Source organism: Pseudomonas sp. TH10 (genome assembly GCF_016651255.1).
Classification (GTDB): domain Bacteria; phylum Pseudomonadota; class Gammaproteobacteria; order Pseudomonadales; family Pseudomonadaceae; genus Aquipseudomonas.
This window is the reverse complement of sequence record NZ_JAEKEG010000014.1, coordinates 1-57,671: the sequence shown is the minus strand read 5'-3', so window position 1 is coordinate 57,671 and position 57,671 is coordinate 1. Positions and strand designations below refer to the sequence as shown.

General features: G+C 59.0%; 45 protein-coding genes and 6 pseudogenes. 13 read left to right on the top strand and 38 right to left on the bottom strand.

Annotation, left to right across the window (positions count from 1 at the left end):
• Positions 1 to 142: 142 nt before the first annotated feature.
• A complete protein-coding gene (locus JFT80_RS01810; RefSeq protein ID WP_201146730.1) occupies positions 143 to 886 on the bottom strand; it encodes a tRNA-uridine aminocarboxypropyltransferase in 744 nt (247 codons plus the stop codon).
• 189 nt (positions 887 to 1,075) lie between these two features.
• Between JFT80_RS01810 and JFT80_RS01805 the strand changes: the two genes are divergently transcribed.
• Positions 1,076 to 1,498, top strand: a complete 423-nt coding sequence (locus tag JFT80_RS01805) for a PA3611 family quorum-sensing-regulated virulence factor (RefSeq protein ID WP_201146729.1) — start codon at positions 1,076 to 1,078, stop codon at positions 1,496 to 1,498.
• Here JFT80_RS01805 and JFT80_RS01800 read toward each other — a convergent pair whose 3' ends face one another.
• Positions 1,499 to 1,693: a hypothetical protein gene (locus tag JFT80_RS01800; protein WP_122837708.1), complete on the bottom strand. Its 195-nt coding sequence runs from the start codon at positions 1,691 to 1,693 to the stop codon at positions 1,499 to 1,501.
• 367 nt (positions 1,694 to 2,060) lie between these two features.
• On the opposite strand from JFT80_RS01800, the gene JFT80_RS01795 reads away from it, so the two are divergent.
• Positions 2,061 to 3,179, top strand: a complete 1,119-nt coding sequence (locus JFT80_RS01795; protein WP_201146728.1) for a TIGR00730 family Rossman fold protein — start codon at positions 2,061 to 2,063, stop codon at positions 3,177 to 3,179.
• A 55-nt stretch (positions 3,180 to 3,234) separates the two neighbouring features.
• On the opposite strand, the gene recX is transcribed toward JFT80_RS01795, so the two are convergent.
• From recX to JFT80_RS01780, 3 genes are all read right to left on the bottom strand, one after another.
• Positions 3,235 to 3,702: a recombination regulator RecX gene (gene recX / locus JFT80_RS01790; protein ID WP_201146727.1), complete on the bottom strand. Its 468-nt coding sequence runs from the start codon at positions 3,700 to 3,702 to the stop codon at positions 3,235 to 3,237.
• 8 nt (positions 3,703 to 3,710) lie between these two features.
• On the bottom strand, positions 3,711 to 4,763 hold the full coding sequence (gene recA, locus JFT80_RS01785; RefSeq protein ID WP_201146726.1) for a recombinase RecA: 1,053 nt from the start codon (positions 4,761 to 4,763) through the stop codon (positions 3,711 to 3,713).
• Positions 4,764 to 4,846: 83 nt separating this feature from the next.
• Positions 4,847 to 5,347 (bottom strand): CinA family protein, encoded by a 501-nt coding sequence (locus JFT80_RS01780; RefSeq protein ID WP_201146725.1) that lies wholly within the window; start codon positions 5,345 to 5,347, stop codon positions 4,847 to 4,849.
• 240 nt (positions 5,348 to 5,587) lie between these two features.
• Here JFT80_RS01780 and mutS point away from each other — a divergent pair, with 240 nt between their 5' ends.
• Both mutS and fdxA read left to right on the top strand, forming a co-directional pair.
• Positions 5,588 to 8,170 (top strand): DNA mismatch repair protein MutS, encoded by a 2,583-nt coding sequence (mutS, locus tag JFT80_RS01775; protein WP_201146724.1) that lies wholly within the window; start codon positions 5,588 to 5,590, stop codon positions 8,168 to 8,170.
• A gap of 162 nt (positions 8,171 to 8,332) precedes the next feature.
• Positions 8,333 to 8,656, top strand: a complete 324-nt coding sequence (gene fdxA, locus JFT80_RS01770; RefSeq protein WP_064393166.1) for a ferredoxin FdxA — start codon at positions 8,333 to 8,335, stop codon at positions 8,654 to 8,656.
• A gap of 557 nt (positions 8,657 to 9,213) precedes the next feature.
• Here the strand turns inward: fdxA and rpoS are convergent.
• The 8 genes and pseudogenes from rpoS to JFT80_RS01730 form a co-directional block, all read right to left on the bottom strand.
• Positions 9,214 to 10,224 carry an RNA polymerase sigma factor RpoS gene (gene rpoS, locus JFT80_RS01765; RefSeq protein ID WP_047299921.1) on the bottom strand — a complete coding sequence of 337 codons (1,011 nt, stop codon included), beginning with the start codon at positions 10,222 to 10,224 and terminating at the stop codon, positions 9,214 to 9,216.
• Positions 10,225 to 10,330: 106 nt separating this feature from the next.
• Positions 10,331 to 11,209, bottom strand: a complete 879-nt coding sequence (locus tag JFT80_RS01760; protein WP_201146723.1) for a peptidoglycan DD-metalloendopeptidase family protein — start codon at positions 11,207 to 11,209, stop codon at positions 10,331 to 10,333.
• 289 nt (positions 11,210 to 11,498) lie between these two features.
• Positions 11,499 to 12,043: pseudogene (locus tag JFT80_RS01755) on the bottom strand (protein-L-isoaspartate(D-aspartate) O-methyltransferase).
• Between the two features lie 41 nt (positions 12,044 to 12,084).
• Positions 12,085 to 12,834 (bottom strand): 5'/3'-nucleotidase SurE, encoded by a 750-nt coding sequence (gene surE, locus JFT80_RS01750; RefSeq protein WP_201146722.1) that lies wholly within the window; start codon positions 12,832 to 12,834, stop codon positions 12,085 to 12,087.
• Complete coding sequence (truD, locus tag JFT80_RS01745) at positions 12,822 to 13,880, bottom strand: tRNA pseudouridine(13) synthase TruD (RefSeq protein ID WP_201146721.1); 1,059 nt, start codon at positions 13,878 to 13,880, stop codon at positions 12,822 to 12,824. Before truD ends, surE begins: the two co-directional genes overlap by 13 nt.
• The gene (gene ispF, locus JFT80_RS01740; protein WP_201146720.1) at positions 13,877 to 14,350 is read right to left on the bottom strand and encodes a 2-C-methyl-D-erythritol 2,4-cyclodiphosphate synthase; all 474 of its coding nucleotides are present in this window, start codon (positions 14,348 to 14,350) and stop codon (positions 13,877 to 13,879) included. Before ispF ends, truD begins: the two co-directional genes overlap by 4 nt.
• A gap of 54 nt (positions 14,351 to 14,404) precedes the next feature.
• Positions 14,405 to 15,250, bottom strand: coding sequence for an S-formylglutathione hydrolase (gene fghA / locus JFT80_RS01735; RefSeq protein ID WP_201146719.1), 846 nt, complete (start codon positions 15,248 to 15,250; stop codon positions 14,405 to 14,407).
• A 65-nt stretch (positions 15,251 to 15,315) separates the two neighbouring features.
• Entirely contained in the window at positions 15,316 to 16,428 is a 1,113-nt protein-coding gene (locus JFT80_RS01730; RefSeq protein ID WP_201146718.1) for an S-(hydroxymethyl)glutathione dehydrogenase/class III alcohol dehydrogenase, read from the bottom strand.
• A 117-nt stretch (positions 16,429 to 16,545) separates the two neighbouring features.
• Between JFT80_RS01730 and JFT80_RS01725 the strand changes: the two are divergent.
• Positions 16,546 to 17,441 (top strand): annotated as a pseudogene (locus tag JFT80_RS01725) (LysR substrate-binding domain-containing protein).
• Between the two features lie 52 nt (positions 17,442 to 17,493).
• On the opposite strand, the gene ispD reads toward JFT80_RS01725, so the two are convergent.
• The 23 genes and pseudogenes from ispD to rpsB all read right to left on the bottom strand — a co-directional run bounded on the left by ispD (position 17,494) and on the right by rpsB (position 43,614).
• Entirely contained in the window at positions 17,494 to 18,201 is a 708-nt protein-coding gene (ispD, locus tag JFT80_RS01720) for a 2-C-methyl-D-erythritol 4-phosphate cytidylyltransferase (RefSeq protein WP_201146717.1), read from the bottom strand.
• Positions 18,198 to 18,476, bottom strand: coding sequence for a cell division protein FtsB (gene ftsB, locus JFT80_RS01715; RefSeq protein ID WP_008028992.1), 279 nt, complete (start codon positions 18,474 to 18,476; stop codon positions 18,198 to 18,200). The genes ispD and ftsB overlap by 4 nt, the downstream gene beginning before the upstream one ends.
• Positions 18,477 to 18,648: 172 nt before the next feature.
• Positions 18,649 to 19,938: a phosphopyruvate hydratase gene (gene eno, locus JFT80_RS01710; RefSeq protein WP_201146716.1), complete on the bottom strand. Its 1,290-nt coding sequence runs from the start codon at positions 19,936 to 19,938 to the stop codon at positions 18,649 to 18,651.
• 156 nt (positions 19,939 to 20,094) lie between these two features.
• Complete coding sequence (kdsA, locus tag JFT80_RS01705; RefSeq protein ID WP_201146715.1) at positions 20,095 to 20,940, bottom strand: 3-deoxy-8-phosphooctulonate synthase; 846 nt, start codon at positions 20,938 to 20,940, stop codon at positions 20,095 to 20,097.
• Positions 20,941 to 20,945: 5 nt separating this feature from the next.
• Positions 20,946 to 22,577, bottom strand: coding sequence for a CTP synthase (locus tag JFT80_RS01700; RefSeq protein ID WP_187679145.1), 1,632 nt, complete (start codon positions 22,575 to 22,577; stop codon positions 20,946 to 20,948).
• Between the two features lie 274 nt (positions 22,578 to 22,851).
• Positions 22,852 to 24,176 (bottom strand): annotated as a pseudogene (gene tilS / locus JFT80_RS01695) (tRNA lysidine(34) synthetase TilS).
• Between the two features lie 131 nt (positions 24,177 to 24,307).
• Positions 24,308 to 25,255: an acetyl-CoA carboxylase carboxyltransferase subunit alpha gene (locus JFT80_RS01690; protein WP_016985086.1), complete on the bottom strand. Its 948-nt coding sequence runs from the start codon at positions 25,253 to 25,255 to the stop codon at positions 24,308 to 24,310.
• 139 nt (positions 25,256 to 25,394) lie between these two features.
• On the bottom strand, positions 25,395 to 28,916 hold the full coding sequence (gene dnaE / locus JFT80_RS01685) for a DNA polymerase III subunit alpha (protein WP_201146714.1): 3,522 nt from the start codon (positions 28,914 to 28,916) through the stop codon (positions 25,395 to 25,397).
• A 75-nt stretch (positions 28,917 to 28,991) separates the two neighbouring features.
• On the bottom strand, positions 28,992 to 29,618 hold the full coding sequence (gene rnhB, locus JFT80_RS01680; protein WP_007908845.1) for a ribonuclease HII: 627 nt from the start codon (positions 29,616 to 29,618) through the stop codon (positions 28,992 to 28,994).
• An 11-nt stretch (positions 29,619 to 29,629) separates the two neighbouring features.
• Positions 29,630 to 30,760, bottom strand: a complete 1,131-nt coding sequence (lpxB, locus tag JFT80_RS01675) for a lipid-A-disaccharide synthase (RefSeq protein ID WP_201146713.1) — start codon at positions 30,758 to 30,760, stop codon at positions 29,630 to 29,632.
• Positions 30,761 to 30,762: 2 nt separating this feature from the next.
• A complete protein-coding gene (lpxA, locus tag JFT80_RS01670) occupies positions 30,763 to 31,539 on the bottom strand; it encodes an acyl-ACP--UDP-N-acetylglucosamine O-acyltransferase (RefSeq protein ID WP_201146712.1) in 777 nt (258 codons plus the stop codon).
• Positions 31,536 to 31,976: a 3-hydroxyacyl-ACP dehydratase FabZ gene (fabZ, locus tag JFT80_RS01665; RefSeq protein WP_016771469.1), complete on the bottom strand. Its 441-nt coding sequence runs from the start codon at positions 31,974 to 31,976 to the stop codon at positions 31,536 to 31,538. The genes lpxA and fabZ overlap by 4 nt, the downstream gene beginning before the upstream one ends.
• 106 nt (positions 31,977 to 32,082) lie before the next feature.
• A complete protein-coding gene (gene lpxD / locus JFT80_RS01660; RefSeq protein ID WP_201146711.1) occupies positions 32,083 to 33,138 on the bottom strand; it encodes a UDP-3-O-(3-hydroxymyristoyl)glucosamine N-acyltransferase in 1,056 nt (351 codons plus the stop codon).
• 3 nt (positions 33,139 to 33,141) lie between these two features.
• A complete protein-coding gene (locus tag JFT80_RS01655; protein WP_007908849.1) occupies positions 33,142 to 33,645 on the bottom strand; it encodes an OmpH family outer membrane protein in 504 nt (167 codons plus the stop codon).
• A gap of 45 nt (positions 33,646 to 33,690) precedes the next feature.
• A complete protein-coding gene (bamA, locus tag JFT80_RS01650) occupies positions 33,691 to 36,066 on the bottom strand; it encodes an outer membrane protein assembly factor BamA (protein ID WP_201146710.1) in 2,376 nt (791 codons plus the stop codon).
• 74 nt (positions 36,067 to 36,140) lie between these two features.
• Positions 36,141 to 37,494, bottom strand: a pseudogene (gene rseP, locus JFT80_RS01645) (sigma E protease regulator RseP).
• 56 nt (positions 37,495 to 37,550) lie between these two features.
• Positions 37,551 to 38,741 (bottom strand): 1-deoxy-D-xylulose-5-phosphate reductoisomerase, encoded by a 1,191-nt coding sequence (gene ispC / locus JFT80_RS01640; RefSeq protein WP_201146709.1) that lies wholly within the window; start codon positions 38,739 to 38,741, stop codon positions 37,551 to 37,553.
• Entirely contained in the window at positions 38,738 to 39,544 is an 807-nt protein-coding gene (locus tag JFT80_RS01635) for a phosphatidate cytidylyltransferase (protein WP_201146708.1), read from the bottom strand. The genes ispC and JFT80_RS01635 overlap by 4 nt, the downstream gene beginning before the upstream one ends.
• On the bottom strand, positions 39,544 to 40,299 hold the full coding sequence (gene uppS / locus JFT80_RS01630; protein WP_201146707.1) for a polyprenyl diphosphate synthase: 756 nt from the start codon (positions 40,297 to 40,299) through the stop codon (positions 39,544 to 39,546). The genes JFT80_RS01635 and uppS overlap by 1 nt, the downstream gene beginning before the upstream one ends.
• A gap of 14 nt (positions 40,300 to 40,313) precedes the next feature.
• Positions 40,314 to 40,871, bottom strand: a complete 558-nt coding sequence (gene frr / locus JFT80_RS01625) for a ribosome recycling factor (protein WP_201146706.1) — start codon at positions 40,869 to 40,871, stop codon at positions 40,314 to 40,316.
• Entirely contained in the window at positions 40,868 to 41,611 is a 744-nt protein-coding gene (gene pyrH / locus JFT80_RS01620) for a UMP kinase (RefSeq protein ID WP_003222124.1), read from the bottom strand. The genes frr and pyrH overlap by 4 nt, the downstream gene beginning before the upstream one ends.
• Before the next feature lie 209 nt (positions 41,612 to 41,820).
• The gene (gene tsf, locus JFT80_RS01615; protein WP_201146705.1) at positions 41,821 to 42,684 is read right to left on the bottom strand and encodes a translation elongation factor Ts; all 864 of its coding nucleotides are present in this window, start codon (positions 42,682 to 42,684) and stop codon (positions 41,821 to 41,823) included.
• A 192-nt stretch (positions 42,685 to 42,876) separates the two neighbouring features.
• Complete coding sequence (rpsB, locus tag JFT80_RS01610; RefSeq protein ID WP_003219330.1) at positions 42,877 to 43,614, bottom strand: 30S ribosomal protein S2; 738 nt, start codon at positions 43,612 to 43,614, stop codon at positions 42,877 to 42,879.
• Positions 43,615 to 43,987: 373 nt separating this feature from the next.
• Here rpsB and map point away from each other — a divergent pair, with 373 nt between their 5' ends.
• The 3 genes from map to dapC all read left to right on the top strand — a co-directional run bounded on the left by map (position 43,988) and on the right by dapC (position 48,830).
• Positions 43,988 to 44,770 carry a type I methionyl aminopeptidase gene (map, locus tag JFT80_RS01605; RefSeq protein WP_201146704.1) on the top strand — a complete coding sequence of 261 codons (783 nt, stop codon included), beginning with the start codon at positions 43,988 to 43,990 and terminating at the stop codon, positions 44,768 to 44,770.
• 43 nt (positions 44,771 to 44,813) lie between these two features.
• Positions 44,814 to 47,516, top strand: a complete 2,703-nt coding sequence (locus JFT80_RS01600; RefSeq protein WP_201146703.1) for a [protein-PII] uridylyltransferase — start codon at positions 44,814 to 44,816, stop codon at positions 47,514 to 47,516.
• A gap of 114 nt (positions 47,517 to 47,630) precedes the next feature.
• On the top strand, positions 47,631 to 48,830 hold the full coding sequence (gene dapC / locus JFT80_RS01595) for a succinyldiaminopimelate transaminase (RefSeq protein ID WP_201146702.1): 1,200 nt from the start codon (positions 47,631 to 47,633) through the stop codon (positions 48,828 to 48,830).
• 113 nt (positions 48,831 to 48,943) lie between these two features.
• Here the strand turns inward: dapC and JFT80_RS01590 are convergent, their stop codons facing one another.
• Complete coding sequence (locus JFT80_RS01590) at positions 48,944 to 50,593, bottom strand: Na+/H+ antiporter (protein ID WP_201146701.1); 1,650 nt, start codon at positions 50,591 to 50,593, stop codon at positions 48,944 to 48,946.
• A gap of 276 nt (positions 50,594 to 50,869) precedes the next feature.
• Between JFT80_RS01590 and JFT80_RS01585 the strand changes: the two genes are divergently transcribed.
• The 4 genes and pseudogenes from JFT80_RS01585 to JFT80_RS01570 all read left to right on the top strand — a co-directional run bounded on the left by JFT80_RS01585 (position 50,870) and on the right by JFT80_RS01570 (position 54,233).
• Positions 50,870 to 51,232 (top strand): ArsC family reductase, encoded by a 363-nt coding sequence (locus tag JFT80_RS01585; protein WP_201146700.1) that lies wholly within the window; start codon positions 50,870 to 50,872, stop codon positions 51,230 to 51,232.
• Between the two features lie 32 nt (positions 51,233 to 51,264).
• Positions 51,265 to 52,299, top strand: coding sequence for a 2,3,4,5-tetrahydropyridine-2,6-dicarboxylate N-succinyltransferase (gene dapD / locus JFT80_RS01580; protein WP_201146699.1), 1,035 nt, complete (start codon positions 51,265 to 51,267; stop codon positions 52,297 to 52,299).
• Between the two features lie 276 nt (positions 52,300 to 52,575).
• On the top strand, positions 52,576 to 53,781 hold the full coding sequence (locus tag JFT80_RS01575) for an aminotransferase class V-fold PLP-dependent enzyme (RefSeq protein ID WP_201146698.1): 1,206 nt from the start codon (positions 52,576 to 52,578) through the stop codon (positions 53,779 to 53,781).
• Positions 53,778 to 54,233 (top strand): annotated as a pseudogene (locus JFT80_RS01570) (SufE family protein). The gene JFT80_RS01575 and the pseudogene JFT80_RS01570 overlap by 4 nt, the downstream one beginning before the upstream one ends.
• 42 nt (positions 54,234 to 54,275) lie before the next feature.
• Here JFT80_RS01570 and tcdA read toward each other — a convergent pair.
• Positions 54,276 to 55,087: pseudogene (gene tcdA, locus JFT80_RS01565) on the bottom strand (tRNA cyclic N6-threonylcarbamoyladenosine(37) synthase TcdA).
• A gap of 220 nt (positions 55,088 to 55,307) precedes the next feature.
• Between tcdA and JFT80_RS01560 the strand changes: the two are divergent.
• Positions 55,308 to 57,671: glycosyltransferase (locus JFT80_RS01560; protein ID WP_201146697.1), on the top strand; the 2,364-nt coding region annotated here is incomplete at its 3' end.

The window sequence follows — 57,671 nt, the reverse complement described above, 5'->3', positions numbered from 1 at the left end:
AACAGGGCACGTTCAACGCCAATCACAAGCTAAAACGGCGTCTCAAACCTTGGCCGCGCCCCAATCGGCGCCAAGCATGCCCAGCGGAACCGGGGTGGTCAAGGTGCATGGCCAGTACAGATCTTTACAGTATGGGCGACAATCAGCCCAAGGCAGCATAACCGCTGTGCACGAAGGGCATCAGCTCGGCATGCGCGGGGGTAGAAACATTCATGTCCAGCTGGTGCTTGGCATCGAGGTAGTGCTGGCTGAACACGTCGAAATAAGCGTCCAGTGCCGACGCGGCCGCCACATCGCCGGCCAGATCCAGACACAGCGCCGCCACTTCGGCGGTGCACAAGTGCTCACTGCGGGTTGAACGGCGCAAGCGGTAGCGCGAGAGCTTGTCGGGCAGCAGGCTCAGGATCGGCAAACTGTCGAAGTGCGGGCTCTTGCGGAAGATCTTGCGAGCTTCGGTCCAGGTCGCGTCCAGCAGAATGAACAGCGGACGTTTGCTGCTATCGGCGGCGACTGCGTTGGTCACCCGCGAAGGTTCGACGTATTCGCCGGGAAACACCAGATAGGGTTGCCATTGCGGATCGCTGAGCAGCGCCAGCATCTGCGCGTCGGGCTCAGTGCGCGACCAGATGAATGCGTGGTTATCGCGCACCACGTCGGCAATCAGCCAACCGGTATTGCTCGGTTTGAACACTTCCTTGCCGGTCATGATCAGGCACACGCCGGAACGGGTTTCGACGGTAGGTCGCCAGGCGCATAGGCAATGGCTGATGATGACGCGACAGTCGCGGCAACGCTCGGAGCGAAAGCCACGGGCCTGAATCGGCTTGATGCCTTCATCTTCGCGCTGATCGCGCAGACGGGCGACAGCGTTGGGGGCATGGTTCATCGCAGGCAACGCCGGCAGACAGGAAAACTCGACACGAACAACACTCGGCAAGGCAATAAAGGCCAGCAGTTTACCAGAGCGACGGGCACAAGCCTGTACCGTCCAGACCGGCTCCCCTATAATTCGCCGCCACTGAACGCACAGCCCCGAGGCTGGTCGAACCACCAGTCACCGAATCAGGAGAGTTTCATGCTGCGCCTTATCGTTCCCACCGCTGCCATTCTGCTGGCGTCGTCCTTCACCGCTCAGGCTGCCTCGCTGAGTGAGCAGAATCTGAACCGCGAGCTGCGCAATGTCGCCGCCCAAAGCAGCGTCGGCACGCCACGCGCAATCAATGAAGACATTCTTGATCAGGGCTACACCGTTGAAGGTACTCAACTGATCAATCATCTGAGCGTGCAAAAGAGCCACGCCGACAAGATGCGTGCTGACCCTAAAGCCGTGTATTTCCAGTTGGGAGCCTCGGTGTGCAACAACCCTTCGTTCCGCAAACTGATGGCCAAAGGCGCGATCATGCGTTACGACTTCACTGAAGTGAAAACCAACAAAGCGATCGGCTCCGCCAGCTACCAGGAATCGGATTGCCCGAAAGTAAATCAAAAGAAAAAGTGATCATCGGGAATTAGCGCGTCGCTGTTCGTCATCGGCGCGCAATTCCGCTACAAGTGCCTGCAAGTAACGCGAGCGACGCTCGCCACCTGCAAGACGCCGGCAGCACTCTTCCTCAAGACTCAAATGGTTGGTCTCGGCTGATACCTTGAGCAATCGATACAGCTGCGTATCGATTTCCAGAATGACCTTGGTCATAGTTCCCGCCTCCCTGCCCTTTCGCCCCAACTGCGCGATAAATCCTTTGAGTTACCTGTACCGTGCGTCTTGCCCTTGCGCAAAACGGTCGCGTCACGCCTGTAAGTAAGTAAATCAGAGCGCTGAACTCTCGGATCAGGTTCAGACGAGTGGTGAAATCACTTCTCGAATCGCTAATAAGCGATTGCCAGGAAAGACGTTGCGGCGCAATGATCAAGTCAGCGCGAATCCTCGCCAGAGACTAGATTTAGAGTAATCACCACTACATCTTTGGGCCGGGAAGGAGCCGCCCGTCATGGATTTTTGAAGTTGCGAACGTTTTTTTCATTCACCGAAAAAACCAGAGCCCGCACGCAAGGAGAAGTTAATGCCTTACCAACCGAATGACCTCCTTAGCCGTCATTTTGCAGAAAGCGGTCCTGACCTCATCAACCAGGTCGAAGAACAACTCAACCGTGTTTCCCCCAACAGCCTGAACATTCCGATCTACCGCGACATGATCCTCACCGTGCTGCGAATGGCACAGGAAGACCACAACCGCTGGAACGCCAAGATCACCCTGCAAGCCCTGCGCGAACTGGAACAAGCCTTTCGAGTACTGGAGAAATTCAAGGGGCGACGCAAAGTCACGGTGTTCGGCTCGGCGCGCACGCCGGTCGAGCATCCGTTGTATGCCATGGCACGAGAACTCGGCGCCGCATTGGCGCGCTCGGACATGATGGTCATCACCGGAGCCGGAGGCGGCATCATGGCCGCCGCGCATGAAGGCGCTGGCCGCGATCACAGCCTTGGGTTCAACATCACCCTGCCCTTCGAACAACATGCCAACCCGACTGTCGACGGCACTGGCAATCTGCTGCCGTTCCACTTTTTCTTCACGCGCAAGCTGTTCTTTGTCAAAGAGGCCGACGCGCTGGTGTTGTGCCCCGGCGGTTTCGGCACGCTGGATGAGGCGCTGGAGGTGCTGACCCTGATCCAGACCGGCAAAAGTCCGCTGGTGCCGGTAGTTTTGCTGGATGTACCGGGCGGCACGTTCTGGCAAGGCGCGATGGATTTCATCCGCCAGCAGTTGGAAGACAACCATTACATCCTGCCGACCGACATGAAGCTGATGCGTCTGGTTTATACCGTCGAGGAGGCGGTAGAGCAGATCAACCAGTTCTACAGCAACTTCCACTCCAGCCGCTGGCTCAAGCGGCAATTCGTGATCCGCATGCATCACAAGCTCAGCGATCAGGCGCTTGAGCACATGCAGGAGTCTTTCGCCGATCTGTGCTTGAGCGACCAGTTTCATCAACATGCCTACAGTGGCGAGGAACACGACGAAGCGCAGTTCAGCCATCTGGCGCGGTTGGCCTTCGCTTTTAATGCACGCACTCACGGGCGTCTGCGGGAGTTGATCGATTACATCAACCTGCCGGAAAACTGGGCTGACTCCAGACCGCAAACAGCACAACGCAGTCGCGAGCCGTCAAAGGCAATTTGAAGGCAAAAAAAAACGGCCCGCTATTTTCATAGCGGGCCGTTTTTGTTGAATCGTTTTAATCGTCCATGCCGCGACCGCTGAACAAGCGGTTGATCATCTCCATCGAAAAGCCCCGATAGGCGAGGAACCGGCCCTGCTTGGCCCGTTCTTTGGCATCGATTGGCAAATGTCCGGAAAACTTGCGCTGCCACGTATCCTGAAGCTGCTGCTGCCAACTGATACCGCTTTCGCGCAGGGCGAGTTCGATATCGGCACGTTGTAAACCGCGCTGGCTCAACTCCTCGCGAATCCGCAAAGGGCCATAACCGGAACGGGCACGGTAGGAAACAAAGCTTTCAAGGTAACGCGCTTCGGAAAGCAGCCCTTCTTCCGTCAGACGGTCGAGTGCAGTGTCGATCATTTCAGGTAGAGCGCCGCGCTGACGCAGCTTACGCGTCAGCTCGACTCGACCATGCTCGCGTCGAGCGAGCAGGTCCATTGCGGTTCGCCGCACTGCGACGAGTGTATCGAGTACGGCGGTCATCGGATCAATCAAACATCTACATCAACCAGGTCATCTGCTTTCACCCGATCTGCCAACGCTTTAACGTCTGGTGCCGGAGTCAGCAGCTTGTCACGCAGTTGCTTCTCGAGCTTCGCAGCGATTTCCGGGTTATCCGCCAGGAACTTGGCCGAGTTGGCCTTGCCCTGACCGATCTTGGTGCCTTCATAGGCATACCAGGCGCCGGACTTCTCGACGAAACCATGCAGTACGCCCAGGTCGATCATCTCGCCGTTGAGGTAGATGCCCTTGCCGTAAAGAATCTGGAACTCGGCCTGACGGAACGGCGAAGCCACCTTGTTCTTCACAACCTTGACGCGAGTTTCGCTGCCGACCACTTCGTCGCCTTCTTTCACCGCGCCGGTACGGCGGATGTCGAGACGAACAGAAGCGTAGAATTTCAGAGCGTTACCACCGGTGGTGGTTTCCGGACTACCGAACATCACGCCGATCTTCATACGGATCTGGTTGATGAAGATCACCAGGCAGTTGGCGTTCTTGATGTTACCGGTAATTTTACGCAGCGCCTGGGACATCAGACGGGCTTGCAGGCCCACGTGCATGTCGCCCATTTCGCCTTCGATTTCAGCTTTAGGCACCAGTGCTGCCACGGAGTCGACGATGATCACGTCAACAGCGTTGGAACGCACCAGCATGTCAGTGATTTCCAGAGCCTGTTCGCCAGTGTCCGGCTGGGACACCAACAGGTCGTCGACGTTAACGCCCAGCTTGCCGGCGTACTCAGGGTCGAGGGCGTGTTCGGCGTCGACGAATGCGCAAGTCGCGCCAGCTTTTTGAGCTTGGGCGATCACGGACAGTGTCAGTGTGGTTTTACCGGAGGATTCAGGACCGTAGATCTCAACGATACGGCCTTTTGGCAGGCCGCCGATGCCGAGAGCAATGTCCAGACCCAGAGAGCCAGTGGAGATAGCCGGGATCGCCTGACGGTCTTGATCGCCCATACGCATCACGGCACCCTTGCCGAATTGACGTTCGATCTGACCCAGGGCCGCAGCCAAGGCTTTCTTCTTGTTGTCGTCCATTAAAGTCCTCACGTAATCAATAAGGCCTGACGGCCAACACCTGTATAAGTAGCCAGTATTATTCCACAGCGTTCGCGGATCGCCTACCCCTGATTTTCGATTTCTCGTGCCGCTAGTCGCAGGAGCCCCTCTAGCGCGGCCTTCACCGTTTGTCGGCGGACTTCGTCGCGGTTACCGGGGAAGTGTTGGACCTCACTGGAAACCAGGTCACCCACGCCCCAGGCCAACCAGACGGTGCCCACCGGTTTGCTTGGAGAACCACCGTCGGGCCCGGCAACGCCGCTGACCGCGACGGCAAAAGTCGCCCGGCTTTTCTCCTGGGCGCCCCTGACCATGGCCTCGACCACCTCGCGACTGACCGCGCCTACGGTGGAGAACAGCTCGCCAGGCACATTCAGCTGTTCGGTTTTCTGCCGGTTGGAGTAAGTCACGTAACCGGCTTCGAACCATGCCGAACTACCGGGAATCCGGGTAATTGCCTCGGCGATCCCGCCGCCGGTGCACGACTCGGCGGTCGTGACATGAGCATTGAGCACCTGCAGGCGTCTGCCAAGTTCAGCGGCGAGCTGGGTGATTTCTTTCACGGTCATCTCCTTGTCGGGCGGGATAAGCACTACCGTACACGAGCCAATTACGCTTGCAAGGCGCGCCCCCCATCAAAAATGTGAGGAAATGCGCGGTGTGTGCGGGGTTGGAACTGCATCGCAGGGCTTTCACTCCTGCGGCGGGCGGACCGCCCATGGTAACCTTGCGCCCATCGCGGAAAAGCCCGGCGGTTGCCCCGCTTTTGCCCTACATTTTTTAACGAGTTGCCTGACAATCCGATGAATAAAGCGCTCTCCGACCTGTCCTCCCACACGCCAATGATGCAGCAGTACTGGCGCCTGAAAAACCAGCACCCCGACCAGCTGATGTTCTACCGCATGGGCGACTTCTACGAGATCTTCTATGAAGATGCGAAGAAAGCCGCCAAGTTGCTGGACATCACCCTGACCGCGCGCGGGCAGTCTGCAGGACAAGCGATCCCCATGTGCGGGATTCCTTACCACGCGGCGGAAGGTTACCTGGCGAAACTGGTAAAGCTTGGCGAGTCGGTGGTGATCTGTGAGCAGGTCGGCGACCCGGCCACCAGCAAAGGGCCCGTGGATCGCCAGGTGGTGCGGATCATCACGCCGGGTACGGTCAGCGACGAAGCGTTGCTGGATGAGCGCCGCGACAACCTGATTGCCGCGGTGCTGGGAGACGAGCGCCTGTTTGGCCTGGCCGTGCTGGACATCACCAGCGGCAGCTTCAGCGTGTCGGAAATCAAGGGTTGGGAGAATCTGCTGGCGGAACTGGAGCGGATCAACCCGGTTGAGTTGCTGATCCCGGATGACTGGCCAAGGGACCTGCCGGCGGAAAAGCGCCGTGGCGTCAGTCGTCGCGCTCCGTGGGATTTCGAGCGCGACTCGGCGCTGAAAAGTCTCTGCCAACAGTTTTCCACCCAGGACCTGAAAGGCTTCGGCTGCGAGAACCTGACCCTGGCCATCGGCGCCGCCGGTTGCCTGCTGGCTTATGCCAAGGAAACCCAGCGCACCGCACTGCCCCACTTGCGCAGCCTGCGCCACGAACGTCTCGATGATACTGTCGTGCTCGACGGTGCCAGCCGACGCAACCTGGAACTCGACACCAACCTGGCCGGCGGCCGCGACAACACCCTGCAATCGGTGGTCGATCGTTGCCAGACCGCCATGGGCAGTCGTTTGCTGACCCGTTGGCTGAACCGCCCGCTGCGTGACCTGACCGTATTGCTGGCGCGCCAGACCTCGATCACTTGCCTGCTCGACGTCTATCGCTTCGAGAAGCTGCAACCGCAGCTCAAGGAAATCGGCGACATCGAGCGAATTCTCGCGCGAATCGGCCTGCGCAATGCGCGCCCTCGTGACCTCGCACGTCTGCGTGACGCCCTAGGCGCGCTGCCTGAACTGCAGGTGGCGATGGCTGAACTGGAAGCGCCACACCTCATTCAACTGGCCGCGACCACCAGCACCTACCCGGAACTGGCCGCGTTGCTGGAAAAGGCCATCATCGACAACCCGCCGGCGGTTATCCGTGACGGCGGCGTGTTGAAAACCGGCTATGACAGCGAACTTGATGACCTGCAATCCCTGAGCGAGAACGCCGGGCAATTCCTGATCGATCTGGAAGCGCGGGAAAAAGCCCGTACCGGCCTGTCGCACTTGAAAGTCGGCTACAACCGCATCCACGGCTACTTCATCGAACTGCCGAGCAAGCAGGCAGAGTCGGCGCCGGCCGACTACATCCGTCGCCAGACGCTGAAAGGTGCCGAGCGTTTCATCACCCCTGAACTGAAAGAGTTCGAAGACAAGGCGCTGTCGGCCAAGAGCCGCGCTCTGGCGCGCGAGAAAATGCTTTACGAAGCACTGCTGGAAGATTTGATCAGCCAGTTGCCGCCCTTACAGGACACTGCCGCCGCGTTGGCCGAACTGGACGTGCTGAGCAACCTCGCCGAGCGTGCGCTGAACCTTGACCTGAATTGCCCGCGCTTCGTCGAAGAGCCGTGCATGCGCATCACCCAGGGTCGCCACCCGGTAGTCGAGCAAGTGCTGACCACGCCGTTTGTGGCCAACGACCTGAGCCTGGATGACAACACGCGCATGCTGGTGATTACAGGTCCGAACATGGGCGGTAAATCCACCTACATGCGCCAAACCGCATTGATTGTGCTGCTCGCGCACATTGGCAGCTTCGTGCCGGCGGCCGCCTGTGAACTGTCGTTGGTTGACCGCATCTTCACCCGTATCGGTTCCAGCGATGATTTGGCGGGTGGCCGTTCGACCTTCATGGTTGAAATGAGCGAAACCGCGAACATCCTGCACAACGCCACTGAACGCAGTCTGGTGCTGATGGACGAAGTCGGACGCGGCACCAGCACCTTCGACGGTCTGTCGCTGGCGTGGGCTGCCGCCGAGCGCCTGGCGCATCTGCGCGCCTATACTCTGTTCGCGACCCACTATTTCGAACTGACCGTGTTGCCGGAAGCCGAGCCATTGGTGGCCAACGTGCACCTCAACGCCACCGAGCACAACGAACGCATCGTGTTCCTGCACCACGTACTGCCGGGGCCCGCCAGCCAAAGCTATGGCCTGGCGGTTGCGCAATTGGCCGGCGTGCCCAGTGAAGTGATCGTGCGTGCGCGTGAGCACTTGAGCCGACTGGAAGACACCGCGTTGCCGCATGAGGCGCCTAAACCCGCCGCCAAGGGCAAACCGGCAGCGCCGCAGCAAAGTGACATGTTCGCCAGCCTGCCGCACCCGGTGCTCGACGAACTGGCGAAAGTGGATCTGGATGACATGACCCCACGCCGTGCGCTCGAAATGCTCTATGCACTGAAGAACCGGATATAAGCACTAAAGAAGCGGATATAACGCAAACGGCTTCAAGCTGTTAGAATCTCGCGCGGTTTGGGATGCTGCTGGCTACAGCCAGGCCTGCAGACTATCGCTCCCAAACCTGGCGACCCCAACGTGAAGGGGCTCCGCTGCCGCCGCCTGAGGAGAAAATTAGAAATGACCTTCGTCGTCACCGACAACTGCATCAAGTGCAAGTACACCGACTGCGTAGAAGTGTGTCCGGTGGACTGCTTTTACGAAGGCCCGAACTTCCTGGTGATTCACCCGGATGAATGCATCGACTGCGCCCTGTGCGAACCAGAATGCCCGGCCGTGGCAATTTTCTCCGAGGATGAAGTTCCAGAGGATATGCAGGAATTCATTCAACTGAACGTTGATCTGGCTGAAATCTGGCCGAACATCACCGAGAAGAAAGAATCGCTGCCGGATGCCGAAGAGTGGGATGGCGTCAAAGGCAAGATCAAAGACCTCGAACGCTGATCTGTCCCGCGCTCGAATCAAAAGGCCCCTTGCGGGCCTTTTTTTTGTCCATAAAAGATCGCAGCCTGCGGTAGCTCCTGTATGAGCTGACTTTTCTGCGGACAAAAAAAGGGGCGGTTTGACCCGCCCACATTTTTTCCCTATTCCCTGTATTCCTTTTCATCGTCCTGATGAATCGCGTCCTGCGATGTCCATTCCCCTCATCCTTGAAGGGCGTGTCTGTCCGTCGACACAACCCAGATATTAAAGAGTTCCCTGTCATGAGCAACGGCCCGAATACGCTTGGAGGCACTGTCATAAGCACTTCACATTAAAAAATAAACAGTTAAATCAATAGGTTAGATAGGACCAACGTGAAGAGTGGACTTCTGCCGCAGGCTAAAAATAACGAACACTTACGGAAGAGTAAGCAAAGGCTTACATCGCGAGACTACACCTTGGACACTTTCGTAAAAACTGACGAACGCCATTCCCTGTAGGAGCTGCCGGGGTTTACCTGCAGGTAACAAAAAGCCCCGAACCAGTCGGGGCTTTTTGCGGGCGGTCGTTTGAGGCGCTTACTGGAACAGCGACTCGCTCGACAGGCCATTCTTCTCAAGGATTTCACGAAGGCGCTTGAGGCCCTCTACCTGGATCTGCCGCACCCGTTCCCGGGTCAGGCCGATCTCCAGGCCTACATCTTCGAGCGTGCTGCTTTCGTGGCCGCGCAGGCCGAAGCGGCGGATGACCACCTCGCGCTGCTTGTCGGTCAGTTCGGACAGCCATTGATCGATGCTCTGCGACAGGTCGTCATCCTGCAACAGTTCACATGGATCGGTTGGGCGATCATCTGTAAGGGTGTCCAGCAGGGTTTTATCCGAATCCGGACCCAGCGAGACGTCGACCGAAGAAACCCGTTCATTCAGACCAAGCATGCGCTTGACCTCGCCTACCGGTTTTTCCAGCAGGTTGGCGATTTCTTCGGGTGAAGGTTCGTGGTCGAGCTTTTGCGTCAGCTCTCGTGCAGCGCGCAGGTACACGTTGAGTTCCTTGACTACATGAATCGGCAACCGGATGGTCCGGGTCTGATTCATGATCGCGCGCTCGATGGTTTGACGTATCCACCAGGTCGCGTAGGTCGAGAAGCGGAAACCGCGTTCAGGGTCGAACTTTTCCACCGCGCGGATCAGCCCAAGGTTGCCCTCTTCGATCAGATCCAGCAGCGACAGCCCCCGATTGACATAACGCCGGGCGATTTTCACCACCAGGCGCAGGTTACTTTCAATCATGCGTTTGCGCCCGGCCGGATCGCCACTTTGCGACAAGCGCGCAAAATGAACTTCTTCCTCCGGGGAGAGCAATGGGGAAAAGCCGATTTCGTTGAGATACAACTGCGTGGCATCAAGTGCACGCGTGTAGTCGATGTACTTGTGTTGTTTAAGTGAGGCGGATTGTTTGGATTTGGAACGAACGGAAGGTGGAGCAGCCCCTTCATCATTCGACATCGAAGATTCCGAATCGATGCCGGCCTCCATAAGGAGAACCTCATCGTCGATGTCAAACTCCGGCACTTCTTTACTGAGAGCCATTGTTATAGTCCTTTGGTGAGTTCGACCCCAAGCTCAAGCGACGCCTCTATCCTTGGCAGCGCTGGAGCCTGTCCCCTCTACGTGACGGAACAGGCTGGCTTACAAATCAACGTCTTGGCAGGAACTGCAACGGATCCACAGGTTTACCTTGGCGGCGAATCTCAAAATGCAGTTTCACCCGGTCTGTACCCGTTGACCCCATTTCGGCAATTGTCTGTCCGACCTTGACCTGCTGTCCCTCCCGAACCAACAGCCTGCGGTTATGGCCGTAGGCACTGACGTAGGTTTCGCTGTGTTTGATGATGACTAATTCGCCGTAGCCCCTTAAGCCACTCCCGGCGTAAACCACCGTCCCATCAGACGCAGCTAAAACAGGCTGTCCCAAATCTCCGGCGATATCAATTCCTTTATTCAAACTACCGTTTGAAGAGAATTTTCCAATCAGAATGCCATTAGATGGCCATCCCCAGCCGGTCGGGGCTGGCCCTGCCGGAGGCAGTGGAGCGGGGGTTTGCTTGTTGGCGACGGACGGTATAGCGCCCGCAGAACCGCCCGCAGAACCCGTGGTGGTAGTGGTCGTGGTGCCATTTGCCTGGCGTCGGATTACCGTTGTTTTGCTCGACGAAGAAGGTGAAGAACTGGCGCCGCTCACCACTGCTGTCGACGTTGAACCGGTGCGGCCATCAAAGCGAATTGTCTGACCCGGATGGATCGTATACGGCGTAGGAATATTGTTCCGGGCAGCGAGGGCTTTGTAGTCCCAGCCGTAGCGAAAAGCGATCGAAAACATCGTATCGCCCGGACGGACTACATATTGCCCGGTCGTTACCGCAGGACGCTGCGCGACCGCGTTGCGATCGACCACTCGAACGTTACTCGATTTGGTGCTGGAGCAACCCACCAGCAAGGTGCTCAAGACAAGGCCAGTCACCAGGCGCTGAAAGCTCGTGTTACCCATACGCTGCGCAATGACTGTGAGACTCACCCGCCGCTCCCTTTGTGGTGGCTGAAAAATTTGGAATGCCGGTTTTCGGCATGACGTGTCGCAAGTATAACGGGCCGATTCGGCTTTACCTTAGTGAACTACCGCACACGTTTGCTCACTGACGATGAATCTGTTTAACCCGATGTTGCCGCTGTAAGACATGAGCAATCGAATAGAATTCAGCGCGTTTAAACAAATGCTCAGGCAAGCGGCCCGTTCAACAACGGCACGAACCGGACAGCACCCAGTACATGCCTGGAAAAACCCTGTTCCTCGCGGACGATCAGCATCAATTGCTGGACCTCCCCGAGCCGACAGGGATCACCAGGCGTCCACCCGGCGCCAACTGGTCGAGCAACGCCTGGGGTACATCTGTCGCGACCGCCGTGACGATTATTCCGTTGTAGGGCGCCAGCGCCGGCCAGCCTTCCCAGCCGTCCCCCAGCGAAACACCACATTGCGCAGGTTCAATTCGACCAGGCGCTCCTTGGCCCGGTCCTGCAGGACCTTGATGCGTTCCACCGAGAACACTCGCTCGACCAGCTGCGACAGCACCGCCGTCTGATAACCCGAACCCGTGCCAATCTCGAGGACCTTGTCCAGCGGCCCCGCTTCCAGCAGAAGCTCGCTCATGCGCGCGACCATGTAAGGCTGGGAGATGGTCTGGTTATGGCCGATCGGTAACGCCGTGTCTTCATAAGCGCGGTGTGCCAGTGCTTCATCGACAAACAGATGACGCGGTGTACGACGAATCACCTCCAGCACCTTGGCGTTGGAGAGGCCCTCGTCATACAGACGCTGGATCAGGCGCTCGCGGGTACGCTGGGAAGTCATGCCGATGCCGCGCCGCAGAATGTCGTCGTGCTCACGAGCCATTAGCGCAGGCCCTCCAGCCAGCCATCAAGATTTCTGAAGGCGTCATTGAAGGTTCGGTCCAGTTGCAGTGGAGTGATCGACACATAGCCTTGCACCACTGCGTGGAAATCCGTACCCGGGCCACCGTCTTCGGCGTCCCCGGCAGCTGCAATCCAGTAACCGGACTTGCCACGCGGGTCGACCACTTTCAGCGGTGCCGCAGCCCGGGCGCGATGGCCGAGGCGGGTCAGCTGAATGCCGCGAATGTGATCGAGGGGCAAATTCGGAATGTTCACGTTCAGCACCGTGCGCGGGGGCAGGTCGAGGTCAGCGTGGGCTTCTACCAGTTTGCGCGCAAAGTAAGCCGCTGTGGGAAGGTTCTCCGTCTGCCGGGAGACCAGGGAGAACGCGAAGGAAGGACGCTCCAGGAATCGTCCTTCCAGAGCCGCAGCAACCGTTCCGGAATACAGCACGTCGTCCCCAAGATTGGCGCCCAGGTTGATCCCCGAAACCACCATGTCCGGCTGGCGCTCCAGCAGGCCGTTGAGGCCCAGGTGCACGCAATCGGTAGGCGTGCCATTAAGGCTGATGAAGCCGTTGGCCAGGTATTGCGGGTGCAGCGGACGGTCGAGCGTCAGCGAACTGCTGGCGCCGCTTTTGTCCTGCTCCGGGGCGATAACCACGCATTCGGTGTAATCCGCCAGCGCAGCATAAAGCGCGGCGAGACCGGGTGCGGTTACCCCATCGTCGTTAGAAATCAGAATACGCATGGGCTGTCCGTCTGCCCCACCGGCACCAGATCAACGAGTTCGCGCACCAATACGGTGGCGAAGCATCCGGCCGGGAGGACGAATTCCAGTTGCAGAATGTCAGGCTGGGGATAATGCCACGTCAATCCGCCAATGGGCAGCCGCAGGATGCGACGTTCATGGCTCATGCCGGCATGAATCAACCAATCGCGCAGCTCTGCATGCTCGGCGGCGATCCCCTGCTCCAGATCATGGACAGCGCCTGCGGTCGGCGAGTCACCTTCGCCCCACTGCGGGCCGGTCGGATGCAGGTCGAGAATGGCCAGACGCGGGTCGCTGCATTCAGCTTCACCGGCCGGGAAAAAGCTGCGGCTGTCGGTGAATGCCAGCAGATCGCCGACTTGTGCCTTTTGCCAGGTGCCATCGGCGACCCGCGCCGCCAGCACCTGATTGAACAGAAAACTACGCGCTGTCGAGAGCAGGCGCGAACGCACATTGCGTTGCTCCGGCAATGCCTTGCGCGCCGCCCACGCACGCGCATCAACGACGTTGCCGCCATCATGGCCAAAACGCTGGGCGCCGAAATAATTGGGAATGCCTTGTTTGGCGATCAGTTGCAACCGCTCTTCGATGGCGGCTTTGTCGCCATTGAATTGAGTCAGGCGCAGCGTGAAGCCGTTGGCCGAATGCGCACCGCGTTGCAGCTTGCGCTTGTGTCGGGTGGTCTTGAGGATCTTCAGCGTGTCGTTTTCCGCTGCCGACAGATCGGGATCAGCCTTGCCCGGCAACTGCACGCTGAACCACTGACGGGTCAGCGCCTGACGATCCTTGAGGCCGGCGTAACTGACGGTACGCAACGGCACGCCGGCAGCCTTGGCGATACGCCGTGCCGCTTCCTCGGTGTTCAGGCCACGCTTCTCGACCCAGATCCACAAATGTTCGCCGTCACCGCTGAACGGGATGTCGAGAACTTCATCGACCTGAAAATCTTCAGCAATGGCTTTCAGTACCGCGCTGCCGAGGGGTTCGCCATAGGCCCGCGGGCCGAGCAATTGCAGTTCATTCATGCGCGCAGCAACAAGGCAACGGTGTGCACGGCAATGCCTTCTTCGCGACCGACAAAGCCAAGCTTCTCGGTGGTGGTAGCTTTCACGTTCACTTGATCCAACTCAACTTGTAGATCCGCAGCGATCAGCGCGCGCATCGATTCGATATGCGGGGCCATTTTTGGCGCCTGGGCGACGATGGTGTTGTCGACGTTGCCGACTTTCCAGCCTTTGGCGTGGATCAGCGCGACCACATGACGCAATAGCGCACGGCTGTCGGCGCCCTTGAATTGCGGGTCGGTGTCCGGGAAGTGTTTGCCGATATCGCCCAGCGCAGCAGCGCCGAGCAAGGCATCACTCAAGGCGTGCAGCAGGACGTCACCGTCGGAGTGAGCGAGCAGCCCGAAGCTGTGTGCGATGCGCACGCCGCCCAGAGTAATGAAATCGCCTTCAGCGAAACGGTGCACATCATAGCCGTGGCCAATACGCATAAAAAAAACGCCCCGATTTTTGTCAGGGCGTGATTCTACCTGCTTTGCAGCACATTAGGCGTTTAGAGCACGCCCGTGATGCTGCAAGTGGTCGTCTATGAAGCTTGAGATGAAGAAATAGCTGTGGTCGTAGCCCGGTTGCAGGCGCAACGTCAGCGGGTGGCCCGCCTGTTTTGCCGCTTGTTGCAGTGCCTCGGGTTTGAGCTGGGTGGCGAGGAAGTCGTCACGATCACCTTGATCGACCAATAGCGGCAGCTTTTCATCCGCGTCGGCGATCAGCGCGCAGGCATCCCACTCCTTCCACTTCGAACGGTCTTCGCCCAGGTAACGGGAAAATGCCTTCTGACCCCACGGGCAATCCATCGGATTGTTGATGGGCGAAAATGCCGACACCGATTGATAACGCCCCGGATTACGCAATGCGCAGACCAGCGCGCCATGGCCGCCCATGGAGTGGCCGCTGATGCTGCGTTGGTCCGACGCAGGGAAATGCGCTTCAACCAGTGAAGGCAATTCCTGCACGACATAGTCATGCATCCGATAGTGTCGCGACCAAGGTTCCTGCGTGGCATTCAGATAGAACCCGGCGCCAAGGCCGAAATCCCATGCGCCATCCGGATCGCCCGGCACATCCGCGCCGCGTGGACTGGTGTCCGGGGCGACGATGATCAAACCGAGTTCAGCCGCCATGCGCAGGGCGCCGGCCTTGTGCATGAAGTTCTCATCAGTGCAGGTCAGGCCCGACAACCAGTACAGCACCGGCAGCTTGCCGCCCTGCTCTGCCTGCGGTGGCAGATAGACAGCGAACACCATGTCGCAACCGAGCACATCGGAACGATGGCGATAACGCTTGTGCCAACCGCCAAAACTCTTCTGACAGGAGATATTTTCCAGACTCATGTAAAGACTCCTACGCGGTCACGGCAACACGCCTTCACGACGTGTCGCCATATCCCGGCGATTGATCAGAAATGAATGACGGTACGGATGCTCTTGCCTTCGTGCATCAGGTCGAACGCCTTGTTAATGTCTTCCAGACCCATGGTGTGGGTAATGAAAGTATCCAGCGGAATCTCGCCGCTTTGCGCCATGTCGACGTAGCTTGGCAACTCGGTACGACCGCGCACGCCGCCGAATGCCGAACCGCGCCAGACGCGACCGGTGACCAACTGGAAAGGACGCGTAGCAATTTCCTGACCGGCACCGGCCACACCGATGATCACCGACTCGCCCCAGCCTTTGTGACAGCACTCAAGCGCCGCGCGCATCAGTTGAACATTGCCGATGCACTCGAACGAGAAGTCGACGCCGCCGTCCGTCATGTCGACGATCACTTCCTGGATCGGACGATCGAAATCTTTCGGGTTCACGCAGTCGGTTGCACCGAGTTGCTTGGCGATTTCGAACTTGGCCGGGTTGATGTCGATAGCAATGATCCGGCCGGCCTTGGCTTTGACCGCACCGATGATCGCAGACAGACCGATGCCGCCCAGACCGAAGATAGCTACGGTGTCACCTGGCTTGACCTTGGCGGTGTTGAGCACCGCACCGATACCAGTGGTGACGCCACAGCCCAGCAGGCAGACCTTTTCCAGCGGCGCGTCTTTAGAGATCTTGGCCACGGAAATTTCCGGCAGCACGGTGTATTCCGAGAATGTCGAAGTACCCATGTAGTGGAAAATCGTCTCGCCCTTGTAGGAAAAACGCGAAGTACCGTCCGGCATCAGGCCTTTGCCCTGGGTTGCACGAATGGCCTGACACAGGTTGGTCTTGCCCGACTTGCAGAATTTGCACTGGCCGCATTCCGGGGTGTACAGCGGAATGACGTGATCGCCGACAGCAACCGAGGTCACGCCCTCGCCGATAGCCTCAACGATGGCGCCACCTTCGTGGCCGAGGATCGACGGGAAGATGCCTTCCGGGTCAGCGCCGGACAAGGTGTAGGCGTCGGTGTGGCAAACCCCGGAAGCCACCACGCGCAGCAACACTTCACCGGCCTTGGGCATGGCGACATCGACTTCTACGATTTCCAGCGGCTTTTTGGCCTCGAAGGCAACGGCGGCGCGCGACTTGATCATGCTGACTCTCCAGTGAATTCATTGAATAAAAAAACCAGACAAGGAGTGTAATACATGGCCAGACGATGAATAATCTGGCCAAAAGCAAAACATTATTGCCATACAGGGATAATCCCGATGTCCGAAAATCGCTGGGAAGGCATTGACGAGTTCGTCGCCGTCGCCGAATGCAGCCAGTTCACCGCTGCGGCCGAACGCCTCGGGGTTTCTTCCTCCCACATCAGTCGACAAATCGTACGACTGGAGGAGCGTCTGCAGACCCGCCTGCTGTATCGCAGTACCCGGCGGGTAACGTTGACTGAGGCCGGCCAGACGTTCCTGCAACATTGCCAGCGCTTGCAGGATGGTCGCGAGGAAGCATTGCGCGCCGTCGGCGACCTGACCAGCGAACCGAAAGGCATGTTGCGCATGACCTGCGCGGTGGCTTACGGCGAGCGATTTATCGTGCCGCTGGTGACAAGGTTCATGGGGCTGTATCCCCAATTGCGCATCGATATCGAATTGAGCAACCGCCAACTCGATCTGGTGCATGAAGGGCTGGATCTGGCGATTCGACTGGGCCGACTGCAGGATTCGCGGCTGGTCGCCACTCGGCTGGCGCCTCGGCGCATGTACCTGTGTGCATCGCCGTCCTACGTCGAACGCTACGGTCGCCCACACAGCCTGTCTGAACTGAGCCGGCATAATTGCCTGATCGGCAGTTCCGACCTGTGGCAACTGGAGCAGAACGGGCGAGAGTTTTCCCAGCGGGTGCAGGGCAACTGGCGCTGCAACAGTGGGCAAGCGGTGCTGGACGCAGCGTTACAGGGGTCGGGTTGTGTCAGTTGCCGGACTATTACGTGCTGGAGCATCTGCACAGTGGTGCGCTGATTTCGTTGCTGGAGGCGCATCAGCCGCCGAATACGGCGGTGTGGGCGCTGTATCCGCAGCAGCGGCATCTGTCGCCGAAGGTGCGCAAGTTGGTGGATTTTCTTAAGGAAGGGTTGGCCAAGAGGCCCGAGTATCGGGGTTGATGGTTTGAAGATCAAAGATCGTCCGAAGGCTCGGGCCGCGTTCAGACGATCTTTAGCGCCGGTGAGCCCAACGCTGACGCAACCACTCCAGATCTTCGGGGCGGGTAACCTTTAGATTGTCGGAGCGACCTTCAATCAGACGCGGCGCCAACCCCGCCCACTCCATCGCCGACGCTTCATCGGTGATAACTGCATCTGCCACCAGGCTGTCAGCCAGCGCACGATGCAGTGCACCCAGGCGAAACATCTGCGGCGTATACGCCTGCCAGATCACACTGCGATCTACGGTTTCAACCACACGCCCCTGCTTGTCGACCCGTTTCAACGTATCGCGCGCCGGCACCGCCAGCAGCCCACCGACCGGATCATCCGCCAGTTCACTCAGCAACTTATCGAGATCATCACGGGCCAGGTTCGGTCGAGCGGCGTCGTGTACCAGCACCCAATCTTCATCATCAGCGCCCAATGCATGCAGGTGCAGCAAGGCATTGAGCACCGAGCCTGAACGCTCGGCACCGCCCTCAACCCGCTGAATACGCGGATCGCTGGCGCTCGCCAGGTTCGGCCAATAAGGATCATCGACAGCAAGACTGACCACCAGGCCTCGGAGGCTCGGGTGATCGAGGAAACAGCCGAGGCTGTGTTCGAGAATTGTGCGCCCGCCCAGTTGCAAGTACTGCTTGGGACGGTCCGCGGCCATTCGGGCACCGACGCCCGCGGCAGGAATCACGGCCCAGAAGGCCGGCAGAGAATTGATCATTGGGCCAACTGGTAAAGGGTTTCGCCGTCCTTGACCATGCCCAACTCGTGACGAGCCCGTTCTTCAACGGTCTCCATGCCTTTTTTCAGCTCACTGACTTCAGCGTCCATCACTCGGTTGCGCTCCAGCAAACCCTCGTTCTCAGCGTGCTGATCGGCGATCTGCTGAGTCAGCTCGGCCACTTGCGCCAGGCTGCCATTACCCACCCAAAGGCGGTACTGCAGGCCAGCCAGCAACAGGAGCAAAACGAGAAACAACCAATTGGGACTGCGCATCGAATATCAGGTATCCAGTGAAAAAAGACAGCCACGCTAAAACTTTGAAGCATCTGATAGCACGAAGCCTGGAAAGATCCAGGCTTGTGCTGTTAAGGCATCAGATTAGTGGCAAATCCATCGCTGTCACGACTTTTTCGACACAATCCGGTGTCCTTTTATCAGTTTCCGCTTAACCGCGGAATTCGCTACGACCGTTGTATTTGGCTTTGCCATTCAACTGCTCTTCGATACGCAGCAGTTGGTTGTACTTGGAAACGCGGTCGGAACGGCACAGCGAACCGGTCTTGATCTGGCCAGCCGAGGTGCCCACAGCCAGGTCGGCGATGGTCGAATCTTCGGTTTCGCCCGAACGGTGCGAGATCACCGCGGTGTAACCGGCAGCCTTGGCCATCTGGATGGCTTCCAGGGTTTCGGTCAGGGTGCCGATCTGGTTGAACTTGATCAGGATCGAGTTGGCGATCTTTTTATCGATGCCTTCTTTCAGGATCTTGGTGTTGGTCACGAACAGATCGTCGCCGACCAGTTGGATTTTCTCGCCGATCTTGTCGGTGAGGACTTTCCAGCCAGCCCAGTCGGATTCATCCAGGCCATCTTCGATGGAGATGATCGGATAGCGCTCGGTCAGGCCTTTCAGGTAATCAGCAAAACCTTCGGAGGTGAACACATGCCCTTCACCGGCCAGGTTGTATTTGCCGTCTTCGTAGAATTCGCTGGCCGCGCAGTCGAGTGCCAGGGTCACGTCGGTGCCCAGCTTATAACCGGCGTTGGCCACAGCTTCCGAGATCACTTTCAAAGCGTCTTCGTTGGACGCCAGGTTGGGTGCGAAACCCCCTTCGTCGCCAACGGCAGTGCTCAGGCCGCGGGCCTTCAGCACAGCTTTCAAGTGATGGAAAATCTCGGTGCCCATACGCAGACCTTCCGAGAAAGACTTGGCGCCAACTGGCTGAACCATGAATTCCTGGATGTCGACGTTGTTATCGGCGTGCTCGCCACCGTTGATGATGTTCATCATCGGAACCGGCATCGAGTACACGCCAGGTGTGCCGTTCAGGTTGGCGATGTGAGCGTACAGTGGCAGGTCCTGGTCCTGTGCAGCAGCCTTGGCCGCAGCCAGGGAAACGGCGAGGATCGCGTTGGCGCCCAGGGAACCTTTGTTTTCAGTACCGTCGAGCTTGATCATCGCGTGATCCAGGGCTTTCTGGTCGCTTGGGTCGGTGCCCAGTAGCAGATCGCGGATCGGACCGTTGATGTTGGCTACCGCTTTGAGCACGCCCTTGCCCAGGTAACGGCTCTTGTCGCCATCACGCAGCTCGAGCGCTTCACGCGAGCCAGTGGATGCACCGGACGGCGCGCAAGCGCTGCCGATGATGCCGTTGTCGAGAAGCACGTCCGCTTCCACGGTGGGATTGCCACGGGAGTCGAGAACTTCACGACCTTTGATGTCGACGATTTTTGCCATTGTTGTAAACACTCCAAAGTTGACGAAAACGACGCAGCTAGAGGAAATCTTTTTACCGTCGGCAAGTGGTGTGCAGCGGGCAGCTTGCAGACGACAACGCACATGCCCGAGGGCATGTGCGACAAATCGTGCGGTACTTTACCGGAGAATTGAGTGTTACGCGGTTTCTACCGTCGGAAAACTCTTCACCAGTTCGTCCAACGCTTTGAGCTGGGCCAGGAATGGCTCCAGTTTGTCCAGACGCAAGGCGCAAGGGCCGTCGCATTTGGCATTGTCCGGATCCGGGTGAGCTTCGAGGAACAGACCGGCCAGCGCCTGGCTCATGCCAGCCTTGGCCAGATCCAGAACCTGCGCACGGCGACCGCCAGCGGAGTCGGAACGACCGCCAGGCATTTGCAGCGCGTGGGTCACGTCGAAGAATACCGGATACTCGAACTGCTTCATGATGCCGAAGCCGAGCATGTCGACCACGAGGTTGTTGTAGCCGAAGCTCGAACCACGCTCGCAGAGGATCAATTGATCGTTACCCGCTTCCACGCACTTGTTCAGGATGTGTTTCATTTCCTGAGGGGCGAGGAACTGGGCTTTCTTGATGTTGATGACTGCATTGGTCTTGGCCATCGCAACGACCAGATCGGTCTGGCGCGACAGGAAGGCCGGCAGTTGAATGATGTCGCAGATTTCAGCGACGACCGCGGCCTGCTCAGGCTCGTGAACGTCGGTGATGATCGGCACGCCGAAGGCTTGTTTGATGTCCTGGAAGATGCGCATGCCCTCTTCCAGGCCAGGACCACGATACGAGGTCACAGAAGACCGGTTGGCCTTGTCGAAACTGGCCTTGAACACGTAAGGGATACCGAGTTTCTCGGTGACCTTCACGTACTCTTCGCAAACCTGCATGGCCATATCGCGGCTTTCCAGCACGTTCATGCCGCCGAACAGCACCATGGGTTTGTCGTTGGCAATCTCGATGTCGCCGACGCGGATGATCTTCTGTGCCATCGGGTTTACGCCTTCTTCTGGTGTTGAGCCAACGCTGCTTTGACGAAACCGCTGAACAGCGGATGGCCATCGCGTGGTGTAGAAGTGAACTCAGGGTGGAACTGGCACGCGACGAACCATGGATGATCCGGTGCTTCAACCACTTCAACCAAGGCCGCATCAGCGGAACGACCGGAGATTTTCAGGCCGGCTTCGATGATTTGTGGCAGCAGGTTGTTGTTCACTTCGTAACGGTGACGGTGACGCTCGACGATCACGTCCTTGCCGTAGCAATCGTGCACCTTGGAGCCGGCTTCGAGCAGGCAATCCTGAGCGCCAAGGCGCATGGTGCCGCCCAGATCGGACGTTTCGGTACGCACTTCAACGGCGCCGGTCGCGTCTTCCCACTCGGTGATCAGACCCACAACCGGGTGGCCGCTGGCGCGGTCGAACTCGGTGGAGTTGGCGTCTTTCCAGCCCATCACGTTACGGGCAAATTCGATGACCGCCACTTGCATGCCGAGGCAGATGCCCAGGTACGGAACCTTGTTTTCGCGAGCGTATTGAACGGCAGTGATCTTGCCTTCCACGCCACGCAGACCGAAGCCGCCCGGTACGAGGATCGCGTCGACACCTTCGAGCAGCGCAGTGCCCTGATTTTCGATGTCTTCGGAATCGATGTAACGCAGGTTGACCTTGGTGCGGTTGCTGATGCCGGCGTGACTCATCGCTTCGATCAGCGACTTGTAGGCGTCCAGCAGTTCCATGTACTTGCCGACCATCGCGATGGTCACTTCGTGCTCCGGGTTCAGCTTGGCGTCAACCACCGCTTCCCACTCGGACAGATCAGCGCTGCCGCATTGCAGACCGAAACGCTCAACGACGAAATCGTCCAGACCCTGCGAGTGCAGAATGCCCGGGATCTTGTAGATGGTGTCTGCGTCTTCCAGCGCAATCACCGCACGTTCTTCAACGTTGGTGAACTGGGCGATCTTGCGACGCGACGAGATGTCGATCGGATGATCGGAACGGCACACCAGCACGTCTGGCTGCAGGCCGATCGAACGCAGCTCCTTGACCGAGTGCTGGGTTGGCTTGGTCTTGGTCTCGCCAGCAGTGGCGATGTACGGCACCAGCGTCAGGTGCATCAGCATCGCGCGCTTGGCGCCGACTTCGAAACGCAGTTGACGGATGGCTTCGAGGAACGGTTGCGATTCGATGTCACCGACGGTGCCACCGATTTCAACCATCGCCACGTCAGCGTCACCGGCACCCTTGATGATGCGGCGCTTAATTTCGTCGGTGATGTGCGGAATCACCTGGATGGTTGCACCCAGGTAGTCACCACGGCGCTCTTTGCGCAGCACGTGCTCGTAGACACGGCCCGTGGTGAAGTTGTTGTTCTGGGTCATGGTCGTGCGGATGAACCGCTCGTAGTGGCCCAGGTCCAGGTCGGTCTCGGCGCCGTCGTGGGTGACGAACACTTCACCGTGCTGGAACGGGCTCATGGTGCCCGGGTCAACGTTGATGTACGGATCCAGCTTCAGCATGGTGACCTTAAGTCCCCGCGCCTCCAGGATGGCTGCCAATGAAGCCGATGCAATGCCTTTCCCCAAAGAAGAAACAACACCGCCCGTGACGAATATGTAGCGCGTCATGAAAAACCCTAGAAGTCTGCGTTAAAGCGGTCCGAGCCGCCGGGGAAAGCGAAGGAAGGCCGAAGCCCCCGATCACCTGCATTAATCACAGTGCACCTTTCAAAAAAACCGCCGCGTTGGGACAGACCGGCAGTGGAAACACCGGTACGTTGCTCGCTACACATTTTTTGGAATCGCCCAGCAAAGACTGCTTGGTAATCGGCAACTCCTGCAATTCAGGCGAATCCACAGAAGTTGTATCAAGAAGGGAGCGTAGTCTACCGGAATGCCCCTTTCATCTCAAACCTTGATCTTCGTCTGTTGGCTGCCAATGCAATTTCCAGCCTTCCCGCACATTGCCATCAAGACCCGGCAGGTTCGCCACCGCGAGCAATTCTGCACCGCGAAACAGCAGCGGCAATCTGCCACGCAGGAAGCCCGGCACGGCACGCTCATTAAGCAGGCGCTTGAGGTCGCGATGACCTCGGTCGGCCACAGCCATGGCCTCCCCCTGACGATAGCGGATTTGCAACGGACCATCGGGAATCCGGCCGTTGAAATTGAGCACGCCGTTATCCGTCAGCACCAGTGGCTGGGAGGGATCATTCCAGGCTACGGCGTCGGTTGCCGGACGTAGCCAGCTGCCGGCCAACCACCAGATCCGCCCGCCCGTGCGATGCAATTCGCCCTGGGCAAGGCGCCAGATCGGCCGGGCATCGGGGGCGGCATCGCGCAGGTTCTCCCAACCCGACCAATGGTCGCTGTCGGGCAGCTGGGTGAGTGCCGCAAGCCAGCCACTCAGCGCATTGCGCTGGCGCGCGGCGGAAAGTCGCGCAAGCGCTGCCAACTCCAGCGAGGGCACGCCCAACCAGTCGAAATCACTGGCCGTGCGGGCGCTGGCCAGATCCATGTGCGCCAGCTCATCAAGCAAGTCCTGCGCTTCCCGCAGGTGTGCCGCGCTGCGAGCCATGGTAGTCACCGCTTGCGGCCAGCGCTCGATCATGACCGGCAAAACCTGATGACGCAGGTAGTTGCGCGAGAACTGCCGATCCTGGTTCGAAGGGTCATCGATCCAGCGCAACTGATGCTCGGCCGCGTAGAACTCGAGCTCGCCGCGAGTGACATCGAGCAACGGACGCAACAGATGGCCGCGCCCCAGGGTTCGCTGTGAAGGCATTCCCGCCAGGCCGCGCACCCCGGCCCCGCGCATCAACCGAAACAACAGGGTTTCGGCCTGATCGTCGCGGTGCTGCGCAGTCAGCAGTAACTCGCCGGCCCCAGTCGCCACCACGAACGCCCTATAGCGAGCTTCCCGGGCGGCGCGCTCGAGGCTGGCGCCGGGCTCCACCTGCACGCGAACGACCTGCAGGGGCACACCCAGCTCGTTGCAGACTGTCCGGCAATGCTGCGGCCACGCGTCAGCCGCAGCCTGGAGGCCGTGATGGACATGGATGGCGCTCAGCGCCGGCAGGGAGTGTTTTTTGCGAGATGGGCGAGCAGATGCAGCAGGACGGTGGAGTCGAGTCCGCCGGAGAAGGCGATGTGCCAACGAGCGGCATTGCGCCAGGGCGTAAGGTTCAGGAGCAACCTTGCAGGCAGATCAGTCATGGGCTGACTCATATCGTTCAAACCACCCAAACAAATGTGGGAGCGAGCCTGCTCGCGAAGACGGTTTAACATTCAACTCATTCGTCGAGTGTTATACCGCTTTCGCGAGCAGGCTCGCTCCCACATGGGTATCGCGCTTCGACTTAGAGGCCGTAGCTCATCAGTCGATCATAACGGCGCTTCAGCAGTGCTTCGTTATCGAACTTCTTCAGCATTGCCAGTTGCGAGCTCAGCTCCGCACGGATCGATGCGGCAGCAGTCGCCGGATCACGGTGCGCACCGCCCAGAGGCTCGCCGATCACCTTGTCGACGATACCCAGGCCTTTCAGGCGCTCGGCGGTGATGCCCATCGCTTCGGCAGCATCCGGTGCTTTTTCGGCGGTTTTCCACAGAATCGATGCGCAACCTTCCGGCGAGATCACCGCGTAGGTCGAATACTGCAGCATGTTCAGCTGATCGCAGACGCCAATCGCCAGAGCACCGCCGGAACCACCTTCACCGATGACGGTGGCGATGATCGGGGTCTTCAGACGCGACATCACACGCAGGTTCCAGGCGATGGCTTCGCTCTGGTTGCGCTCTTCAGCGTCGATACCTGGGTAAGCACCCGGAGTGTCGATGAAGGTCAGGATCGGCATTTTGAAGCGCTCGGCCATTTCCATCAGGCGGCAGGCCTTGCGGTAGCCTTCCGGACGCGGCATACCGAAGTTGCGGCGTACCTTCTCGCGCACTTCGCGGCCTTTCTGGTGACCGATGATCATCACCGGCTGGTCGTCCAGACGGGCAATGCCGCCCACGATGGCCGCGTCGTCGGAAAAGTGACGGTCGCCGTGCAGTTCGTCGAACTCGGTGAAGATGTGCTCGATGTAGTCCAGGGTGTACGGGCGTTTCGGGTGACGCGCCAGGCGAGCGATCTGCCAGCTGGTCAGCTTGCCGAAGATGTCTTCGGTCAGCGTTTTGCTCTTGTCCTGCAGGCGGGAGATCTCATCGCCGATATTCAGCGAATTGTCATTACCGACCAAGCGCAACTCTTCGATCTTGGCTTGCAGGTCGGCGATCGGCTGTTCGAAATCTAGAAAATTCGGGTTCATAGGCGTCCGTCTTGGGTCGTGTCCCAAATGAGCTTGGGCCGGCCGGTTGTCTATTCGCGCCCTACCTTAAGGGAGAGGCGCGCTGAGGTCGAGATTAAAAATTCAGGTTGCGGGCGGGCGCCATGATGGCGCTCGCCGGTCAACGGTATTGGAGGAAGACGTTGTCTCGCCCGAACTGGTCACGCAGAGCCTGAATCAAGGCGTCTGCCGGGTCGATTCGCCAGGTCTCGCCGAACTGCAGCAAGGTCTTCGCATCCGGGCTGGTGTACTCCATGGTGATCGGGCATGCGCCACGATGGCGCTTGAGCAAATCCCCCAGCCAGCGTAGCTGATCGCCTTTCAGGTCCTGGGTTTGCAACTTCAGGCGCAGGCTTTCGGCGAGGTTGGTGCGCGCATCTTCCATGCTCATCACGCGCTTGACCCGCAGACGCAGGCCACCGGAGAAGTCGTCGTTACTGACTTCGCCTTCGACCACCACCATCGCGTCGGTCTGTAACAGCGACTGCGCGGAATGGAAAGCTTCGGCAAACAGCGACGCCTCGATTCGCCCGGAGCGGTCGTCGAGGGTGATGAAGCCCATCTTGTCGCCCTTTTTGTTCTTCATCACGCGCAGGGCAATGATCATCCCCGCCACGGTCTGGGTATCGCGCGCAGGCTTCAGGTCGATGATGCGCTGACGGGCGAAGCGGCGAATCTCGCCTTCGTATTCATCGATCGGGTGACCGGTCAGGTACAGGCCCAAGGTGTCTTTCTCACCTTTGAGGCGCTCCTTGAGGGTCATCTCCTTGGCCTTGCGATGGACGGCGTAAACGTCGGCGTCTTCCTCGACAAACAACCCGCCAAACAGATCGCTGTGACCACTGTCGTGAGTGCGCGCGGTCTGTTCAGCCGACTTGATCGCTTCTTCCATCGCCGCCAGCAACACAGCACGGTTACGGTCGATGTTGGCCTGGTAAGCCTTTTGCTCATCGTGGAAGAACGGGCCGAGACGATCCAGTGCACCGCTGCGGATCAGACCGTCGAGGGTGCGCTTGTTGATGCGTTTGAGGTCGACCCGCGCGCAGAAGTCGAACAGATCCTTGAACGGACCGGCCTGACGCGCTTCGGTGATCGCCTCGACCGGGCCTTCACCAACGCCTTTGATCGCGCCGAGGCCGTAAACAATGCGGCCATCGTCGTTCACCGTGAACTTGAACTCCGAAGTATTCACATCCGGCGCGTCGAGACGCAGCTTCATCGTGCGAATTTCTTCGATCAAGGTCACGACCTTGTCGGTGTTGTGCATGTCCGCCGACAGTACCGCGGCCATGAACGGCGCCGGGTAATGGGTTTTCAGCCAGGCAGTCTGGTACGACACCAGACCGTAAGCGGCGGAGTGAGACTTGTTGAAGCCGTAACCGGCGAATTTTTCCACCAGGTCGAAAATGTTACCGGCGAGGTCGGCGTCGATATTGTTGGTCTTGCAACCCTCAATGAAACCGCCGCGCTGCTTGGCCATCTCTTCGGGTTTTTTCTTACCCATCGCCCGCCGCAGCATGTCCGCGCCACCGAGGGTGTAACCGGCCATGACCTGGGCAATCTGCATCACCTGTTCCTGATACAGGATGATGCCGTACGTTGGCGCCAATACTGGCTTGAGTCCTTCGTACTGATAGTCGGAGTGCGGGTACGCCAACTCGGCGCGACCGTGCTTACGGTTGATAAAGTCATCAACCATGCCCGATTGCAGCGGGCCCGGACGGAACAGGGCCACGAGTGCGATCAAGTCTTCAAGGCAGTCGGGCTTGAGCTTTTTGATCAGCTCTTTCATGCCTCGCGACTCAAGCTGGAATACCGCCGTTGTTTCTGCTTTTTGCAGCAGCGTGTACGTCGGTTTGTCGTCGAGCGGGATGAACGCGATGTCCAGCGGCGGCTCGTCGACCTTGGCGCGGTCGCGGTTGATGGTCTTCAGCGCCCAGTCGATTACCGTCAGAGTACGCAGACCGAGGAAGTCGAACTTCACCAGACCGGCGGCTTCAACGTCGTCCTTGTCGAACTGGGTTACCAGGCCGTCACCGGCCTCGTCGCAATAGATCGGCGAGAAGTCGGTCAGCTTGGTCGGCGCGATCACCACACCACCGGCGTGTTTACCGACGTTACGCACAACGCCTTCAAGCTTGCGCGCCATCTCCCAGATTTCCGCCGCTTCTTCATCGACCTTGATGAAGTCACGCAGGATTTCTTCCTGCTCGTAGGCTTTTTCCAGGGTCATGCCGACTTCGAACGGAATCATCTTCGACAGACGATCGGCCAAGCCGTAGGACTTGCCCTGCACCCGCGCCACGTCCCGCACCACAGCCTTGGCGGCCATGGAACCGAACGTGATGATCTGGCTTACCGCGTTGCGGCCGTACTTTTCGGCCACGTAATCGATGACCCGGTCACGGCCGTCCATGCAGAAGTCGACGTCGAAGTCGGGCATCGATACCCGTTCCGGGTTAAGGAAACGTTCGAACAGCAGGTCGTATTCCAGCGGGTCGAGGTCGGTGATCTTCTGCACGTAGGCCACCAGCGATCCGGCACCCGAACCACGGCCCGGACCTACCGGTACGCCGTTGCTCTTGGCCCACTGGATAAAGTCCATAACGATGAGGAAGTAACCGGGGAAGCCCATCTGGATGATGATATCCAGCTCGAAATTCAACCGGTCGACATACACCTGGCGCTTGGCTTCGTAGTCTTCGGTGGTGTCTTTGGGCAGCAGTACCGCCAGTCGTTCTTCGAGACCGTCGAACGACACTTTGCGGAAATATTCGTCGATGGTCATGCCATCGGGGATCGGGAAGTTGGGCAGGAAGTGCGTGCCCAGTTTCACGTCGATGTTGCAGCGTTTGGCGATCTCGACGGTGTTTTCAATCGCGTCGGGAATATCGCTGAACAGCTCGATCATTTCCTCGGCGCTTTTCAGGTATTGCTGATCGCTGTAATTCTTCGAACGCCGCGGATCGTCAAGGGCGCGGCCCTCACCGATGCACACGCGGGTTTCGTGGGCGGCAAAATCTTCCTGCTTGATGAAGCGCACATCGTTACTCGCCACCAGCGGCGCGCCGAGTTTGTCGGCCAGGGCCACGGCGCCGTGCAGTTGCTCTTCATCGTTGGGGCGATTGGTGCGCTGGATTTCCAGATAGAAACGATCCGGGAACACCGTCATCCACTCGCGCGCCAAGGCTTCGGCTTCCGCCGGGTTGCCACTGAGCATGGCCATGCCGATCTCGCCTTCTTTGGCGGCGGACAACATGATCAGGCCTTCGCTGGCCTCGGCCACCCACTCGCGCTCGATGATGATCGAACCATTGCGCTGGCCGTCGATGAAGCCGCGCGAGATCAACTCAGTCAGGTTGCGATAACCCTTGGCGTTCATCACCAGCAGGCTGAGCCGGCTCAGCGGTGCGTCCGGGTCCTTGTTCGACAGCCACAGGTCGGCGCCGCAGATCGGCTTGATGCCTGCGCCCATGGTGTTTTTATAAAATTTGACCAGCGAACACATGTTGTTCTGGTCGGTGACCGCCACGGCAGGCATGTTCATGCCGACCAGGGTCTTGACCAGCGGTTTGATCCGCACCAGACCGTCGACCAGCGAGTATTCAGTGTGCAGGCGTAGATGAACGAATGAAGCCGGCATGGTGATCCTGTCTGTGAGCTCGAAACAACAAGGCCCGGATTGTACCGGGCCTCGAACAAAACATCAGCCTTGCGACTAAACCTGAGTCAGGCCTTCCAATGCCTCGTAAGCCTGACGTACCGGGGCAAACGAGCGGCGGTGAATGGGCGTCGGGCCGAGTCGCACCAACGCTTCCAGATGAACGGGCGTCGGGTAGCCTTTGTGACCACCGATGCCGTAACCCGGGTAGATCAGTTCAAACGCGGCCATTTCACGGTCACGGCTGACTTTGGCCAGAATCGACGCGGCAGCAATCGCCGGCACCTTGCCGTCGCCCTGCACCACCGCTTCGGCGCGCATCGGCAATTGCGGGCAGCGGTTGCCGTCGATCATCGCCAGTTTCGGCTGGATGTGCAGGCCGGCCACCGCGCGCTGCATGGCGAGCATGGTCGCGTGCAAAATGTTCAGCTCATCGATTTCTTCGACTTCGGCGCGGGCGATGCACCAGCTCAGGGATTTCTCGATAATCTCGTCGTAGAGCTTTTCGCGCTTGGCTTCGGTGAGTTTCTTGGAATCATTCAGACCGAGAATCGGCCGATTCGGATCGAGGATCACCGCTGCCGTCACCACGGCACCGCACAACGGACCGCGACCGACTTCATCGACGCCGGCCACCAACTCTTCGACTTCGGCGACCAAGGTGAAATCCAGGCCCATTTGCATGCTTGTCTTGCTCATCGTGATTGACCGATCAGGTTAAGGACGGCGTCCGCCGCCTGATTGGAAGCGTCCAGCCGCAGCGTGCGATGGATTTCGTCGAAGCCGCGCGTCTGTTCTTCACCACCTTCGATAAGGGGCAACAACGTCTGCGCCAGGGCTTCAACCGTCGCATCATCCTGCAACAATTCCGGGACCAGCAAACGCTGGGCCAGCAGATTCGGCAAGGACACGTACGGGCTCTTGACCATGCGCTTGAGGATCCAGAACGTCAGCGGCGCCAAACGATAAGCCACCACCATCGGGCGCTTGTACAACAGCGCCTCAAGGGTGGCTGTGCCGGAGGCGATCAGCACGGCATTGCAGGCAGCCAGGGCCAGATGCGACTTGCCGTCGAGCAAGGTTGCCGGCAGATCGCGACCGACAAGCAGCTCTTCAAGCTGAGCGCGACGCTCGGCATTGGCGCACGGAATGACGAAGCGCAAACCCGGACGCATGGCACGCAGGCGCTCGGCGGTATCGAGAAAAAGTGCCCCCAGCCGACCGACTTCGCCGCCACGGCTGCCCGGCATCAACGCCACCAGCGGCCCATCGGGTAAGCCCAACTCAGCACGCGCAGCAGCCCGATCAGCTTCCAGCGGGATGGTATCGGCCAGCGTGTGACCGACAAACCGCACCGGAACGCCTTTCTCTTCGTAGAATTTGGCTTCAAACGGCAACAGCGTAAGCATCAGATCGCAGCCTTCGCGGATCTTCAGTACGCGCTTCTGCCGCCACGCCCACACCGACGGACTGACGTAATGCACGGTTTTGATCCCGGCCTGACGAAGCTTGAGTTCGATATTGAGGTTGAAATCCGGGGCATCGATGCCGATGAACACATCGGGTTTTTCGGCGATCAGCGTGGCGATCAGGTCTTTGCGGCGCTTGAGCAACTCGCGCAGGCGCCCGAGCACTTCCACCAGGCCCATGACCGACAGGCGTTCCATGGGGAAGTAGGAAACGAGACCCTCGGCCTCCATCAACGGCCCGCCGACGCCAATGAACTCTACCGCCGGGTGCTGAACCTTGAGCGCGCGCATGAGACCCGCGCCCAGAATGTCACCGGAAGCCTCACCCGCCACCAGCGCAATACGCAGATTGGCCATGATCAGCGGGTGATGCCGCGAGTCGACGACTGAATGGAGTCACGGAACACTGCGACTTCCGGGAACTGAGCCGAGGTTTCGGCCAGTTCGGCCAGTGCCTGCTCGACCGTCAGGCCCTGGCGATAGACGGTTTTGTAGGCGCGACGCAGGGTGTGAATCGCGTCTTCGCTGAAACCGCGACGGCGCATGCCTTCGAAGTTCATGCTGCGCGCTTCCGCCGGATTGCCGAACACCGTGACGAATGCCGGAACGTCCTTGCCAATGGCGGTGCCCATGCCGGAGAAGCTGTGGGCGCCGATGTGGCAGTACTGGTGAACCAGGGTGAAACCGGAGAGGATTGCCCAGTCATCAACGTGCACATGCCCGGCCAACGCAGTGTTGTTGACCAGAATGCAGTTGTTGCCGATGACGCTGTCGTGACCGATGTGGGCATAGGCCATGATCAGGTTGTGATCGCCCAGCGTGGTTTCCGAGCGATCCTGAACGGTGCCACGGTGAATGGTGACGCCTTCGCGGATGACATTATGGTCACCGATGACCAGGCGGGTTTCTTCACCTTTGTACTTCAGATCGGGCGTGTCTTCGCCTACCGAGGAAAACTGGTAGATGCGATTGTGCTTGCCGATGCGGGTCGGGCCTTTGAGGATTACATGCGGCCCGATCACGGTACCCTCGCCGATTTCCACACCTGCGCCGATGATCGACCATGGGCCGACCTCGACGCCGTCAGCCAGAATGGCCGACGGATCGATGATTGCGCGAGGGTCAATCAAACTCATACTTTTTGTTCCGCACAGATGATTTCGGCGGAGCAGACCGGTTTGCCGTCAACCGAAGCCTGGCACTCGAACTTCCAGATCTTGCGCTTGCAACTGATGAACGTAGCTTCAAGAATCAACTGGTCGCCCGGTTTGACTGGCTGGCGGAAGCGCAGCTTGTCGGAACCGACGAAGTAATACAGGGTGCCGTCGGCCGGTTTGACGTCGAGCATTTTGAAACCGAGGATCCCGGCAGCCTGAGCCATTGCCTCGATGATCAGAACGCCTGGCATGATTGGATGCGCCGGGAAGTGACCATTGAAGAACGGTTCGTTGATGCTGACATTCTTGTAGGCGCGAATGCGCTTGCCTTCAGTGTCCAGTTCCACCACCCGGTCCACCAGCAGGAACGGGTAACGGTGAGGCAGGTATTCGCGAATCTCGTTGATGTCCATCATTTCGGGGGGAAGCCTATGTAAAGATTGGGAGCGCGACTGACGCGCACTCCTCTAGCAAATCAAGGAGGCAGTCTAGCGGCTGTGCACACTTGATATGGAAATGGTATCAGCCATCTGATGAAGCATTGCCGTCAGGGGTCACTTCCCCTACGCGCTTTTCCAGCTGTTTCAAACGTCGCGCGATGTCATCGAGCTGACGGATGCGTGCCGCGCTTTTGCGCCATTCGGCAGCCGGTTGCATGGCTGTGCCGGAAGAATAGGCGCCAGGCTCGGTAATCGAGTGGGTCACCATGGTCATCCCGGTCAGGAAAACGTTGTCGCAAATGTCAATGTGACCGACCAGGCCAACACCGCCAGCGAGCATGCAATGCTTGCCGATTTTGGTGCTGCCGGAGATCCCGACGCAGGCGGCCATGGCGGTGTGATCACCAATCTGGACGTTGTGGGCGATCTGAATCTGGTTGTCGAGCTTCACGCCATTGCCAAGTACTGTATCGGCCAGCGCACCACGGTCGATCGCGGTATTGACCCCGATCTCGACGTCGTCACCGACCAGCACACCGCCGATCTGGGCGATCTTCTGCCAAACGCCTTTCTCGTTGGCGAAACCAAAACCTTCGCCGCCCAGCACAGCGCCCGACTGAATCACGACCCGTTTGCCAATGCGAACGTCGTGGTACAGCGTCACTCGCGGTGCCAACCAGCCACCTTCGCCGATTTCGCTGCGCGCGCCGATGAAGCAATGTGCGCCAACCGTTACGCCGGCGGCAATACGCGCCGCACTTTCGATCACCGCGAATGCACCGATGCTCGCTGCCGGATCAACCACTGCGTCCGCCGCAATCACCGCTGAGGGATGAATACCCGCAGTGGCTTTTGGCTTGGGATCGAACAAGTGGGAGATACGCGCGTACGCCAGATAGGGATCCGGCACCACCAGCACATTACCGGCAAAACCTTCGGCGTCGGCTTCCTTGAGCAACAGAGCTGCTGCCTGAGAACCCGCCAGGTATTTGCGATATTGAGGATTTGCCAGAAAGCTCAACTGAGCTGGGCCAGCCTCTTGCAAAGTGGCTAGCCCAGTAATTTGCTTCTCCGGGTCGCCACGCAGGGTGGCGCCGAGGAACTCGGCCAACTGGCCGAGTTTGATAGTCACGGTCATGGGTTACTTCAGCTGATTCATGCGCTCGATAACCTGGCGCGTGATGTCGTACTGAGGTTTGACATCGATCACTGCGCCACGCTCGAACACCAGGTCAAAACCACCTTTCTTGATGACTTCTTCCACTGCGCTATCCAGTTTCGGCTTCAGTTGCTTGAGCATTTCGCGGTCGGCAACAGCTTTGGCTTCGTTCAGCTCCTTGGACTGGAACTGGAAGTCACGGGCCTTTTGCTTGAATTCCAGCTCCAGACGCTCACGCTCACCTTGCTGCATCTTGTCGCCACCGGCCATCAGACGATCCTGAATACCCTTGGCACTGCTTTCCAGGGTTTTCAGTTTGGTCAGTTGCGGACCGAACTTCTTCTCGGCATCCACGGCGTATTTCTTGGCCGCGTCGGATTCCAGCAGTGCCATCTGATAGTTCAGAACGGCGATTTTCATGTCGGCAAATGCCGGGCCTGCCACCATCAAGGAGGCCAGGAGAACCAATTGAGTCAACTTACGCACGATGCACTCCTACAAAATCCATTGTCGTTATCTTGGGTCAGACGCTTAGAACGTCTGGCCGAGGGAGAATTGGAACACTTGAGTTTCAGCGTCATCCGGTTTCTTGATCGGCATGGCCAACGCGAAGCTCAGAGGACCCAGTGCGGTAACCCAGGTCACGCCTACACCGACAGAACTCGCCATGTTGCTCAGGCTGATGTCGTTGCACTGAGTGTTCGACTTGGAACCGTTAGCGTTCGTAGTGTCCGAGCACTTGGAGTCAAATACGTTACCGACATCCCAGAATACCGAAGTACGCAGGGAACGCTGATCCTTGACGAATGGCAGCGGGAACAGAACCTCGACACCACCCTGAATCAGGACGTTACCACCGAACGGCAGTGGATCCTGGTCTGGGTCAGCCAACGTGCCCGGGTTAGTACCTTTACTCGGCGTACTGCGAGGGCCGAGGGTGCTGTCCTTGAAGCCACGAACCGAGTTGAAACCACCAGCATAGTAGTTTTCATAGAACGGCAAGCCGTCAGTCGAACCGTAACCGTCGCCATAACCCAGCTCGGTGTGCAGACGCAGGGTGTAGTTCTCGCTGATCGGCTGGAACAGCTGACCGCGGTAATCAAGTTTGTAGAACGACAGATCGCTGCCCGGAATGGTGGTTTCCAGGGTCAGGCTCTGGGAACGGCCACGGGTAGGCAATACGCCTTTGTTCAGGGTCGACTCGGACCAGCCGGCCGAAGCCTTGAAGTTCAGATACTGATCGCCTTCCTTGTTTACGAAGTCGAAAATCTCGTCAACGGTGTAGGTACCGGTCTTGATCTTGTCCTGTTGAGCGGACAGACCGAAGGTCAGACGCGAAGTCTCACTGATCGGGTAGCCAACGTTCACGCCGGCACCCAGGCTGTCTACCGCATAGCTGGCTACGTCGACATCGAGGTCTTTGTAGTCGGTGGTGCGATAGAACGCGTTGTAACCCAGGCTCACGCCATCGGCGGTCCAGTACGGGTCAACATAGCCGAAGTTGTAGCGGCTCTGGTATTCGCTGCGGGTCAGGCCGACGCTGACGCGGTTACCGGTACCGAGGAAGTTGTTCTGGGTGATCGAACCACCGAGGATCAGACCAGCACTCTGGGCGAAACCGACACTGGCGGTGATCGAACCGGACGCTTGCTCTTCAACGCTGTAGTTAACGTCCACCTGGTCGTCGACACCTGGCACAGCCGGGGTTTCAACGTTGACTTCCTTAAAGAAGCCCAGACGCTCAAGACGGGTCTTGGATTGGTCGATCAGGTAGGTCGAAGCCCAGCCGCCTTCCATCTGACGCATTTCACGACGCAGCACTTCGTCTTCCGACTTGGTGTTGCCACGGAAGTTGATACGGTTGACGTAGGCACGCTTGCCAGGGTCGACAGCAAACAGGATGTCCACAGTGTGGTCATCATCGTGGGGCTGCGGCACGCCGTTGACGTTGGCGAAGGTGTAACCCTCGTTACCCAGACGACGGGTGATCAGTTCCGAGGTGGTGGTCATCAGCTTGCGCGAGAACACCTGGCCTTTCTGCACCAGCAACAGCGACTTGACCTGGTCTTCAGGGACTTTCAGGTCACCACTGAGTTTGACGTCACGAACGGTGTACTTCTCGCCTTCGGTGACGTTGACAGTGATGTAGACGTGCTTCTTGTCCGGAGTGATGGACACCTGGGTCGAAGCGATATCCATGTTGATATAGCCACGGTCCAGGTAGTAGGAACGCAGACGCTCCAGGTCACCGGAAAGCTTTTCACGGGCGTACTTGTCATCGTTCTTGAAAAACGACAGCCAGTTGGTGGTTTTCAGCTCGAACAGGTCGGTCAGGTCGTCCTCAGGGAAAACCGTGTTGCCTACCACGTTGATGTGCTGAATGGCCGCCACGGTGCCTTCGTTGATCTTCACTTTCAGACCAACACGGTTACGCGGCTGCGAGACCACTTCGGTATCAACAGTGGCCGAGTAGCGACCCTGCGCGACGTACTGACGTTGCAGTTCGTTACGCACACCTTCGAGGGTGGCACGCTGGAAGATCTCGCCTTCGGACAGACCGGATTGCTTGAGGCCTTTCATCAAGTCTTCGGTAGAGATCGCCTTGTTGCCTTCGATCTCGATACTGGCGACCGACGGACGTTCGACGACCGTGATTACCAGTACGTTGCCTTCGCGGCCCAGCTGGATATCTTGAAAGAAACCGGTTTTGAACAACGCACGAGTGGATTCCACCAGGCGACGATCATCCGCCTGCTCGCCGACGTTCAACGGCAAGGCACCAAAGACACTACCCGCGGAGACCCGCTGGAGGCCATTGACGCGAATATCAGAGATAGTGAAGGACTCGGCGTGAACTTCGGCGATCATCAATACGGTGAGAACCGCAGTTAGCAGCAGACGTTTCATGAAGTCCTTTCTTATTCCAACTGGCAATAAACAAACTGCCGCAAAATGCGGCAGATTCGCAATTCAGCGAAGCGTTACAGTCGACCCAGATCGTTGACCAGAGCTAACAACATCACTCCGACCACCAAACTGATACCGATCTGTATCCCCCAACCCTGCACCCGATCCGACAAGGGACGACCACGCGCCCACTCGATCAGATAAAACAACAAATGCCCCCCATCCAGTACAGGAATGGGCAGCAAATTCAGAACCCCCAGGCTAATACTCAGATAAGCAAGGAAATTCAGGAAATCAGCGACACCCGACTGGGCAGAAGCGCCCGCCACTTTAGCAATGGTTATCGGTCCACTCAAGTTTTTTACCGAGAGCTCGCCGAACAGCATTTTCTTTAGCGAATCGAGGGTCAGAACGCTCATGGTCCAAGTGCGACGCGCGCCCTCGCCAATCGCGGCCAAAGGCCCGTAACTGACCTCGCGGATCATTTCCGGTGGCCAGTCGATCGCTTTGACGCCAGCGCCCAGATAACCGCTCGGCGCCTTGCTTTCGCCACGCGCCGCCAGGGTCACCGGGACGTCGATTTGAGCACCATCACGCTCGACACGCAGCATGATTTTGGTATCAGGACGCGTACGAACGGTATCGACCACTTGTTGCCAGTCGCTCAGCGCCACGCCGTCGAGCGAGACCAGACGGTCGTCGGTTTTCAGGCCAGCGGCCTGCGCCGGGCCTTTTGGATCGAGTTCGGCCAACACCGGCGGCAGAGCCGGGCGCCACGGCCGAATGCCCAGCGAACGGATCGGATCGGGCTCATCTGCGCCTTTGAGCCACTTATCCAGCACCAGCTCGCGCGGGGGTATCGCTGGTGGAACCCGGATCCCGTACGACCAGCTGCAACGCTCCGCTTTCGCCCAATCTGCGAACCAGCTGCAGGTTAACCGCGGCCCAGCCGGAAGTCGGCTCGCCATCTATTGCAACAATTTCCTGGCCCGCCGTCAGCCCGGCCTTGGCCGCGATACTGCCGGGTTCGACACCACCGATGACCGGGCGCACCTGGTCGCTGCCCAGCATGGCCAGCACCCAGAAAAACACCAGAGCCAGCAGGAAGTTGGCGATCGGGCCGGCAGCCACGATGGCAATACGCTGGCGCACAGATTTGCGATTGAACGATTGATCGAGCTGATCCAGCGGCACTTCGCCTTCACGCTCGTCGAGCATCTTGACGTAACCACCCAGCGGAATCGCGGCGATCACGAACTCGGTGCCTTTCTTGTCGTGCCAGCGCAGCAACGGCATACCAAAGCCTACGGAAAAACGCAGAACCTTGACGCCACAGCGACGCGCGACCCAGAAATGGCCGAATTCGTGAAAGGTGACCAGTACACCCAAAGCGATCAGGGTGCCGGCAATCATGTAAAGCGCGCTCATCTATTCTCTCCGCAATCCTATCCAGTGCTGCATGGGCTTGCGCATTGCAACACGTGTCAGCGCCCGTGCCGATTCAGCCATTGCTCCGCCAGAACCCGGGCTTTCGCATCGGCGGTAAATACCGCGTCGAGATCATCCAGCGCGACAACCGGCTCCAGATTCAAGACTTCCTCGATGATACTCGCGATTTCCAGGTAGCGAACCCGCCCATCGAGAAACGCTGCCACCGCGACTTCGTTGGCCGCATTCAGCATGGCCGGCGCGCTATCGCCTGCTTCGGCTGCTTGACGCGCCAGGCGCAGGCAAGGGAAACGCTGTTCATCCGGCGCCTCGAAGTCCAGACGCGCGACCGCAAACAGATCCAGCGGCGCCACACCCGAGTCGATGCGCTCTGGCCAGGCCAAGGCGTTGGCAATCGGCGTACGCATATCAGGATTACCCAACTGCGCGAGAACCGAGCCATCGACATAGTCGACCAGCGAATGGATCACGCTCTGCGGATGAATCACCACTTCAACCTGCGACGGCTTGGCATCAAACAACCAGCAGGCCTCGATCAACTCAAGCCCTTTGTTCATCATGCTGGCGGAATCCACGGATATCTTGCGCCCCATGGACCAGTTCGGATGCGCACACGCCTGGTCAGGTGAAACATGCGCCAGTTCGGCCATCGGTGTCTGCCGGAAGGGGCCGCCGGAGGCTGTCAGAAGAATCCGACGCACGCCAACCGAACTCAAGCCACTTGCAAAATCCCGTGGCATGCACTGGAAAATCGCATTGTGTTCGCTATCGATCGGCAGCAGAACAGAACCGCTCTTTCGCACGGCCTGCATAAACAAGGCACCGGACATTACCAGCGCTTCTTTATTGGCCAACAGAATCTTTTTGCCAGCCTCGACCGCCGCCAGGGTCGGGCGCAAGCCTGCCGCTCCGACGATGGCCGCCATCACTGCATCCACTTGCGGATCTGCCGCGACCTGGCACAAGCCCTCTTCGCCCACCAATACCTGCGTCGACAGGCCGGCCCCGCGCAACTCTTCCTGCAGGCGTCGGCCGGCGTTGACTTCAGGCACCACGGCAAACCGTGGAGCATGGCGCACACACAAGGCCAGCAGCTCGCTCAGACGCGTGAACCCGCTGAGGGCAAACACCTGGAAGCGATCCGGGTGCCGGGCAATGACGTCAAGGGTGCTCAGGCCAATCGAGCCCGTAGCCCCCAGCACGGTAATCTGCTGTGGGCGACTCACGGTGCCGCCATCCACAACAGTACTGCAAACACGGGGATGGCCGCGGTCAGGCTGTCGATCCGATCCAGCACTCCACCGTGACCTGGCAGCAGGTTACTGCTGTCCTTGATCCCGGACTGGCGCTTGAACATGCTCTCAGTGAGGTCGCCCACCACCGAGATGAATACGATCACCGCCGCACCGATCAAGCCCTTGAGCAGTTCTGCAACCGTCCAGTCGCGAACCAGCCCGACGAAAAACGTAATGACCAGCACCAGCGCCAGGCCGCCGTAGACCCCTTCCCAGCTCTTGCCAGGACTGACCTGCGGCGCCAACTTGCGCTTGCCAAAGGCTCGACCGGAGAAATAAGCCCCGATATCCGCGCCCCACACCAGCACCATCACCGCCATGATCAGCCAGTTGCCCAGAGGCTCTTGCTTGATCAGGATCAGGCCTTGCCACGCCGGAAGCAGCACCAGCAGGCCGATCACCAGCTTGCAGGCGGCGCTCGACCAATGACCGCTCGAACGCGGGTACGTCAGCACCAGATAGGTTGCAACGCCCCACCACAGTACCGCAGCGCCCAGCACCCAAGGCGCGAGCCCGGGCAATATATGCATGAAAAACAGCATCACCGCGACGGCCAGCGCGTAGCCGACACGAACTGGCTGGGCGGTAAAGCCCGCCAGGCGAGCCCACTCCCATGCGCCCAGGCTCACGACCAGACCGATGAACAGGGCAAAACCGGAACCTTCAAGCAGGAAAAAACCGCACAAGGCGATCGGCAGCAGGATCAGCGCAGTGATGATTCGTTGTTTAAGCATTAAACCCGGGCTCCAGCTTCAACCTGTTCGCTCGTTCTACCGAAGCGACGTTGGCGCGAAGCGAAATCGGCCAGCGCATTGCGCATGGCATCGTGTTTGAAGTCCGGCCAGAACAGGTCGGAGAAGTACAGTTCGGCGTAGGCCAACTGCCACAGCAGGAAATTGCTGATGCGGTGCTCGCCACCCGTGCGGATGCACAGGTCCGGCAACGGCAGATCACCGGTTGCCAGACAGGTTTGCAACAGATCCGGAGTGATGTCCTCCGGACGCAGATGCCCGGCCTGGACTTCACGCGCCAAACGTTGTGCGGCTTGCGCGATATCCCACTGACCGCCGTAATTGGCGGCGATCTGCAGGATGAAACGGTTGGCACCTGCGGTCATGGCTTCTGCTTCACGCATTGCAGCCTGAAGCTCAGGATGAAAGCGCGAGCGATCGCCAATGATGCGCAGGCTGATGTTGTTGTCGTTGAGGCGCTTGGCCTCACGACGCAGCGCCTTGAAGAACAGATCCATCAAGGCACTGACTTCATCGGCCGGACGCTGCCAGTTTTCACTGGAAAAGGCGAACAGGGTCAATACTTCAACCTTGGCCTCAGCGCACACCTCGATCACCGCCCGCACAGCATCGACACCCGCTTTATGCCCGGCGACACCTGGCATAAAGCGTTTTTTCGCCCAGCGGTTGTTACCATCCATGATAATCGCGACATGGCGCGGCACCGCGGACGGCGCAGTCTGCTTGGTCTTGTCCATTTAAAACTCGACCCTTATACGGCCATCAGATCCGCTTCTTTTTGCTTGGTGGCCGCATCGATATCAGCTTCAGCCTTGTCGGTGAGCTTCTGAATATCGGCAGCAGCGCGACGCTCTTCGTCCTCGCTGATTTCTTTGTCTTTAACCAGTTTTTTCAGTTCGCCCAGAGCGTCGCGACGAATGTTGCGCACGGCAACACGAGCGTCTTCCGCAGCACTGCGCGCTTGCTTGGTGAAGCCCTTGCGGGTTTCTTCGGTCAGAGCCGGCATGGAGATCAGCAGCAACTCGCCCAGGTTGGTCGGGTTGAGGTTCAGGCCAGCGCTCTGGATGGCCTTGTCGACGGCGGCGAGCATATTGCGCTCGAAGGCCACGACCTGCAGGGTGCGCGAGTCCTTCACAGTGATGTTGGCCACTTGGGTGATGGAGGTGTCTGCGCCGTAGTACGGCACCATCACGCTACCCAGAATGCTTGGGTGAGCCTTGCCTGTACGAATCTGACCAAATGCGTGGTTCAGGGAGTCCAGGGATTTCTGCATGCGCTCTTGAGCGTCTTTCTTGATTTCGTTGATCATTGTTGGCCTTCCTCGATCAGGGTCCCTTCAGCGCCACCATGCACGATATTCAGCAGGGCGCCGGGCTTGTTCATGTTGAATACACGCAACGGCATCTTGTGGTCGCGGCACAGGCAAATAGCGGTCAGATCCATCACGCCCAGCTTGCGATCCAGTACTTCATCATAAGTCAGATGATCGAACTTCTCGGCATGCGGGTCTTTGAACGGATCTGCGGTGTAGACGCCATCGACCTTGGTCGCTTTCAGCACGACGTCAGCATCGATTTCGATTGCGCGCAGGCACGCAGCCGAATCCGTCGTGAAGAACGGGTTACCGGTACCGGCGGCGAAAATTACCACGTCTTTGGAGTTCAGGTGACGCATGGCTTTGCGGCGATCGTAGTGATCGGTCACACCAACCATGGAAATGGCCGACATGACGATGGCCGAGATATTGGCGCGTTCCAGCGCATCGCGCATGGCCAAGGCGTTCATCACAGTGGCCAGCATGCCCATGTGGTCGCCAGTTACCCGATCCATACCGGCTTTGCTCAGGGCTTCACCGCGGAACAGGTTGCCACCGCCGATCACCAGACCGACCTGTACGCCGATGCCAACCAGTTGGCCGACTTCCAGCGCCATGCGATCCAGAACTTTCGGATCGATCCCGAACTCTTCCGAGCCCATCAGGGCCTCGCCGCTAAGCTTGAGTAGAATGCGTTTATAGCGAGCCTGATAACCACTGCCCTGCTGAGCCATTGCGAATCTCTCCTGCGGCGTATTTAAAAATTCTTTGCGAGCTGTTTACAGCTGGCGTTCACTCTAGCTTGGCGCTGCTTCAGCGCCATCGGAACATGGCTTTGTAAGTCAGTTCCAGGTGCAAACCAATAAAAATTGGTCACCCCATCTGAAAAGAGGCTGCGCGCGTGAGCGGGCAGCCTCTTTCGGCGACAGTTGAAAAAACTGTCTTATTGCTTGGCGGCAGCCAGCTGGGCAGCAACTTCTTCAGCGAAGTTGTCGACCGGCTTCTCGATGCCTTCGCCTACTTTGAAGTAAGTGAAGGAAACGATTTCAGCGCCAGCTTTCTTGGCCAGCTCGCCAACCTTGATTTCAGGGTTCTTGACGAACGCCTGCTCAACCAGGCTTGCTTCTGCCAGGAACTTGCTGATACGGCCTTTGACCATATTTTCAACAATGTTTTCTGGCTTGCCTTTGATTTTTTCTTCGTTCAGCTGCAGGAACACAGCTTTTTCGCGCTCGATAGCTTCAGGCGAAACTTCCGATGGCAGCAGGAACTCAGGGTTGCTGGCCGCTACGTGCATAGCGATGTCTTTGGCCAGTTCAACGTTGCCGCCTTTCAGAACAACTGCAACACCGATCTTGTTGCCGTGCAGGTAGCCACCAACAACGTCGCCCTCTACGCGAACCAGACGACGGATGTTGACGTTTTCGCCAACCTTGCCGACCAGTACCAGGCGAGCAGCTTCTTGAGCTTCGATCAGCGGAGCAACATCAGTCAGCTTGTCGGCGAACGCTTTTTCAACGCTTGCAGCAACAAATGCCTTGAAGTCGTCCTGCAGAGCCAGGAAGTCGGTCTGCGAGTTCACTTCCAGCAGAACGGCAGATTTGCCGTCTTCTTTCAGAGCGATAGCGCCTTCAGCTGCTACGTTACCTGCTTTTTTGGCAGCCTTGATTGCGCCCGAAGCACGCATGTCATCAATGGCTTTTTCGATGTCGCCGTCAGCCTTTTCCAGGGCCTTCTTGCAATCCATCATGCCTTCGCCGGTACGCTCGCGCAGTTCTTTAACCAACGCTGCAGTAATTGCTGCCATTTTCAAATTCCTCTTGGATAGGTTTTCAACCATTCCACCCGATCGAACGGGCGTTCAATTCTTCCCGAAGCCTTATTTGATAGCGGCTGCACATTACAAGGCTGCAACTGCGCTGCACACAAATGGTTTTCGAGGTGGCAAAAAGGGGGCCAAGCCCCCTTTTTGCTTACTGAGTCAACGCCAAGGCGTCAATTACTCAGCTGCAGCTACCGGAGCTTCTTCAACGAACTGCTCGGTGCCACCAGCAACGTGGTTGCGACCACGGATTACTGCGTCAGCCATCGAACCCATGTACAGCTGGATAGCGCGGATTGCGTCATCGTTGCCTGGGATGATGTAGTCAACGCCTTCCGGGCTGCTGTTGGTATCGACAACGCCGATTACCGGGATGCCCAGCTTGTTGGCTTCGGTGATCGCGATGCGCTCGTGGTCAACGTCGATCACGAACAGTGCGTCTGGCAGACCGCCCATGTCCTTGATGCCGCCCAGCGAACGATCCAGCTTCTCAAGATCACGAGTGCGCATCAGCGCTTCTTTCTTGGTCAGCTTGGCGAAAGTACCGTCTTCGGCTTGAACTTCAAGGTCACGCAGACGCTTGATGGAAGCACGAATGGTTTTGAAGTTGGTCAGCATGCCGCCCAACCAGCGGTGATCGACGTACGGCGAGCCGCAACGTGCTGCTTCTTCAGCAACGATCTTGCCAGCGGAACGCTTGGTGCCGACGAACAGAATCTTGTTTTTGCCCTGGGCCAGACGCTCTACGAAAGTCAGAGCTTCGTTGAACATTGGCAGGGTTTTTTCAAGGTTGATGATGTGAATCTTGTTACGCGCGCCGAAAATGTACTTACCCATTTTCGGATTCCAGTAACGGGTTTGGTGACCGAAGTGCACACCGGCCTTCAGCATATCGCGCATATTGACTTGGGACATGATAGTTCCTTAATAAGTCGGGTTTGGCCTCCACGTATCCCAATGACCAACCAGTGGCATAAAGCCAAAAGCACCCAGGTCATCGTGTCGACACGTGTGTGGATTTAAGCCTTTCGGGGTATCCCCGGAAAGCGGCGCATTTTATACCACAGGGTGCGCAGAAACGGAACCCGAAATCTGTATTCGCACCAAGGACATGGGCGCAGCCCCCTTGGAATCGGCTTCAAACGCACCATTGTATAGAGAGAAGCGATGCACGCAGGGGCGGATTTGCTCCTTCCGTCTGTTAGAATCGCGTTTTTCAGGGTCGCAAAACGCACACCTGCCACCCTATCCGTATCAGCAAGCGCCGCCGAGCGCAGAGAGAGCCTGTATGACCGTCAACCTCAAAACCCCCGAGGACATCGCTGGCATGCGTGTCGCCGGCAAACTGGCCGCCGATGTGCTGGAAATGATTGCCGAACATGTCAAACCAGGCGTGACCACGGACCAACTGAACCAGATCTGCCATGACTACATCGTTGATGTGCAGCAGGCCATCCCTGCTCCGCTCAACTACAAGGGCTATCCGAAGTCGATCTGCACCTCGATCAACCATGTCGTCTGCCACGGCATCCCGAACGACAAACCGCTGAAAAACGGCGACACCCTTAACATCGACGTGACCGTCATCAAAGACGGCTACCACGGCGACACCAGCCGCATGTTCCACGTCGGCGAAGTGCCAGTGTGGGCCGAACGCCTGTCGCAGATCACCCAGGAATGCATGTACAAGGCGATCGAGATCGTCAAACCCGGCTGCCGCCTTGGCGACATCGGTGAAGTGATCCAGAAGCATGCTGAAAAGAACGGGTTCTCGGTGGTACGCGAGTTCTGCGGCCACGGCATCGGCAAGGTGTTCCACGAAGAACCGCAAATCCTCCATTACGGGCGCGCCGGTACCGGCATGGAGCTGAAGGCTGGCATGACCTTCACCATCGAGCCGATGATCAATCAGGGCAAGGCCGACACCAAAGTATTGGGCGACGGCTGGACCGCGATCACCAAGGACCGCAAGCTCTCGGCGCAGTGGGAACACACCCTGCTGGTCACCGACACCGGTTACGAGATCTTCACCTTGCGCGCCGACGACACCATCCCGCGCGTCTCGGCCTGATTCAACGCGCGCAACTTCCCGCCCATAGAAGGAAAGCCAATCGATGCCGCAGGTGGATCCCGAACTCTTCGACCGCGGCCAGTTCCAGGCTGAACTGGCCCTGAAAGCGAGTCCTATTGCAGCGTTCAAGAAGGCGATCCGCCAGGCCCGCGACGTGCTCGACACGCGTTTTCGCAATGGCCGCGACATCCGCCGCCTGATCGAAGACCGTGCCTGGTTCGTCGACAACATCCTGCAAAAGGCCTGGGAGCAGTTCAGCTGGAGCGATGACGCCGACATCGCGCTGGTCGCGGTCGGCGGCTACGGCCGGGGTGAACTGCACCCGTATTCCGACATCGACTTGCTGATCCTGCTGGACAGCGCCGATCACGAAGTTTTCCGCGACTCCATCGAACGTTTTCTTACGCTGCTGTGGGACATCGGCCTGGAAGTCGGCCAGAGTGTGCGCTCGGTCGATGAATGCGCCGAAGAAGCGCGCGCGGACCTGACGGTGGTCACCAACCTGATGGAAAGCCGCACCATCTGCGGCCCCGAACGCCTGCGCCAGCGCATGCTCGATGTCACCAGCACCGCCCACATGTGGCCGGCCAAGGAGTTCTTCCTGGCCAAGCGAGCTGAACAGAAGGCCCGCCACCACAAGTACAACGACACCGAATACAACCTGGAACCCAACGTCAAAGGCTCACCCGGCGGACTGCGGGATATCCAGACGATTCTCTGGGTTGCCCGGCGCCAGTACGGCACCTTGAACCTGCGGGCGCTGGCTGGCGAAGGCTTCCTGGTTGAAAGCGAAAATGCCTTGCTGGCCTCGTCCCAGGAGTTCCTGTGGAAGGTGCGCTACGCCCTCCACATGCTCGCCGGCCGCTCCGAAGACCGCCTGCTGTTCGATCATCAGCGCTCGATTGCCGGGCTGCTGGGTTTCGAAGGCGATGATGCCAAGCAAGCCATCGAAAACTTCATGCAGCAGTACTACCGGGTGGTCATGAGCATCGCCCAGCTCAGCGACCTGATCATCCAGCATTTCGAGGAAGTCATCCTCGCCCCGGAAGACGAAGCGCCGCCACAGCCGATCAACTCGCGGTTCCAGCTGCACGACGGCTACATCGAGGCGCGCAACGACAACGTGTTCCGCCGTACCCCGTTCGCCATGCTGGAAATTTTTGTTTTGATGGCCCAGCAGCCGGAAATCAAGGGCGTGCGCGCCGATACCATTCGCCTGCTGCGCGAGCACCGTCACCTGATCGACGACAACTTCCGTAACGACATTCGCAACACCAGCCTGTTCATCGAGCTGTTCAAGTGCAAAATCGGCATTCACCGCAACCTGCGGCGGATGAACCGTTACGGCATTCTCGGGCGATATCTGCCGGAGTTCGGCTTTATCGTCGGGCAAATGCAGCACGACCTGTTCCACATCTATACGGTCGACGCCCACACCCTGAATCTGATCAAGCACCTGCGTAAGCTGCAGTACACCCAGGTGTCGGAAAAATTCCCGCTGGCCAGCAAGCTCATGGCCAAGCTGCCCAAACCCGAATTGATCTACATGGCGGGCCTGTACCACGACATCGGTAAAGGCCGGCATGGCGACCACTCGGAAATCGGTGCGGTCGATGCCGAGGCGTTCTGCCAGCGCCATCAGTTGCCGGTATGGGACAGCCGCCTGATTGTCTGGCTGGTGCAGAACCATCTGGTGATGTCGACCACCGCGCAGCGCAAGGACTTGTCCGACCCGCAGGTGATTCACGACTTCGCGCAAGCGGTTGGCGATGAAACCCGCCTCGATTACCTCTACGTGTTGACCGTCGCCGACATCAACGCCACCAACCCGACGCTGTGGAACTCATGGCGCGCCAGCCTGTTGCGCCAGCTCTACACCGAAACCAAGCGTGCCCTTCGCCGAGGTCTGGAAAACCCGGTGGATCGCGAAGAGCAGATCCGCCAGACCCAAAGCGCCGCGCTGGACATTCTGGTGCGCGGCGGCACCGACCCGGACGACGTCGAACAGTTGTGGGCGCAGTTGGGCGATGACTATTTCCTGCGCCACACTGCAGGCGACGTGGCCTGGCACAGCGACGCAATCCTCCAGCAGCCGGCAGACGGCGGGCCCCTGGTGCTGATCAAGGAAACCACACAGCGCGAGTTCGAGGGCGGTACCCAGATCTTCATCTATGCCCCCGACCAGCACGACTTTTTTGCCGTGACCGTGGCGGCAATGGACCAGCTCAACCTGAACATCCACGACGCCCGGGTTATCACGTCGAGCAGCCAGTTCACCCTCGACACCTACATCGTGCTCGATAACGAAGGCGAATCCATCGGCGACAATCCGGCGCGGGTCAAGCAGATCCGCGAAGGCCTGACCGAAGCGCTGCGTAATCCGGACGACTATCCGACGATCATCCAGCGTCGCGTGCCGCGTCAGCTCAAGCACTTTGCCTTCGCACCCCAAGTGACGATCCACAACGACGCCCAGCGCCCGGTGACAGTGCTGGAACTCACCGCACCGGATCGTCCAGGCCTGCTGGCGCGAATCGGCGGGATCTTCCTGGAGTTCGACCTGTCGCTGCAGAATGCCAAGATTGCGACCTTGGGCGAGCGGGTGGAAGACGTGTTCTTCATCACCGACGCGCATAACCAACCGTTATCCGACCCGTTGCTGTGCAGCCGTTTGCAGGATGCGATCGTTGAGCAACTGAGCGTCAATCAGGAACCGGATATCAAGCTTTCGCGAATCAGTATTTGAATTATCCCCCTGTAGGAGCGAGCCTGCTCGCGATGGCGTGTGGCCATTCAACATCGACAATGACTGACACACCGCAATCGCGAGCAGGCTCACTCCTACATTGAAGAGGCCCCAATGAACAACGCTCTGAACCAGCTCCAGCCCTACCCGTTCGAGAAGCTTCGTGCCTTGCTCGGCACCGTCACGCCGAACCCGGACAAACGCCCGATCGCCCTGTCGATCGGTGAGCCGAAACACCGCTCGCCAGGTTTTGTCGCGGAGGCGCTGGCAAACAGTCTGGATCAGATGGCGGTGTACCCGACCACCCTCGGCATTCCAGCCCTGCGCGAAGCCATCGCCGGCTGGTGCGAGCGTCGTTTCGGCGTGCCGAGCGGCTGGATCGACCCGGCGCGCAACGTGCTGCCGGTCAACGGTACCCGTGAAGCGTTGTTCGCGTTCACCCAGACCGTGGTCAACCGTGGCGACGACGCGCTGGTGGTCAGCCCGAACCCGTTCTATCAAATCTACGAAGGTGCTGCGTTCCTCGCCGGAGCCAAGCCTCACTACCTGCCGTGCCTCGACGAGAACGGCTTCAACCCGGATTTCGATGCGGTTTCGCCGGACATCTGGAAGCGCTGCCAGATCCTGTTCCTGTGCTCGCCGGGCAACCCGACCGGCGCGCTGATCCCGGTCGATGTGCTGAAAAAACTCATCGCCCTGGCTGACGAATACGACTTCGTGATCGCTGCGGACGAGTGCTACAGCGAGCTGTACTTCGACGAACAGACCCCACCCGCCGGTTTGCTCAGCGCCTGCGTGGAACTGGGTCGCCAGGACTTCAAGCGCTGCGTGGTGTTTCACAGCCTGTCCAAGCGTTCCAACCTGCCGGGCCTGCGCTCGGGCTTCGTGGCCGGTGACGCCGACATCCTCAAGGGCTTTTTGCTGTATCGCACCTACCACGGCTGTGCGATGCCTGTGCAGACTCAGTTGGCCAGCGTAGCCGCATGGAATGACGAAGTGCACGTGCGCGCCAACCGCGACCTGTACCGCGAGAAATACGACGCCGTGCTGGCAATCCTCAGCCCGGTGCTGGACGTGCAGCGTCCGGACGGCGGTTTCTACCTGTGGCCGAACGTTGAAGGTGATGACGAGTCGTTTTGCAGCGACCTGTACGCGGAAGAACATGTGACGGTGGTGCCGGGCTCCTACCTGTCCCGCGAAGTGGACGGGTTCAACCCTGGTGCTGGCCGCGTGCGCCTGGCACTGGTTGCGCCGCTGGCCGAGTGCGTCGAGGCCGCTGAACGTATCCGCGCGTTCATCCAAAGCCGCCGCTAAGCGCCTCCGCCCCGGTAGGAGCTGCCGAAGGCTGCGATCTTTTGGCGTCTTCAAGGACGCTGATGAGTCACAGGATCGCAGCCTTCGGCAGCTCCTACCGGGCGGGATCACCATTACTTCACCTGCCCCAAATTGGCCTCGCTCAAATCCAGCTCCGCCAACACCTCACGCAGTACGTCATCGCCAATCTGGTGCTGACGGCTGAGGCTGTACAGTTCCAGTCGCTGCGCCCGCAATGCTTTCAAGCGCATCCGCCGCTCCAGCAAGTCCATCTGGAACGCCAATGCCTGGGCTTCCGCCGAATCGTTGAACACCTCCAGCTGATGCCGGTATTCGGACATGATCCGCGCCTTGAGCTCGGCGGCGAGTGCTGCCTGCGCCGCGTCATGCGGCTTGGCTTCTTCGGCTTCTTCGGCTTCTTCGGCTTCGAGCGCATGGATCGCCGCCTCGGCCGTCTTGCGCCAGGCCTCACGCACTTCATTGCGCCGCTTGTCGTCGGGGCTTTTTTCGATGCCACGCAGGAGCAACGGCAGCGCAATACACGCCGCAATCAGTGACAGCAGGATCACCCCGGCCGCGATGAATATCAGCAAGTCACGTTCCGGGAATGCCACGCCCCCCATCAGCATCGGCACCGACAACACACCCGCCAGCGTGACCGCCCCGCGTACGCCGCCAACGGTCAGTAACCAGCACGAGCGCGCAGTCGGAACCTGCGTCATTTCACCCTTGCCGCGCCAGCGGCGCAGCAGGCCCGACAAGCGCCAGATGCTTTGCACCCACACGAAGCGCAATACCAACAGCACCAGAAAGATTGCCAGCACATCCAGGCAGCGGTAGAGCAAGGTCGGCCACAACGAGGTTTCATGACTGGCAACTGCCTTGATGATGTCCGGCAACTGCAAGCCCAGCAGCAGGAAAATCAAACCGTTGAAAGCGAACTCCAGCAGCGACCAGACGCTGCGATTGAGCAGCCGGGTACTGGTCTGGCGCGGCAGCAGGTCGAGCCAGCTCTGCATCATCCCTGCCGCCACCGCCGACAGGATGCCCGATGCTCCCAGGCGCTCGGCCAGTACGTAGGCGGCGAAGGGCAGCAACAGCATAAACACCACGTGGGTCGCGGGGTCATCCCAGCCGCGCGCGATCATCCAGGAGCGCAGGCGCCCGACCAGCCAGCTCAGCGCAACCCCGACCGCCAGCCCGCCGACCGCCACCAGGACGAATGTCAGGCTCGCATTGGCCAGGGAGAACACGCCGGTGACCGCGGCAGCCAAGGCAAATTTGAACGTCACCAGGCCTGAGGCGTCGTTCATCAGTGCCTCGCCCTGCAACATGTGCATCAATGGCGTCGGCAGCCTGTTCTGCGAAATCGCCGACACCGCCACGGCATCCGTCGGCGACAAGACTGCCGCCAGCGCGAACGCCACCGGCAAGGGAATGCTTGGCAATAGCCAATGAATGAAATAACCGGCGCCCACCACGGTGAACAACACCAGGCCCACTGCCAGCGTCAGGATCGGCCCCCGCAGGCGCCATAGCTCGCGCTTGGGCATCCGCCAGCCATCGGAAAACAACAAAGGCGGCAAAAACAAAAATAGAAACAATTCAGGGTCCAGTGCCACATGCAACCCCAGCGTCGGCCAGGCCAGCAGGGCTCCGGCGCAAATTTGCACCAGCGGCAATGGCAGCGGGATAACCCGCCCCACCAGACGAGAGACACTGACCAGCATGAGCAGGATCAGGACGGTGTAGGCGGTTTGCATAAAGCGTTTTCCCAGGCAATCGACAGCATTGAAGTGCCATATTAGCGGTTTAGACTGCGGGCTGGCCGTTACACCTATGTCGCATCGCGGGCATCAGCATGCCTGACATCCTGCGGGAGCGACCCCGCTCGCAATCGCGGCGTAACATTCGACATGAAGACTGACTGACCCAACGCCATCGCGAGCAGGCTCACCCCACAGGTTTACGCGCTAACCGTAAGGTCATGGCATAATCCGACACCATTTTTCTCCAGCACCTGTAAAGGGGGCGATTCCTTGACCGATTCAAGTAAAACGTTGCACCTTTTCGGCATCAAAGCCTGCGACACCATGAAGAAGGCGCGCACCTGGCTCGATGAACACGCTGTCAGCTATGACTTTCACGATTACAAAACCGCCGGTATCGACCGCGAACACCTGACCCAGTGGTGTGACGAGCACGGCTGGCAAGTGGTGTTGAACCGCGCAGGCACGACCTTTCGCAAACTCGACGACGAACGCAAAGCCGATCTCGACCAATCGAAAGCCATCGAACTGATGCTCGCTCAACCCTCGATGATCAAGCGCCCGGTGCTCGATCTCGGTGACCGAACCCTGATTGGCTTCAAGCCAGATATCTACGCGGCCGCTCTGAAGTAAGCCAGCCCGTTCAATTTTGTAGAGGTATTCACATGTCCAACTCCCTGTTCAGCATCGCTTTCGGCGTCGGCACCCAGAATCGTCAAGGCGCATGGCTGGAAGTGTTTTACCCTCAGCCGCTGTTGAATCCGTCGGCCGAACTGGTGGCTGCCGTCGCGCCAATTCTCGCTTACAGCGAAGGCAACCAGGCCATCACCTTCACCACCGCGCAGGCTGCGCAACTGGCTGAAGCCGTGAAGGGCATCGACCCGGTACAAGGCAAGCTGCTGACCCGTCTGGCCGAGAGCCACAAACCGCTGGTCGCCACCCTGCTGGCTGAAGACGCGCAGTTGACCTCGACGCCTGAGGCCTACCTCAAGCTGCACCTGCTGTCGCACCGTCTGGTCAAGCCGCATGGCCTGAATCTGGCCGGGATCTTCCCGCTGCTGCCGAACGTAGCCTGGACCAGCCAGGGCGCGATCGACCTGAGCGAACTGACCGAAATGCAACTGGAAGCCCGTCTGCGTGGCGAGCTGCTGGAAGTGTTCTCGGTAGACAAATTCCCGAAGATGACCGACTACGTCGTACCGGCCGGCGTGCGCATCGCTGATGCCGCCCGTCTGCGCCTGGGCGCTTATGTCGGTGAAGGCACCACCGTGATGCACGAAGGTTTCATCAACTTCAACGCTGGCACCGAAGGCCCGGGCATGATCGAAGGCCGCGTATCCGCTGGCGTCTTCGTCGGCAAGGGTTCGGACCTGGGCGGCGGTTGCTCGACCATGGGCACCCTGTCGGGCGGTGGCAACATCGTGATCAAGGTTGGCGAAGGCTGCCTGATCGGCGCCAACGCCGGTATCGGTATTCCGTTGGGCGACCGCAACACTGTTGAGTCGGGCCTGTACGTCACCGCCGGCACCAAGGTTGCTTTGCTGGACGAGAACAACAACCTGGTCAAAGTCGTGAAGGCGCGTGAGCTGGCGGGTCAGACCGACCTGCTGTTCCGTCGCAATTCTGAAACCGGTGCTGTGGAATGCAAAACCCACAAATCGGCGATCGAACTGAACGAAGCGCTGCACGCTCACAACTAAGCTGCGCCATTAACATGTAGGAGCGAGCTCGCTCGCGAACAACGCTAGGGCAACGCGGTTATTCAGGTAGCCCGAGTTATCGTTGACGTCCATCGCGAGCAAGCTCGCTCCTACAGGTGCACAGTCAATTCTGCAGGAGCGAGCTCGCTTGTGAAAAACGCTTGGGCAACGCGGTTATTCAGGTAGCCAGAGTTATCGTTGACGTCCATCGCGAGCAAGCTCGCTCCTACAACGGGTTTGGCATTTTCCCGCCCATGTTTTGCAGGGCCCATTTGCATGATGATTCCCTCCCCCTGGCGTGGCGATTTCCCGGCCATCGCCGCGCTGCAACGACAAGACCAGACCTATCTGGACAACGCCGCCACCACACAAAAACCGCAAGCCCTGCTCGACGCACTGACGCATTACTACGCCAATGGCGCAGCCAACGTGCATCGTGCGCAACACCTACCCGGCGCTCACGCGACGCAGGCGTTCGAGGACAGTCGGCTGAAGGTTGCCCAGTGGCTGAATGCCGGTGACAGCGGGCAGATCATCTTTACCCACGGCGCCACCTCCGCTTTGAATCTCCTGGCCTATGGCCTGGAGCACTCATTCCAGCCGGGCGACGAAATCGTTATCAGCGCCCTGGAGCATCACGCTAACCTGCTGCCATGGCAGCAACTGGCCCATCGCCACAAGCTGAAGCTGGTGATCCTGCCACTCGACAACGACGGCCTCATCGACCTGGACGCCGCCGCCCTGCTCATCGGCCCGAGCACTCGCCTGCTGGCCGTCAGCCAGCTGTCCAACGTGCTGGGCGCCTGGCAACCGTTACCCGCCCTGTTGGCCCTGGCACGGAGCCACGGCGCCATCACCGTAGTCGATGGCGCCCAGGGGATCGTTCACGGTCGCCACGATGTGCAGGCCCTGGGTTGCGACTTTTATGTGTTTTCCAGCCACAAGCTGTACGGTCCGGATGGCCTCGGTGTGCTGTTTGGCCGGCATGAAGCACTGTTACATCTGCGCCATTGGCAATACGGCGGCGAGATGGTGCTCGATGCCAATTATCACGACGCTCGTTTTCGTCCCGCGCCCCTGGGTTTCGAAGCCGGCACACCGCCGATCGCCAGCGTCATCAGGCTCGGCGCCACCCTGGATTATCTGGCAGGGCTGGATCAGGACGCCGTGTCGGCTCATGAAGCCGCCCTGCACGATTATTTGCTCAAGGGCCTGCAAGCCCGCAACGGCATTCGCCTGCTGGGCAAACCGCAACTGGCCCTGGCCAGCTTTGTGGTCGAGGGTGTGCATAACTCGGATCTGGCGCACCTGTTGACCGAACAGGGGATTGCCGTGCGCGCGGGTCATCACTGCGCCATGCCGTTGCTGAAGAGTCTTGAACTGGCCGGCGCGATCCGGGTGTCGTTGGCGCTGTACAACGACTCCGATGATCTGGAGCGCTTCTTTGAAGCCCTGGACCAGGCCCTGGAGTTGCTGCGATGACCCTGCCAGCGGACGGCCGTCACGGGCGCTGGCCACCTTCAAGGAAGCTGCAGGCTGGGAACAACGCGCGCGGCTGTTGATGCAGTGGGGCGACCGCCTGCCTTCACTCAGTGATGAGGACAAAGTCGACGCGCAACCGGGTGCATGGCTGTGAGAGTCAGGTGTGGCTGGTGGGATCGTTGCGCGACGGTCATTGGCAATTCAGCGCCAGCAGCGATGCGCGGATGATTCGCGGGTTGGTGGCGTTGTTGCTGTTGCGGGTTAACGGCTTGTCTGCCGCTGAGTTACAGCAAGTTGATCTGCCAGACTGGTTTAATCAACTGGGACTGTAGCCGGCAGCTCTCGCCCTCGCGCAGCAATGGCCTGCAATGCAGTGCCTGCGGCGCATGAATGAACTGTTAAGCGCCGCAAGGCTGCGAGCTTTAGCTCCGGCGCCCACTTGCCGACACTAAATGATCAAAAGGTCGCTAGCCTTCGCGCAGCTCCACAAGTCTCTATGCCTCGGGTTTGACCCGCTCTGCCGGGCGCCGGACGCCAGCCACAATTTTGTCCACAGCCTTGGTTGCCGCGACCATGCCGAACGTCGCCGTGACCATCATCACCGCACCAAACCCGCCCGCGCAGTCCAGCTTCACGCCATCGCCGACAAAACTCTTCTGCAAACAAATGCTGCCATCCGGCTTCGGATAACGCAGTTGCTCGGTGGAAAACACGCACGGCACGCTGTAATGACGGGTCATCGTGCGCGAAAAACTGTAGTCGCGGCGTAGGGTCGAACGCACTTTCGAGGCCAACGGATCATTGAACGTGCGGTTGAGGTCACACACCTGAATCAGCGTCGGATCAATCTGCCCGCCCGCGCCGCCGGTGGTAATGATCTGGATCTTGCGGCGTTTGCACCAAGCAATCAGCGCTGCCTTGGCGTTGACCGCGTCGATGCAGTCGATCACGCAGTCGATGTTTGGCAAGATGTATTCGGCCATGGTCTCGCGGGTGACGAAGTCTGCCACCGCGTGCACCGTACAATCGGGTTGATCCCGCGCAAGCGCTCGGCCATCACCTCAACCTTGGGCTTGCCCACGGTGCTGTCCAGCGCATGCAACTGGCGGTTGGCGTTGCTGACACAAACGTCGTCCAGATCAAACAGCGAAATCTCGCCGACGCCACAACGGGCCATGGCTTCCGCCGCCCAGGAACCAACGCCACCGACGCCGACAATCGCCACATGGGCCGCGCGCAAGCGCTCCAGGCCTTCGATGCCATACAAACGGGCGATGCCTGCAAACCGCGGATCTTCTGTACTCATGACCATTACCCCAAAAACCGGCGCGCATTATAGGGCTACACAGCGACAAGTTTTAAGCTTCCAGCTACAAGTGTAAGAACTTAAGTCAAAGTCGGCTGCCCAATGTCGGGCATTTCCCTATCAGATGTACGACTGGCGAACTGCCGGTGTAGGATGCGCGCCCCTCGGGCGTATAGCCGACCGATCCTTCGTTCCACAGCCTTTGGAACCCGAAATAGCTATGTCATCGCGTAAATTTGGACTCAACCTGGTGGTGGTTCTGGCAATCGCCGCCCTGTTCACCGGTTTCTGGGCACTGATCAACCGCCCGGTCTCCGCGCCCAACTGGCCGGAGCAGATCTCCGGTTTCTCCTATTCGCCATTTCAGCAGGGACAATTCCCACAGAAGGATCAGTATCCGTCTGACGACGAGATGCGCCGCGATCTGGAGATCATGAGCAAGCTGACCGACAACATCCGCATCTACTCGGTCGACGGCTCCCTACAGGACATCCCGAAACTGGCTGAAGAGTTCGGCCTGCGCGTGACCCTGGGGATCTGGATCAGCCCCGACCAGGAACGTAACGAACGGGAAATCCAGCGCGCCATCGAACTGGCCAACACCTCGCGCAGCGTGGTTCGCGTGGTGGTCGGCAACGAAGCGATCTTCCGCAAGGAAATCACCGCCGAACAACTGAGCGTGCTGCTTGATCGCGTGCGCGCGGCGGTGAAAGTGCCGGTGACCACGTCCGAGCAATGGCACGTCTGGGAAGAACACCCGGAGCTGGCCAAGCACGTTGACCTGATCGCCGCGCACGTTCTGCCGTACTGGGAATTCATTCCGGTGGATAAAGCCGGGCAGTTCGTCTTCGACCGTGCTCGCGATCTGAAAAAACTCTTCCCGAAAAAACCGCTGCTGCTCTCCGAAGTGGGCTGGCCGAGCAACGGCCGCATGCGCGGTGGTGCCGACGCGTCGCCGGCGGATCAGGCGATTTACCTGCGTAATCTGGTCAACAAGCTCAACCGCCAAGGCTTCAACTATTTCGTGATCGAAGCGTTCGACCAGCCGTGGAAGGCCAGCGACGAAGGCTCGGTCGGCGCGTATTGGGGCGTGTTCAACGCCGCGCGTCAGCAGAAATTCAACTTTGAAGGCCCGGTGGTGGCGATCCCGCAATGGCGCGTGTTGGCCATCGGTTCGGTGGTGTTGGCGCTATTGTCGCTGACCCTGCTGATGATCGACGGCTCGGCGCTGCGTCAGCGTGGGCGGATTTTCCTGACCTTTATCGCCTTCCTGTGTGGGTCGGTGCTGGTGTGGATCGGTTACGACTACAGCCTGCAATACAGCACGTGGTTCAGCCTGACGGTGGGCTTCCTGTTGGCGCTGGGTGCGCTCGGGGTGTTCATCGTCTTGCTGACCGAGGCGCATGAACTGGCCGAAGCGGTGTGGATTCACAAACGTCGGCGCGAGTTCCTGCCGGTCGAGGGCGACTCCAACTATCGCCCGAAAGTCTCGATCCACGTGCCCTGCTACAACGAGCCGCCGGAGATGGTCAAACAGACCCTCGACGCGCTGGCCGCGCTCGATTACCCGGACTACGAAGTCCTGATCATCGACAACAACACCAAGGATCCGGCGGTGTGGGAGCCGGTGCGCGATTACTGCGCCACCCTCGGCCCGCGCTTCAAGTTCTTCCACGTATCCCCGCTGGCCGGTTTCAAGGGCGGCGCGCTGAACTACCTGATTCCGCACACCGCCAAGGATGCCGAAGTCATCGCCGTGATCGACTCCGATTACTGCGTGCACCCGAAATGGCTCAAGCACATGGTGCCGCACTTCGCCGACCCGAAAATCGCTGTGGTGCAGTCGCCGCAGGATTATCGCGACCAGAACGAAAGCACCTTCAAGAAGCTCTGCTACGCCGAATACAAAGGCTTCTTCCATATCGGCATGGTCACTCGTAACGACCGTGACGCGATCATTCAGCACGGCACCATGACCATGACGCGTCGTTCAGTTCTGGAAGAACTGGGCTGGGCCGACTGGTGCATCTGCGAAGACGCCGAACTCGGTCTGCGCGTATTCGAAAAAGGTCTGTCGGCGGCGTATTACCACGACAGCTACGGCAAGGGGCTGATGCCGGATACCTTTATCGACTTCAAGAAGCAGCGTTTCCGCTGGGCCTATGGTGCGATTCAGATTATCAAGCGGCACACAGCAAGCCTGTTGCGCGGCAAGGACACTGAACTGACCCGCGGCCAGCGTTACCACTTCCTCGCGGGCTGGCTACCGTGGGTGGCGGACGGCATGAATATCTTCTTCACGGTCGGCGCCCTGTTGTGGTCGGCGGCGATGATCATCGTGCCCCAGCGGGTCGATCCACCGCTGTTGATTTTCGCGATTCCGCCCCTGGCACTGTTCGTGTTCAAGGTCGGCAAGATCATCTTCCTGTACCGCCGCGCGGTCGGGGTGAATCTCAAGGATGCCTTCTGCGCGGCACTGGCAGGGCTGGCGTTGTCCCACACCATCGCCAAAGCGGTGCTGTACGGGTTCTTCACCAGCAGCATTCCGTTCTTCCGTACGCCGAAAAATGCCGACAACCACGGC

What these genes read in the sequence shown, in the direction of transcription:
- JFT80_RS01810 (WP_201146730.1), bottom strand. Translation starts at nt 886, where the DNA reads ATGAACCATGCCCCCAACGCTGTCGCCCGTCTGCGCGATCAGCGCGAA.
- JFT80_RS01805 (WP_201146729.1), top strand. Translation starts at nt 1,076, where the DNA reads ATGCTGCGCCTTATCGTTCCCACCGCTGCCATTCTGCTGGCGTCGTCC.
- JFT80_RS01800 (WP_122837708.1), bottom strand. Translation starts at nt 1,693, where the DNA reads ATGACCAAGGTCATTCTGGAAATCGATACGCAGCTGTATCGATTGCTC.
- JFT80_RS01795 (WP_201146728.1), top strand. Translation starts at nt 2,061, where the DNA reads ATGCCTTACCAACCGAATGACCTCCTTAGCCGTCATTTTGCAGAAAGC.
- recX (WP_201146727.1), bottom strand. Translation starts at nt 3,702, where the DNA reads ATGACCGCCGTACTCGATACACTCGTCGCAGTGCGGCGAACCGCAATG.
- recA (WP_201146726.1), bottom strand. Translation starts at nt 4,763, where the DNA reads ATGGACGACAACAAGAAGAAAGCCTTGGCTGCGGCCCTGGGTCAGATC.
- mutS (WP_201146724.1), top strand. Translation starts at nt 5,588, where the DNA reads ATGAATAAAGCGCTCTCCGACCTGTCCTCCCACACGCCAATGATGCAG.
- fdxA (WP_064393166.1), top strand. Translation starts at nt 8,333, where the DNA reads ATGACCTTCGTCGTCACCGACAACTGCATCAAGTGCAAGTACACCGAC.
- rpoS (WP_047299921.1), bottom strand. Translation starts at nt 10,224, where the DNA reads ATGGCTCTCAGTAAAGAAGTGCCGGAGTTTGACATCGACGATGAGGTT.
- surE (WP_201146722.1), bottom strand. Translation starts at nt 12,834, where the DNA reads ATGCGTATTCTGATTTCTAACGACGATGGGGTAACCGCACCCGGTCTC.
- truD (WP_201146721.1), bottom strand. Translation starts at nt 13,880, where the DNA reads ATGAATGAACTGCAATTGCTCGGCCCGCGGGCCTATGGCGAACCCCTC.
- ispF (WP_201146720.1), bottom strand. Translation starts at nt 14,350, where the DNA reads ATGCGTATTGGCCACGGCTATGATGTGCACCGTTTCGCTGAAGGCGAT.
- fghA (WP_201146719.1), bottom strand. Translation starts at nt 15,250, where the DNA reads ATGAGTCTGGAAAATATCTCCTGTCAGAAGAGTTTTGGCGGTTGGCAC.
- JFT80_RS01730 (WP_201146718.1), bottom strand. Translation starts at nt 16,428, where the DNA reads ATGATCAAGTCGCGCGCCGCCGTTGCCTTCGAGGCCAAAAAGCCGCTG.
- ispD (WP_201146717.1), bottom strand. Translation starts at nt 18,201, where the DNA reads ATGATCAATTCTCTGCCGGCCTTCTGGGCCGTGATTCCTGCCGCGGGC.
- ftsB (WP_008028992.1), bottom strand. Translation starts at nt 18,476, where the DNA reads ATGCGCAGTCCCAATTGGTTGTTTCTCGTTTTGCTCCTGTTGCTGGCT.
- eno (WP_201146716.1), bottom strand. Translation starts at nt 19,938, where the DNA reads ATGGCAAAAATCGTCGACATCAAAGGTCGTGAAGTTCTCGACTCCCGT.
- kdsA (WP_201146715.1), bottom strand. Translation starts at nt 20,940, where the DNA reads ATGGCACAGAAGATCATCCGCGTCGGCGACATCGAGATTGCCAACGAC.
- JFT80_RS01700 (WP_187679145.1), bottom strand. Translation starts at nt 22,577, where the DNA reads ATGACGCGCTACATATTCGTCACGGGCGGTGTTGTTTCTTCTTTGGGG.
- JFT80_RS01690 (WP_016985086.1), bottom strand. Translation starts at nt 25,255, where the DNA reads ATGAACCCGAATTTTCTAGATTTCGAACAGCCGATCGCCGACCTGCAA.
- dnaE (WP_201146714.1), bottom strand. Translation starts at nt 28,916, where the DNA reads ATGCCGGCTTCATTCGTTCATCTACGCCTGCACACTGAATACTCGCTG.
- rnhB (WP_007908845.1), bottom strand. Translation starts at nt 29,618, where the DNA reads ATGCAAATGGGCCTGGATTTCACCTTGGTCGCCGAAGTCGAAGAGTTG.
- lpxB (WP_201146713.1), bottom strand. Translation starts at nt 30,760, where the DNA reads ATGGCCAATCTGCGTATTGCGCTGGTGGCGGGTGAGGCTTCCGGTGAC.
- lpxA (WP_201146712.1), bottom strand. Translation starts at nt 31,539, where the DNA reads ATGAGTTTGATTGACCCTCGCGCAATCATCGATCCGTCGGCCATTCTG.
- fabZ (WP_016771469.1), bottom strand. Translation starts at nt 31,976, where the DNA reads ATGATGGACATCAACGAGATTCGCGAATACCTGCCTCACCGTTACCCG.
- lpxD (WP_201146711.1), bottom strand. Translation starts at nt 33,138, where the DNA reads ATGACCGTGACTATCAAACTCGGCCAGTTGGCCGAGTTCCTCGGCGCC.
- bamA (WP_201146710.1), bottom strand. Translation starts at nt 36,066, where the DNA reads ATGAAACGTCTGCTGCTAACTGCGGTTCTCACCGTATTGATGATCGCC.
- JFT80_RS01635 (WP_201146708.1), bottom strand. Translation starts at nt 39,544, where the DNA reads ATGCTTAAACAACGAATCATCACTGCGCTGATCCTGCTGCCGATCGCC.
- uppS (WP_201146707.1), bottom strand. Translation starts at nt 40,299, where the DNA reads ATGGACAAGACCAAGCAGACTGCGCCGTCCGCGGTGCCGCGCCATGTC.
- frr (WP_201146706.1), bottom strand. Translation starts at nt 40,871, where the DNA reads ATGATCAACGAAATCAAGAAAGACGCTCAAGAGCGCATGCAGAAATCC.
- pyrH (WP_003222124.1), bottom strand. Translation starts at nt 41,611, where the DNA reads ATGGCTCAGCAGGGCAGTGGTTATCAGGCTCGCTATAAACGCATTCTA.
- tsf (WP_201146705.1), bottom strand. Translation starts at nt 42,684, where the DNA reads ATGGCAGCAATTACTGCAGCGTTGGTTAAAGAACTGCGCGAGCGTACC.
- rpsB (WP_003219330.1), bottom strand. Translation starts at nt 43,614, where the DNA reads ATGTCCCAAGTCAATATGCGCGATATGCTGAAGGCCGGTGTGCACTTC.
- map (WP_201146704.1), top strand. Translation starts at nt 43,988, where the DNA reads ATGACCGTCAACCTCAAAACCCCCGAGGACATCGCTGGCATGCGTGTC.
- JFT80_RS01600 (WP_201146703.1), top strand. Translation starts at nt 44,814, where the DNA reads ATGCCGCAGGTGGATCCCGAACTCTTCGACCGCGGCCAGTTCCAGGCT.
- dapC (WP_201146702.1), top strand. Translation starts at nt 47,631, where the DNA reads ATGAACAACGCTCTGAACCAGCTCCAGCCCTACCCGTTCGAGAAGCTT.
- JFT80_RS01590 (WP_201146701.1), bottom strand. Translation starts at nt 50,593, where the DNA reads ATGCAAACCGCCTACACCGTCCTGATCCTGCTCATGCTGGTCAGTGTC.
- dapD (WP_201146699.1), top strand. Translation starts at nt 51,265, where the DNA reads ATGTCCAACTCCCTGTTCAGCATCGCTTTCGGCGTCGGCACCCAGAAT.
- JFT80_RS01575 (WP_201146698.1), top strand. Translation starts at nt 52,576, where the DNA reads ATGATGATTCCCTCCCCCTGGCGTGGCGATTTCCCGGCCATCGCCGCG.